Annotated in this window: 51 protein-coding genes, 2 tRNA genes, 1 pseudogene and 1 riboswitch; of the genes and pseudogenes, 27 read left to right on the forward strand and 27 right to left on the reverse strand. The window is 39.7% G+C overall.

Translation table 11 applies throughout. The annotated features are described in order from the left end of the window. Window positions 1-372 precede the first annotated feature (372 nt). The 19 genes from LJE11_RS10410 to LJE11_RS10500 all read right to left on the reverse strand — a co-directional run bounded on the left by LJE11_RS10410 (window position 373) and on the right by LJE11_RS10500 (window position 21315). Window positions 373-460 (reverse strand) — tRNA-Ser (locus LJE11_RS10410). 176 nt (window positions 461-636) lie between these two features. Further along, window positions 637-1350, reverse strand: a complete 714-nt coding sequence (locus tag LJE11_RS10415) for a lysophospholipid acyltransferase family protein (protein ID WP_008707970.1) — start codon at window positions 1348-1350, stop codon at window positions 637-639. 18 nt (window positions 1351-1368) lie between these two features. Continuing rightward, a complete protein-coding gene (locus tag LJE11_RS10420) occupies window positions 1369-1926 on the reverse strand; it encodes a hypothetical protein (protein ID WP_025578488.1) in 558 nt (185 codons plus the stop codon). Between the two features lie 2 nt (window positions 1927-1928). Next, on the reverse strand, window positions 1929-4502 hold the full coding sequence (gyrA, locus tag LJE11_RS10425; protein ID WP_022380443.1) for a DNA gyrase subunit A: 2574 nt from the start codon (window positions 4500-4502) through the stop codon (window positions 1929-1931). A gap of 19 nt (window positions 4503-4521) precedes the next feature. Continuing rightward, window positions 4522-6447: a DNA topoisomerase (ATP-hydrolyzing) subunit B gene (gene gyrB / locus LJE11_RS10430; protein WP_008707973.1), complete on the reverse strand. Its 1926-nt coding sequence runs from the start codon at window positions 6445-6447 to the stop codon at window positions 4522-4524. 197 nt (window positions 6448-6644) lie between these two features. Then, window positions 6645-7496, reverse strand: coding sequence for a 16S rRNA (cytidine(1402)-2'-O)-methyltransferase (gene rsmI / locus LJE11_RS10435; protein WP_008707974.1), 852 nt, complete (start codon window positions 7494-7496; stop codon window positions 6645-6647). 40 nt (window positions 7497-7536) lie between these two features. After that, window positions 7537-8277, reverse strand: a complete 741-nt coding sequence (locus tag LJE11_RS10440) for a tRNA1(Val) (adenine(37)-N6)-methyltransferase (RefSeq protein ID WP_055150956.1) — start codon at window positions 8275-8277, stop codon at window positions 7537-7539. Beyond that, the gene (locus LJE11_RS10445; RefSeq protein WP_025578483.1) at window positions 8270-9169 is read right to left on the reverse strand and encodes a PSP1 domain-containing protein; all 900 of its coding nucleotides are present in this window, start codon (window positions 9167-9169) and stop codon (window positions 8270-8272) included. The genes LJE11_RS10440 and LJE11_RS10445 overlap by 8 nt, the downstream gene beginning before the upstream one ends. Window position 9170: 1 nt before the next feature. Beyond that, on the reverse strand, window positions 9171-10160 hold the full coding sequence (holB, locus tag LJE11_RS10450; protein ID WP_025578482.1) for a DNA polymerase III subunit delta': 990 nt from the start codon (window positions 10158-10160) through the stop codon (window positions 9171-9173). A 52-nt stretch (window positions 10161-10212) separates the two neighbouring features. Continuing rightward, complete coding sequence (locus LJE11_RS10455; RefSeq protein ID WP_055200613.1) at window positions 10213-10800, reverse strand: guanylate kinase; 588 nt, start codon at window positions 10798-10800, stop codon at window positions 10213-10215. Between the two features lie 10 nt (window positions 10801-10810). Then, window positions 10811-12277 (reverse strand): aminotransferase class I/II-fold pyridoxal phosphate-dependent enzyme, encoded by a 1467-nt coding sequence (locus LJE11_RS10460; RefSeq protein ID WP_227295941.1) that lies wholly within the window; start codon window positions 12275-12277, stop codon window positions 10811-10813. 136 nt (window positions 12278-12413) lie between these two features. Next, complete coding sequence (locus LJE11_RS10465; RefSeq protein ID WP_020993338.1) at window positions 12414-13103, reverse strand: response regulator transcription factor; 690 nt, start codon at window positions 13101-13103, stop codon at window positions 12414-12416. After that, entirely contained in the window at window positions 13100-14242 is a 1143-nt protein-coding gene (locus LJE11_RS10470) for a sensor histidine kinase (protein WP_020993339.1), read from the reverse strand. The genes LJE11_RS10465 and LJE11_RS10470 overlap by 4 nt, the downstream gene beginning before the upstream one ends. A 237-nt stretch (window positions 14243-14479) precedes the next feature. Continuing rightward, complete coding sequence (gene metK / locus LJE11_RS10475; protein WP_055053965.1) at window positions 14480-15661, reverse strand: methionine adenosyltransferase; 1182 nt, start codon at window positions 15659-15661, stop codon at window positions 14480-14482. Between the two features lie 163 nt (window positions 15662-15824). Beyond that, window positions 15825-15926: riboswitch (SAM riboswitch) on the reverse strand. A 98-nt stretch (window positions 15927-16024) separates the two neighbouring features. Next, on the reverse strand, window positions 16025-17317 hold the full coding sequence (locus tag LJE11_RS10480; RefSeq protein ID WP_227295943.1) for a UDP-N-acetylglucosamine 1-carboxyvinyltransferase: 1293 nt from the start codon (window positions 17315-17317) through the stop codon (window positions 16025-16027). 216 nt (window positions 17318-17533) lie between these two features. After that, window positions 17534-18046, reverse strand: coding sequence for a shikimate kinase (locus LJE11_RS10485; RefSeq protein ID WP_022380404.1), 513 nt, complete (start codon window positions 18044-18046; stop codon window positions 17534-17536). Between the two features lie 51 nt (window positions 18047-18097). Further along, window positions 18098-18688: a flavin reductase family protein gene (locus tag LJE11_RS10490; protein ID WP_008707992.1), complete on the reverse strand. Its 591-nt coding sequence runs from the start codon at window positions 18686-18688 to the stop codon at window positions 18098-18100. Window positions 18689-18722: 34 nt separating this feature from the next. Next, entirely contained in the window at window positions 18723-20393 is a 1671-nt protein-coding gene (locus LJE11_RS10495; protein WP_008707993.1) for a putative manganese-dependent inorganic diphosphatase, read from the reverse strand. Between the two features lie 13 nt (window positions 20394-20406). Beyond that, complete coding sequence (locus LJE11_RS10500; protein ID WP_195982392.1) at window positions 20407-21315, reverse strand: S1 RNA-binding domain-containing protein; 909 nt, start codon at window positions 21313-21315, stop codon at window positions 20407-20409. Window positions 21316-21600: 285 nt separating this feature from the next. Between LJE11_RS10500 and LJE11_RS10505 the strand changes: the two genes are divergently transcribed. After that, window positions 21601-22257 carry a GTP pyrophosphokinase gene (locus tag LJE11_RS10505; protein ID WP_020993340.1) on the forward strand — a complete coding sequence of 219 codons (657 nt, stop codon included), beginning with the start codon at window positions 21601-21603 and terminating at the stop codon, window positions 22255-22257. A 333-nt stretch (window positions 22258-22590) separates the two neighbouring features. Here LJE11_RS10505 and LJE11_RS10510 read toward each other — a convergent pair whose 3' ends face one another. The 7 genes from LJE11_RS10510 to dnaA form a co-directional block, all read right to left on the reverse strand. Next, the gene (locus LJE11_RS10510) at window positions 22591-23043 is read right to left on the reverse strand and encodes a DUF1002 domain-containing protein (protein WP_227295945.1); all 453 of its coding nucleotides are present in this window, start codon (window positions 23041-23043) and stop codon (window positions 22591-22593) included. A 392-nt stretch (window positions 23044-23435) separates the two neighbouring features. Beyond that, complete coding sequence (gene rsmA / locus LJE11_RS10515; RefSeq protein ID WP_227295947.1) at window positions 23436-24308, reverse strand: 16S rRNA (adenine(1518)-N(6)/adenine(1519)-N(6))-dimethyltransferase RsmA; 873 nt, start codon at window positions 24306-24308, stop codon at window positions 23436-23438. Window positions 24309-24355: 47 nt separating this feature from the next. Then, window positions 24356-26710 carry a hypothetical protein gene (locus tag LJE11_RS10520; RefSeq protein WP_255655887.1) on the reverse strand — a complete coding sequence of 785 codons (2355 nt, stop codon included), beginning with the start codon at window positions 26708-26710 and terminating at the stop codon, window positions 24356-24358. Between the two features lie 73 nt (window positions 26711-26783). Further along, a complete protein-coding gene (recF, locus tag LJE11_RS10525; protein ID WP_008708000.1) occupies window positions 26784-27869 on the reverse strand; it encodes a DNA replication/repair protein RecF in 1086 nt (361 codons plus the stop codon). Between the two features lie 4 nt (window positions 27870-27873). Next, complete coding sequence (locus LJE11_RS10530; RefSeq protein ID WP_227295951.1) at window positions 27874-28083, reverse strand: RNA-binding S4 domain-containing protein; 210 nt, start codon at window positions 28081-28083, stop codon at window positions 27874-27876. Between the two features lie 13 nt (window positions 28084-28096). Then, entirely contained in the window at window positions 28097-29212 is a 1116-nt protein-coding gene (gene dnaN, locus LJE11_RS10535) for a DNA polymerase III subunit beta (RefSeq protein ID WP_008708002.1), read from the reverse strand. A gap of 278 nt (window positions 29213-29490) precedes the next feature. After that, complete coding sequence (dnaA, locus tag LJE11_RS10540) at window positions 29491-30846, reverse strand: chromosomal replication initiator protein DnaA (protein WP_008708003.1); 1356 nt, start codon at window positions 30844-30846, stop codon at window positions 29491-29493. 622 nt (window positions 30847-31468) lie between these two features. Between dnaA and rpmH the strand changes: the two genes are divergently transcribed. The 13 genes and pseudogenes from rpmH to LJE11_RS20375 form a co-directional block, all read left to right on the forward strand. Beyond that, window positions 31469-31603, forward strand: coding sequence for a 50S ribosomal protein L34 (gene rpmH, locus LJE11_RS10545; protein WP_008708004.1), 135 nt, complete (start codon window positions 31469-31471; stop codon window positions 31601-31603). A 63-nt stretch (window positions 31604-31666) separates the two neighbouring features. Beyond that, the gene (gene rnpA / locus LJE11_RS10550; protein WP_008708005.1) at window positions 31667-32038 is read left to right on the forward strand and encodes a ribonuclease P protein component; all 372 of its coding nucleotides are present in this window, start codon (window positions 31667-31669) and stop codon (window positions 32036-32038) included. Further along, entirely contained in the window at window positions 32007-32219 is a 213-nt protein-coding gene (gene yidD / locus LJE11_RS10555; RefSeq protein WP_008708006.1) for a membrane protein insertion efficiency factor YidD, read from the forward strand. The genes rnpA and yidD overlap by 32 nt, the downstream gene beginning before the upstream one ends. A gap of 87 nt (window positions 32220-32306) precedes the next feature. Then, entirely contained in the window at window positions 32307-33596 is a 1290-nt protein-coding gene (locus LJE11_RS10560; RefSeq protein WP_029676933.1) for a YidC/Oxa1 family membrane protein insertase, read from the forward strand. Window positions 33597-33616: 20 nt separating this feature from the next. Beyond that, window positions 33617-34549, forward strand: a complete 933-nt coding sequence (gene jag, locus LJE11_RS10565; RefSeq protein ID WP_008708008.1) for an RNA-binding cell elongation regulator Jag/EloR — start codon at window positions 33617-33619, stop codon at window positions 34547-34549. A 277-nt stretch (window positions 34550-34826) separates the two neighbouring features. Beyond that, window positions 34827-36200 (forward strand): tRNA uridine-5-carboxymethylaminomethyl(34) synthesis GTPase MnmE, encoded by a 1374-nt coding sequence (mnmE, locus tag LJE11_RS10570; protein ID WP_022379945.1) that lies wholly within the window; start codon window positions 34827-34829, stop codon window positions 36198-36200. 70 nt (window positions 36201-36270) lie between these two features. Next, complete coding sequence (gene mnmG / locus LJE11_RS10575) at window positions 36271-38145, forward strand: tRNA uridine-5-carboxymethylaminomethyl(34) synthesis enzyme MnmG (RefSeq protein ID WP_020993345.1); 1875 nt, start codon at window positions 36271-36273, stop codon at window positions 38143-38145. A 179-nt stretch (window positions 38146-38324) separates the two neighbouring features. After that, complete coding sequence (rsmG, locus tag LJE11_RS10580; RefSeq protein WP_020993346.1) at window positions 38325-39047, forward strand: 16S rRNA (guanine(527)-N(7))-methyltransferase RsmG; 723 nt, start codon at window positions 38325-38327, stop codon at window positions 39045-39047. Window positions 39048-39280: 233 nt separating this feature from the next. Continuing rightward, window positions 39281-40354: an ABC transporter ATP-binding protein gene (locus LJE11_RS10585; RefSeq protein ID WP_227295953.1), complete on the forward strand. Its 1074-nt coding sequence runs from the start codon at window positions 39281-39283 to the stop codon at window positions 40352-40354. Window positions 40355-40356: 2 nt separating this feature from the next. Further along, window positions 40357-41220, forward strand: coding sequence for an ABC transporter permease subunit (locus LJE11_RS10590; protein ID WP_025578455.1), 864 nt, complete (start codon window positions 40357-40359; stop codon window positions 41218-41220). Window positions 41221-41237: 17 nt separating this feature from the next. Then, complete coding sequence (locus LJE11_RS10595; RefSeq protein WP_128866560.1) at window positions 41238-42722, forward strand: GldG family protein; 1485 nt, start codon at window positions 41238-41240, stop codon at window positions 42720-42722. Beyond that, a complete protein-coding gene (locus LJE11_RS10600) occupies window positions 42723-44579 on the forward strand; it encodes a DUF4340 domain-containing protein (protein WP_227295955.1) in 1857 nt (618 codons plus the stop codon). Window positions 44580-44700: 121 nt separating this feature from the next. Then, a pseudogene (locus tag LJE11_RS20375) lies at window positions 44701-44772 on the forward strand (hypothetical protein); the annotation flags it as partial. 66 nt (window positions 44773-44838) lie between these two features. Here the strand turns inward: LJE11_RS20375 and LJE11_RS10605 are convergent. Continuing rightward, on the reverse strand, window positions 44839-45792 hold the full coding sequence (locus LJE11_RS10605) for an alpha/beta fold hydrolase (protein ID WP_227295957.1): 954 nt from the start codon (window positions 45790-45792) through the stop codon (window positions 44839-44841). A 633-nt stretch (window positions 45793-46425) separates the two neighbouring features. Here LJE11_RS10605 and LJE11_RS10610 point away from each other — a divergent pair. From LJE11_RS10610 to LJE11_RS10670, 13 genes are all read left to right on the forward strand, one after another. Beyond that, window positions 46426-47193 (forward strand): ParA family protein, encoded by a 768-nt coding sequence (locus tag LJE11_RS10610; RefSeq protein ID WP_025578451.1) that lies wholly within the window; start codon window positions 46426-46428, stop codon window positions 47191-47193. Continuing rightward, window positions 47193-48167 (forward strand): ParB/RepB/Spo0J family partition protein, encoded by a 975-nt coding sequence (locus tag LJE11_RS10615; protein WP_025578450.1) that lies wholly within the window; start codon window positions 47193-47195, stop codon window positions 48165-48167. The genes LJE11_RS10610 and LJE11_RS10615 overlap by 1 nt, the downstream gene beginning before the upstream one ends. A gap of 13 nt (window positions 48168-48180) precedes the next feature. Next, window positions 48181-48699, forward strand: a complete 519-nt coding sequence (locus LJE11_RS10620) for a DUF4446 family protein (protein WP_020993348.1) — start codon at window positions 48181-48183, stop codon at window positions 48697-48699. Between the two features lie 192 nt (window positions 48700-48891). Beyond that, window positions 48892-50184 carry a serine--tRNA ligase gene (gene serS, locus LJE11_RS10625; protein WP_118331685.1) on the forward strand — a complete coding sequence of 431 codons (1293 nt, stop codon included), beginning with the start codon at window positions 48892-48894 and terminating at the stop codon, window positions 50182-50184. A 32-nt stretch (window positions 50185-50216) separates the two neighbouring features. Beyond that, on the forward strand, window positions 50217-51092 hold the full coding sequence (locus LJE11_RS10630) for a DUF3881 family protein (protein WP_227295959.1): 876 nt from the start codon (window positions 50217-50219) through the stop codon (window positions 51090-51092). Window positions 51093-51473: 381 nt separating this feature from the next. Beyond that, window positions 51474-52283 carry a hypothetical protein gene (locus LJE11_RS10635; RefSeq protein ID WP_227295961.1) on the forward strand — a complete coding sequence of 270 codons (810 nt, stop codon included), beginning with the start codon at window positions 51474-51476 and terminating at the stop codon, window positions 52281-52283. 490 nt (window positions 52284-52773) lie between these two features. Further along, window positions 52774-52847: transfer RNA gene (locus tag LJE11_RS10640), tRNA-Arg, on the forward strand. 422 nt (window positions 52848-53269) lie between these two features. Then, window positions 53270-54139 carry a ParB/RepB/Spo0J family partition protein gene (locus LJE11_RS10645; protein WP_227295963.1) on the forward strand — a complete coding sequence of 290 codons (870 nt, stop codon included), beginning with the start codon at window positions 53270-53272 and terminating at the stop codon, window positions 54137-54139. 14 nt (window positions 54140-54153) lie between these two features. Next, the gene (locus tag LJE11_RS10650) at window positions 54154-54939 is read left to right on the forward strand and encodes a ParA family protein (RefSeq protein ID WP_055163322.1); all 786 of its coding nucleotides are present in this window, start codon (window positions 54154-54156) and stop codon (window positions 54937-54939) included. Further along, complete coding sequence (locus LJE11_RS10655; RefSeq protein ID WP_227295965.1) at window positions 54929-55831, forward strand: ParB/RepB/Spo0J family partition protein; 903 nt, start codon at window positions 54929-54931, stop codon at window positions 55829-55831. Before LJE11_RS10650 ends, LJE11_RS10655 begins: the two co-directional genes overlap by 11 nt. Window positions 55832-55909: 78 nt before the next feature. Next, window positions 55910-56908, forward strand: coding sequence for a DUF6017 domain-containing protein (locus tag LJE11_RS10660; RefSeq protein WP_227295967.1), 999 nt, complete (start codon window positions 55910-55912; stop codon window positions 56906-56908). Window positions 56909-56917: 9 nt separating this feature from the next. Further along, on the forward strand, window positions 56918-57214 hold the full coding sequence (locus LJE11_RS10665; RefSeq protein WP_118339751.1) for a hypothetical protein: 297 nt from the start codon (window positions 56918-56920) through the stop codon (window positions 57212-57214). 7 nt (window positions 57215-57221) lie between these two features. Beyond that, complete coding sequence (locus LJE11_RS10670) at window positions 57222-57626, forward strand: hypothetical protein (RefSeq protein ID WP_118339754.1); 405 nt, start codon at window positions 57222-57224, stop codon at window positions 57624-57626. Window positions 57627-57671 lie beyond the last annotated feature (45 nt).

Raw genomic sequence — 57671 nt, forward strand, 5'->3', positions numbered from 1 at the left:
CATGTGTTAAGCACGCCGCCAGCGTTCATCCTGAGCCAGGATCAAACTCTCTGATAAAATGTTTGATTCACTCAAGATAACAACTAGCTATCTCTCGTTTTACTGTTTTTGGTTTTTCAAACCGTTCTTAAAAATGTAAAGAATTTTCGAGAATCGTATGTGTTTCACTGTTTAGTTATCAAGGTTGTCTGTCTTGCGACAGCTTTTTTATTCTATCATGTTGTTTTTGATTTGTCAAGAACTTTTTTAAGTTTTTTTCAAATCTTTTTTCAACCGATTTACTGTTTGTTGACAGCTTGTTTACTTTATCATAGTTTCAAGTGTTTGTCAACATCTTTTTTAATTTATTTTTTGTTTTCCAAAAAATAAAAGCGGAGAAGGAGGGATTTGAACCCTCGCGCCGCGTTAGCGACCTATACCCTTAGCAGGGGCACCTCTTCGGCCTCTTGAGTACTTCTCCAGACTCCGAACTAATAGTTCAATATTAAATTCGAATGCACTTTGGAATCTCCCGAAGCGCATTTGTAATTATATGTAAAAACACCTGTTTTGTCAACAGGTTTTTTTACTTTTTTTCATATTTTTTATTTTTTACCCTAAAATCCGGTTTCAGGACTTGCAAATTTCATACTTCCATCAAGAAGTATACTGTGTTATTGTCGCTTCGATACGTTTTTTTACCTCTGCTGCAATCTCCGTTGTTTTCATATCTTTATACTCATCATAGTATATGGGTTCCAGAAAATGTACCTGCACTGTAAGTTTTTTGACAGATCCCGTATCAAACGCTTTATAAGAATCAATCAGTGCTACGGGTACGATCGGACATTTTGATTTCGTTGCAGCTTTAAAACTTCCACCTTTAAATTCCTGCGGATGATTGCCGTCTTTGCTTCTGGTTCCCTCGGCAAAAATCAGATAGTTTCTTCCTGCCTTTACTTCTTTGATAACATTAATGATTACCTGCATAGATTGTTTGACATCATCACGGTCAATCATAAACGCTTTCATGCATGCAAATACCTGCTTCAGAAATGGTACGTTTGTCAGCTCTTTTTTTGCCACTACCGAGAAAGGTACCGGACACACCTGTATGATTGCAAGTACATCAAATAATCCCTGATGATTGGGAAAGAAAATAAACCCATTTTCTTTTGGAATATTTTCCATACCATGACCGTCAATTACCAGATTACCGCCTTTCACTGCTCTGTTATCTACATATTTAAGAAGCTGATATCTCTGTTCTTCACTGTAACGTTCTGCATGCGATGCATACCAGCATAACTTAAACCATCCATATGGAACAAAAAAGAGATTTCTAAATACCATCAGTAATATTCTTTTCATTTTTTTGCCCTCGATATATTACACTCCTGCTTTTTCCGAAATTTTGTCTTCATATCCCGGATTTTTCTTGATAAATGTTTCATATGCTTTGGTATACGTCTTGTAAGCATCTGTCTTCATAAATTGGACATATGCTGTAGCCGCCTGAGTTTTCATATCATCTGTGATCTGTGATGGTGCCATGATATAATAAGTTTTATCCTGTTTACCAACCATATAAGTTTCAACACATGGATATTCCTGATCATCCTCCAGGATCAGATTGTAGGTTATGTATACATAACTGTACTTGTCATTTTCAGAAAGGATCTCACAATCCTGAACAGATACTTTCTTAGGATTATGTGCCGCAAAATATTTGAGTGTTGCTGTAATCTCTGTCTGAAGATCTGCTTCTGTATTATCTGCCTGGTTATAGCACTCCTTCACTTTCTTTTCTTTCCCGTCAGTATAGGACTGAATCAATTCCTCTGTTACTTTTTCCGGTGATTTATGACTCACTCCCCCGCATCCTGCCACACAGAGTGTCAGTAATACCAACACTCCGGCTGCAAGATATCTGTACCATTTCTTCATGGTTATTCCTCTTCCCCTCTGTTCTCATCCTGTGTCTCCTGATCTGTCGGCTGATCAGATTCTTCTGTTTCTGCACTGTCCGTAATTTCCACTGCTGCCTGCTGTGCATTTGTATCTTTTTCTTCTTTATCTCTCACTTTAGCTACACTGGCTACAGTGACACCCTCTGTAAGATTGATCAGTTTTACACCCGATGTAATTCTTCCAAGAATGGAAATATCAGCGCAGGCGATTCTGATGATAATACCTTCCGTAGTGATCAGCATTACTTCATTATCTTCATTTACAGCTCTTGCTCCGATTACATCACCGGTTTTCTCGGTAATCTTATAACATTTTACACCTTTACCGCCACGATTCTGACAGGTAAATTCGCCCATAGAAGTACGTTTACCCATACCATTTGCAGAAACTATCAGCAGACAATCTCCCTGAGAATTCAGCTGCATTGCTACCACTTCGTCTCCATCATCGATATTCATACCGCGTACGCCCATAGAAGTTCTGCCTGTACTTCTTACATCTGTTTCTTTAAAACGGATACACATACCATCTTTTGTAACAAGTATTATATCCTTCTTATCATCTGTAAGCTTAACCTCGATCAGTTCATCATCATCACGCAATGTGATAGCTGCCAGTCCGTTTTTACGCACATTCGCATATTCTTTAATCGGTGTTTTCTTTACCAGGCCATTCTTCGTAGCCATCATCAGATAATGACCATCTTCAAATTTGCGGAGCGGGATTACTGCAGTGATGCATTCCCCCGGCATAAGCTGTAACAGATTAATAATCGCAGTTCCTCTTGCAGTACGTCCTGCCTCCGGAATCTCATATGCCTTCAGACGATATACCCTTCCTGTATTTGTAAAGAACATCAGATAATGATGGGTAGTTGTCATCAGAAGTTCTTCAATGTAGTCATCCTCAAGAGTCTGCATTCCCTTGATTCCTCTTCCACCTCTGTTCTGGCTTCTGAAATTATCTACTGTCATTCTCTTAATATATCCAAGTTTGGTCATTGTGATCACTGTATTCTCTCTCGGAATCAGATCCTCTGTAGAAATATCGTATACATCATATCCGATAGAAGTCTTTCTGTCGTCTCCGTATTTCTCTGCAATTGCAAGAATTTCTTCCCGAATCACGCGAAGAAGAAGACTTCTGTCCGCAAGGATAGCCTCGTATTTACGGATTTTTTCCATTAAATCAGCATACTCTGCTTCCAGCTTCTCTCTTTCCAGACCTGTCAGAGCACGCAGACGCATATCTACGATTGCCTGTGCCTGAACATCTGTCAGTTCAAAGCGATCCATTAACTCCTGTTTTGCGATCTGCACATTCTGCGAAGCTCTGATAATACGGATCACCTCATCAATATTGTCCAGTGCTTTCAGCAGACCTTCTAAAATGTGAGCTCGCTCTCTTGCTTTATTCAGGTCATATTTCGTTCTTCTGGTCACTACATCTTCCTGATGAGCCAGATAATATTCCAGCATCTGTTTCAGGTTTAATACCTTCGGTTCCAGACTTCCGTTATTCGGAATAAGTGAAAGCATATTTACGCCAAAAGTATCCTGTAACTGCGTATGCTTATACAGTAAATTCAAAACTACATTTGCATTTGCATCCTTGCGCAGATCAATACAGATTCTCATTCCCTCACGACTGGAATGGTCATTCAGGTCTGTGATTCCGTCAATCTTTTTATCTCTTACAAGTTCTGCAATCTTTGAGATCAGACGCGCTTTATTTACCAGATACGGAAGCTCTGTGACAATAATTCTGGACTTTCCGTTTGGAAGAGTCTCAATATTTGTCACTGCACGTACACGAATCTTACCACGACCTGTTCTGTATGCTTCTTCAATCCCTCTTCTTCCAAGAATCGTCGCACCTGTAGGAAAATCAGGACCTTTTACAATATCCAGAATCTCTTCCATAGTCGTTTCGCGTTGTTCTTCAATGATATTGTCTATAATCTTGACAACAGCATCCACAACCTCTCTCAGATTATGAGGAGGGATATTGGTAGCCATACCTACTGCAATACCTGAAGTTCCGTTCACCAGAAGATTCGGATAACGGGACGGCAGTACAACCGGCTCTCTCTCTGTTTCATCAAAGTTTGGCTGGAAGTCAACAGTATCTTTGTTAATATCTGCCAGCATTTCCATGGAAATCTTACTCAGACGTGCCTCAGTGTATCGCATGGCCGCTGCCCCGTCACCATCTACGGAACCAAAGTTTCCATGTCCGTCTACCAGCGGATATCTGGTAGACCATTCCTGTGCCATATTTACAAGTGCTCCATAAATAGAACTGTCACCATGTGGATGATATTTACCCATTGTATCACCGACAATACGCGCACATTTACGATGCGGTTTGTCAGGACCATTATTCAGTTCTATCATGGAATACAATACACGTCGCTGAACCGGTTTCAGACCATCTCTTACATCAGGCAGTGCTCTGGAAGCGATAACGCTCATGGCATAGTCAATATAAGAGTCCTTCATGGTCTTTTCCAGATCCACCTCGTGGACTTTGTCAAAAATATTATCTTCCATTTATCTATTCTCCCTATTATCAGATATCCAGATTCTTTACAAATCTTGCATTCTCTTCAATAAATTCACGTCTCGGCTCTACCTTGTCACCCATCAGTGTAGTAAATGTAAGGTCAATCTCAGAAGTCGCAGCCTCATCCATGGTAACCTTAAGCAGGATTCGTTTCTCAGGATCCATTGTCGTCTCCCAAAGCTGGTCTGCATCCATCTCTCCAAGACCTTTATAACGCTGGATCTTGTTATTTCCGTCACGTCCGATTTCTGTCAGAATCTGATTCAGTTCATCATCGTCGTATGCATACCATACTTTCTTGTTCTTCTCCACCTTGTATAATGGCGGCTGTGCAAGATACACATATCCCTGTTTGATAAGCTCAGGCATAAAACGATACAGGAAAGTCAGCAGAAGGGTTGCGATGTGCGCACCATCGACATCGGCATCAGTCATAATAATAATCTTATGATAACGAAGTTTACTGATATCAAAATCTTCATGAATTCCTGTTCCGAAAGCTGTGATCATAGCTTTGATCTCTGCATTTGCATAAATCTTATCCAGACGTGCTTTCTCTACATTCAGGATCTTACCTCTCAGTGGAAGGATAGCCTGTGTTACACGATTTCTGGCTGTTTTTGCAGAGCCACCGGCGGAATCTCCCTCTACAATGTAGATTTCACAGTTCTCAGGATTCTTATCTGAACAGTCTGCAAGCTTTCCAGGAAGTGACATATTATCAAGTGCTGATTTTCTTCTGGTCAGATCACGAGCCTTACGTGCAGCCTCACGTGCTCTCTGTGCAAGAACTGATTTCTCTACTGTAGTTTTCGCTACTGTTGGATTCTGCTCAAGGAAAATCTCAAGCTGCTTGCTCACCACGCTGTCAACAGCCCCTCTTGCTTCACTGTTTCCAAGCTTCTGTTTTGTCTGACCTTCAAACTGGGGATTCTCAATCTTAACACTGACGATTGCAGTCAGACCTTCGCGGATATCATCGCCACTCAAATTGGGTTCACTGTCTTTAAGCAGCTTGTTCTTTCTGGCATAATCATTGAACGTCTTTGTCAGGGCATTTCTGAAACCTACAATATGAGTACCACCCTCAGGTGTATTAATATTATTTACAAATCCATAGCAGTTCTCTGTATAAGAGTCATTGTGCTGCATGGCAACCTCTACAGACACACCGTTCTGCTGTCCTTCGCAGTAAATGATTTCCGGGTAAAGCGCTTCCTTGCTTCTGTTCAGATAGCTTACAAATTCACGGATACCACCTTCATAATGGAAAACTTTCTCTCTTTCCATTCCTTCTCTGGTATCTTTAAGAGAAATCTTCAATCCCTTTGTCAGGAATGCCATCTCTCTCAAACGCTGTTTCAGAATGTCATAATCATATACTGTTTCCTCAAATATTTCTTTATCCGGAAGGAAGACAACTGTTGTTCCGGTCTTATCCGGTTGGCAGTCTCCCACAACCTTCAGAGGATACATAGTTTTACCGCGTTCATATCTCTGCTGATAAATCTTACCTTCATGATAGATCCTTACTTCAAGCCATGTGGAAAGTGCATTTACTACAGACGCACCTACTCCGTGAAGACCACCGGATACCTTGTACCCTCCGCCTCCAAATTTACCGCCGGCATGAAGAATGGTAAATACTACTTCTACAGCAGGAATCCCTGCTTTATGATTGATTCCTACCGGAATACCACGTCCGTTATCTACAACTGTGATAGAGTTGTCCGGATTAATAACTACCTGAATCTCTGTACAAAATCCTGCCAGTGCTTCATCAACCGCATTATCTACAATCTCATAAACCAGATGATGAAGACCTCTGCCGGATGTACTTCCGATATACATACCTGGTCTCTTTCGTACGGCTTCCAAACCTTCCAGAATCTGGATTTGATCCGCTCCGTATTCTGTATTTTCTCCGCCCATTTCTTTCCTCCTGTTATATATACTTATCACCAGAATATATCTGAAAACCCCTGCGTGAAAATTATAGACAGGTTTTCAAATATATTCTGGTATCTGGACATAATAATACAAATTTATTATAGCACAAAAGCCCGTTCCTTTCCACAGCCTGAATAAAAAAGAATCCCCGAAAACGGGAATTCTTCTGTATGTTAATCTTATTCTTCGGTTTTATTGATGAGGTACTGATAGACATCTCTCTTCGTCATTCCTCTGTCATTTGCTACCATTTTCATAGCTTCTTTTCTTGAATGTCCCTGATTTTCATAGATTTCCATGTGTTCTTCTATGGTAATTTTTTCCCAGGATGCCTTCTGTTCCTCTTCCATCTCCTGTCTGCTTCTGCCTTCGATCACAAGCACACACTCTCCAAGCGGCTTCTCTGTCTGATAATAGAGGATCAGCTCCTCGATAGTCGTATGGAATGCAGTCTCATGTCTTTTCGTCAGTTCCCTGCAAAGAGTCATTCTGCGATTTCCGAGAGTTTCCTTCAATTCCTCCAGAGTTCTTACCAGTCTGTGAGGAGCCTCATAGAGAATGATAGTTCTTGTTTCATTCTTCAGTTCTTCCAGAATCAGTTTTCTTTCTTTTTTATCTGCCGGAAGAAATGCTTCAAAAGCGAATCTTCTGGTTGGAAGTCCGGACAGAGTCAGGGCAGTGATACAGGCAGCAGGTCCCGGAAGAGAAGTTACTTCAATCCCCGCTTCATAACACATTGCCGCAAGCTCCTCTCCCGGATCTGAGATCCCCGGAGTTCCCGCATCTGTGATCAGTGCAATATTCTGCCCTTCCTGCATTTTACTGATCAGAACATATGCCTTATCAATTTTGTTGTACTCATGATAACTGGTCATAGGTGTTTTTATATCAAAATGGTTCAGCAGTTTAATACTGTTTCTGGTATCCTCTGCTGCAATAAGATCCACTTCTTTCAATGTTCGAAGTACCCGGAGTGTAATATCCTCCAGATTTCCTATGGGTGTTGCACACAAATACAATTTACCACTCATAATTTATTTCCTCTCATATTACTTTGCAAATAAAGTTCGGTTAAATCATATCATAAATCTTCAGTATATTTTCTGTATAGACTCCCGGCTCTTTATATACGATCAGAGGAGGTTCCACTGTAACTCTGGAATTTCCTCCCTTTAATGCCTCGATCAGAACCATGTTTGGTTCTCTGTCTATGTATGGATATACAAGCTGCATCCTTTTCGGTTCCAGACGATACTTTGTGAGAACATTCATAATCTCAGCCAGTCTGAACGGTCTGTGAACCATATAAAATCTTCCACGTTCTTTCAGAACCTTTGATGCCTGGCTCACCACATCCTCCAGATTACAGAGTACTTCATGTCTGGCAATTGCTTTTGGCATATCCGGATTGCGAAGTCCATGCTGTCCGATCATATAAGGCGGATTACTTGTCACTACATCAAAAGAAGCTGCCCCAAAAATATCAGCAGCCTCCTTAATATCACCCCGTACGATCTCAACATCGTCCTCCAGATGATTATATCTGACACTGCGTCCGGCCATATCTGCACACTCTTTCTGAATCTCAAGACCTGTAAAGTGTTTCCCATTTGTTTTGGTTTTAAGCAGGATCGGGATAATTCCCGTTCCTGTTCCCAGATCCAGAGCAGTCTCACCCTTTTTTACTTTTGCAAAGCCGGAAAGAAGAACTGCATCCATCCCAAAACAGAATTTATCCGGATCCTGTATCACATAATATCCGTTCTGAAGATCATCTATACGTTCATTATCTTTTACCAGCTGATCAGTCATTTAATTTGGAATCTCCTTTTTTATCTTCCAGATTTCCAAGTTCTTTTAATTCTTTTTCAGAGACTTTGACTTTCTTCTTTCTCGGTCTGAATTTCAGGTCATCTACCGGAAATTCCTGAATTTCTTTCTCGTCATTGATCTCTACAATTACCTTTACACGTTGACGAAGCACGTTTACACTGTGTACAGTTCCGGTAAGCCCATCCGGAGTTGTAACTGTATCTCCCAGTCCCGGAAGCTTTTTATTCAGCTCTTCATATGTTTCCTGCTCGTTCTTCAGGCAGCACATCAACCTTCCGCACACACCGGAAATCTTTGTCTGGTTAAGGGACAGGTTCTGCTCTTTTGCCATCTTTATGGATACAGGTGCAAACTCAGACAGATATGTGTGGCAGCACAGACATCTTCCGCAGATACCGATTCCTCCCAGAATCTTTGTCTCATCGCGAACACCAATCTGACGAAGTTCGATACGCGTTTTAAAAATTGCTGCCAGATCTTTTACCAACTGGCGGAAATCAATTCTGCCGTCAGCAGTGAAATAAAACAGCACTTTATTATTATCAAATGTATACTCTGCATCTATCAGTTTCATTTCCAGACCATGTTCACGAATCTTCTTCTGACAGATTTTAAATGCCTCTCTCTCTCTGACTCTGTTCTGTGCCTCTCTCTCGTCGTCCTCCTTTGTTGCCACACGAAGAACTTCTTTGAGAGGGTGAACAACATCTTCCTCACCTACTTCTCTTGGTGCAAGTACGACTTTCCCGTATTCAATTCCCCGGGCTGTCTCCACGATCACGTGATCGCCTGTTTTAATTTCATAATCTTTCGGACTGAAATAATAAATCTTGCCTACATTACGAAATCTCACGCCTACTACTTTTGTCATTCTATTTCTCCCTGATCGTCAGGAACAGCAATTCAAATGCCAGATCAAAATTAACATTTGCTTTCAGACGTACCTTTGTCTTCTGAATAGAATCCAGAATGTTCTCCAGATTCTCGTAGGAACGCTGCTTTGCCTGTTCTCTGATAAAATTAATTTCCTGTTTAAATACCAGATTGTCAATCTCCTGTGTTGCCTTAAACATCAGGACATCTCTGAACCAGAACTGGAAAATATCCAGATAATCGTTGATATTCTGTTTGTCCTCAGAAAGACTCTTAATCGCATCTGACAGTTCATAAACTTCCATGGTGTTTGCATATTTAAGAATCCTCAGTGCATTCTGAGTCATCTCTGCAAACTCCTGAGAAGTAGCTGCTTCTTTTGCCCTTCCAATACTGCCCTGTGCAAAGGATGCGTCAATCTCCGCCTGGTAATCCGGAACATGAAGATGCTCCATCAGATATTTCTTTACAAGACCGTCATCCACTACCTTCAGATCAAGACGAACACATCTTGACTGAATAGTCGGCAGCAGTCCCCCGATATTATTAGTCAGCAAAAGAATCACTGCATATTCCGGCGGCTCTTCAATTGTTTTAAGAAGAGCATTCTGTGCCTGTGGTGTCATAAGATCTGCATCTGCAATAATATAAATCTTGTAAGGACTGTAATATGGTCTGATATCTATATCATTGATCACCTGATCTCTGATCTCGTCAATTGTGATCGTTCCAGGTTTCTCATGACTGACCATAATAATGTCCGGATGATTCTTACCCATCGCCTTTTTGCAGGAGTCGCATTTCTGGCAGGGTTCTGTACCTCCGGCCTCACACTGAAGTGTTGCCGCAAAAGTCCCTGCAAGGAGCTTCTTACCAGAACCTGGTTCGCCGGTAAAAATATAAGAATGCGATATTTTTCCTGATTCTATTGCATTTTTTAAATGTCCGATAATCTCTTCATGTCCGATAATATTGTTAAATCCCATCATAAGAATCACCTCACCAGTCCGTTTTGTAAGATATTATACCATAAAAGAAGAACTATTGCACAGACTTTATATAATTTGCGATTTCTTTCACACAGTCATCAAGATTTATATTCTGAAAACGTTTCTCTATCCCTGCATTCAGAATATTTTCCTCTGAAAAATCCGACTGATCTGCAATAAATCTTCTACACATTTCCTCATATCTTGGATTTTCCTGTTCTCTCTCTCTATTAAGAGCACGACTCAGTCTTTCTCCATCTTCTACCTGGACATAAACAGGACAGACTGCATCTTCCCCATAGTATTTACGCATCTTTTTAAATGACTCCAGAGTACCGATTCCCAGATAATCGGAATCTGCAAGGTTCACCTGACCATCATCTGCAGTGAAATAAGTCCATATCCCATAAACCGTATGATATGCTCTCTCCTCGATAAGATTTCCGTTTTTTCTGAATTCTTCCAGTTTTCCGTCATCTACAAAATAATAATTTTTTCCATCCTGCTCTCCTACCCTGATCGGGCGGGTTGTATACAGAATAAGTGTTTTCAGATTCAATTCTTTATGTGCGGCCAGAAGTGAATAGATTCTGTCTTTTCCGGATGCACTCTTTCCCATGATGTAAAAAATCTTTCCCATATCTGTTATGTTATTCCTTTGCCGGACTGTATTCTTCCTGTCCAATTTCATTTCGGGCAGCTACGCAGATTGTTTCAGCAGATGTATCACTGAGTCCCTGTACTTCCAGCCCCTGTTCCATGTATCTTCTCACATTTCTTACAAATTGTCCAGTTATCTGCTCTCCCGGCACAATAATCGGAATTCCGGGCGGATACAGATAAGCAAACTCTGCACTGACTTTGCCAACACTTTCTTTCAGAGAATATCGCCTTTGCTGCGCATCCACTGCCTGAGAAATTGTCATAAGCTGTGTCATTCTCGCATGAGAAGTATGATACTGCGATTCCTCCGACTCATCTGTTTGCTGTATCTCTGCATCAATCTCTTCAATTGCAGTACACAGTCTCTCAAATCCCTCTTCTGTATCTCCCACTGCTGCAATTCCAAGAACATATTTCTCAGCCGCCATTTCCATTTCAATATGATATCTGTCACGAAGTATCTGATGGAGAAGGCGTCCGTTAACAGAAATTCCGACTGTGGAGAACAACAGCTTGGATCTGTCAAAATCATAGATTCCACTGCCTTCGATCATAGAACCTTCGATCAGTTTTATTTTTTCACACTTTGAAAGACGCTGTCTGGCCTTCTCCAGATTGAAGGTAAATTCACGAAACATTTGCTGCCCGTCTTTTCTCAGTTTATCCATACATGCATCCATACTCGCCATCAGAATATACGACGGACTGCTGGTCTGGTAAATCCCCATAAATCTCTTTATCTTTTCCACATCTGCCATATCACTGCATATATGAAGCACCGCCGTCTGAGTCATAGATGGCAGCGTTTTATGGAAACTCTGTATTACAATGTCAGCCCCCAGATCAGCAGCAGACACCGGAAAATATTTAGAATAATGAAGATGTGCACCATGTGCTTCATCCACAATAAGAGGAATCTTATGTCTGTGTACAACTTCTGCAATTGTCTTTATATCAGACACAACGCCGTCATATGTAGGCGAAGTAAGCAGAAAAGCCTGCACATCCGTATTTTCTTCCAGATATCTTTCCACACGTTCAGGAGAAATTCCTCCGTTTATCCCCAGTCTCTGATCTTCATGTGGATAAATATAGACCGGCTGAAGCTCACGTAAATACAATGCATGATAAACAGCCTTGTGACAGTTCCTCGCGACAAGTATCTTCCCACCTTTATTTACACTTGCACTGACTGCTGCCAGAAGAGCCGCCGTACTTCCATTTACACTGAAGAAACATTTCTTTGTCCCATAAATCTGAGCTGCATATTCCTGTGCTTCTTTCAAAATTCCTTCCGCATGATGAAGATTGTCAAATCCTGAAATCTCTGTAATATCTCTCTCAAAAAGAAAATCATCTGCTGAAGATGCCCGGTTTCTCTTATGCCCCGGCATGTGAAACGGATAATAGTCAGACTGTCCATAGCTTTTTAATTTTTTATATAATCTTTCCATTTTTTTCCTTTTTATACTATTGTGCCAACAAGTTGATTTCTCGAACAATCTTGCGTCTAAATTTCCAATACTCATTCCAAATTTCCCACTGATTATTGCCTTTTCGTGCCTGAAATATGGAACTTCCCTGATTCAGTTAAACTTTAAATCTGTATCCTACGCCCCAGATTGTTTCAATATACTGAGGTTTTGCAGTATTAAATTCAATTTTCTCCCGGATCTTCTTGATATGGACAGTGACTGTTGCAATATCTCCCACAGATTCCATATCCCAGATTTCCCGGAACAACTCTTCCTTGGTAAACACTCTGTTCGGATTCTCTGCAAGGAAGGTAAGCAGATCATATTCCTTGGAAGTAAATGTTTTCTCCTCTCCGTTTACCCATACGCGGCGTGCAGTCTTATCAATCTTGATCCCGCGGATCTCCACAATATCATTTTTGCGTACATTGGAACCGATCAGACGATTATATCTGTCCATATGTGCCTTGACTCTGGCTACCAGTTCACTTGGACTGAATGGTTTTGTCATGTAATCATCTGCCCCCAGTCCCAGACCTCTGATTTTATCTATGTCATCTTTCTTTGCAGATACCATGATGATAGGAGTATTTTTTTCCTGTCTTACCTGCCTGCAGATATCAAAGCCATCCACTTCCGGAAGCATCAGATCCAGAATAATCAGGTCAAACTCCTCATTCAGCGCACGCGTCAGTCCGGTGTCTCCTCTGTTGCAGATTTCAACTTCAAATCCGGAAAGCTCCAGATAATCCTTCTCCAGATCTGCAATTGCCTCTTCATCTTCTATAATTAAAATTCTGCTCATTTCATTGGTACCTCCTGATACTTTCTAAGTACAAAATACATGATTGTGCCGATTCCAAGCCTGCTGGTTGCCCAGACCTTTCCTCCATGATCCTCCAAGATCTTTTTTACAATGGAAAGACCGATTCCGCTTCCTCCCTTGGATGAATTTCTCGACACGTCTGTTCTGTAAAAACGATCAAAAATAGACGGCAGATCCTTTGCTGCAATTCCCTTTCCATTATCTTCAATTTCAACCTGAATAAAATCTCCCACATCCTTTATGCGAATCTGGATGATACCTTTGGGTTTATCCATATATTTGATAGCATTGCTGATAATGTTATGAATAACACGCCGAATCTGTTCTCCATCTGCGATCACCTGCACATTATCCTCAACATAATTGGCATATACCAGTTCAATTCCTCTCGTTTCCAGTTCCAGTCCTACTTCTTCTGCGCAATCACTGAAATAATCTTCTACATTCAGTTTACTGAAAGTATATGGAATTCTGTTGGTATCAATCTTTGAATAAAAAGTCAGCTCATTGATCAGATGATCCATCTCATTCGTCTTATTATAAATAGTCTTCACATAACGGTCTATTTTCTCCGGCGTATCCGCTACGCCGTCCATAATCCCCTCTACATATCCCTTTACCGCTGTGATCGGCGTCTTAAGATCATGAGAAATATTGCTGATAAGTTCTTTATTTTCTTTATCCATAAGAACTTTCTCTTCTGCTGATTCCTTCAGCCGCTTTCTCATCTCCTCAAAATCCCGGCAAAGTTCCGAAAACTCATCGTCACCATCTACTTCCAGAACAAAATCAAGATTTCCCTCTTTGATATTCTGAGTGGCTTTCTTTAATTTAACCAGCGGTGTGGCAATACTTCTGTAAATCCATAATCCAATAGATAAAGCTGTGAATACTAATATTACCGTCGCAGTAAACAGCAGATCTTTTGCAATAATCCTTACCTGTGTCTGGCTGTGGGTGGATTCCCCTACTGAAATATCATACACCACTTCCGAAGAATCCTTTGTCTGCTGTGCAAACTTTGTATGACCTAATCCGTACAAAGTTGCCGAAAATAAAAGCAGAGGAACCAGAATACTCATACCGAATCCAACTATAATCCTTGTTTTTAACTTCATCCCGATCATCCTTTATCTGTTGATTTATAAGGTTTCTATAATTTTGCCCTCTGCAAGCATTATATCATAAAGTCTGTTTTACATATCTAAATTTTCTATAAAAAGAACAGGAATCATCTGTCCTGTTCTTTCAGATAATTCCTGTTTTATCCCATTGCACTGCAATTTTTGTGATATTCTGTAATTATTCAGCATTCCACTGTCTGTGCAAGTACTGAACAGTTACGATTTTCTTATTTAAGCAAGGTATTTTTTAAGGTCATCAACTTTATCCAGATGCTCCCATGGAAGGTCTACATCCGTACGTCCGAAATGTCCATAAGCAGCTGTCTGTCTGTAAATCGGTCTTCTCAGATCAAGCATCTTGATAATTCCCGCCGGGCGAAGATCAAAATTCTCACGAATGATCTCAACCAGCTTTGTATCAGAAAGTTTACCGGTTCCGAATGTTTCTACGTGGATAGATGTCGGATGAGCAACACCGATTGCGTAGGAAAGCTGAATCTCACATTTATCTGCAAGACCTGCTGCAACAATATTTTTTGCAACATAACGTGCAGCATACGCTGCGGAACGGTCTACCTTTGTACAGTCTTTACCGGAGAAAGCACCGCCGCCATGACGTCCGGTTCCACCGTAAGTATCAACGATGATCTTACGTCCGGTAAGTCCGCTGTCACCATGAGGTCCGCCGATCACGAAACGTCCTGTTGGGTTGATGAAATATTTTGTATTCTCATCTACCATATCTGCCGGAATGATCTCATCGAAAACGTATTTCTTAATGTCCTCATGGATCTGCTCCTGAGTTACATCCGGATCATGCTGTGTAGAGCATACTACTGCATCGATACGGATTGGTTTTCCGGCTTCATCATATTCTACAGTAACCTGTGTTTTTCCGTCCGGTCTTAAATATTTTAATGTACCGTCTTTACGGATCTTCGTTAACTGACGTGCAAGTTTGTGTGCCATGTTGATGGCATATGGCATATACTCTTCTGTCTCATTGGAAGCATAACCAAACTGGATACCCTGGTCACCTGCTCCGATAGCATCAATTTCATCTTCACCCATTTTTGCTTCAAGAGCTTTATCTACGCCAAGAGCGATATCAGCAGACTGTTCATCGATTGCTGTGATAACTGCACATGTATCAGCATCAAATCCATATTTTCCACGTGTATATCCGATTTCGCGGATAGTATCTCTTACGATTTTCTGAATATCAACATATGCATTTGTTGTAATCTCACCCATAACAAGTACAAGACCTGTAGTTGTAGCAGTTTCACATGCAACACGACTCATAGGATCTTTTTCCATAAGAGCGTCAAGAATAGCATCGGAAATAGCATCACACATTTTATCCGGATGGCCTTCAGTTACAGATTCAGAAGTAAATAAAATTTTCTCCATTGTGTTCTCCTTTTTTTATTCATTTACAATTGTTTCCCGACCGCAGAATAACCCGCAGCCATTTATGTACTGTATCAACAGATTATTTCTCTCCGCTGATACTTTTCCGTTAACAAAAAGAAACAGCCCGAAGTAATCGGACTGTCTGATTATCTCAACAATCCTCTTATTGTTCGATCACTCGCTCAGGTTGGCACCTTCCTACACAAACAGGGGTTGCCGTGGCTTCGCAGATCCTTTGTATCTCCACCACTCTGAATAAAAGGCTATTACTAATTATTAACTTGCATTAATTAAGATTGCTGCATACCATACAATATACTTAACCCTTACAAATGTCAAGTAATTTTTTGGTATTTTTTATCATCCCACCCTGAGACGGAATTTCTGGATTTCTTTCTCATTGGATACTCTCTCAATCTCAGCACCGAGAGATCTCAGCTTATCTTCAAAATTCTCGTATCCTCTCTGGATATATACGATATCATCAACAACTGTGATTCCATCTGCTGCAAGACCTGCGATCACCAGGGCTGCACCTGCACGCAGATCCGGTGCACTTACTCTCGCACCTGTAAGCTTCTTCACACCATCAATAATTGCTGAATTTCCCTCAACTTTGATGTTTGCTCCCATACGTGAAAGTTCGTCCGCATACTTGAATCTGTTCTCAAAAATACTCTCTGTTACAATACTGGTTCCCTCTGCAAGTGCCAGAGTTACAGCAATCTGTGGCTGCATATCTGTAGGATATCCGGGATATGGAAGAGTTTTTACATGAGTACGGCGAAGTCTCTTTGGTGCACGTACACGAACTGCATCATCAAATTCCTCAACCTCACATCCAATTTCTTCAAGTTTAGCCGTAGTTGCTTCCAGATGCTTCGGAATTACATTCCTAACTGTTACATCTCCGCCTGTTGCTGCCGCAGCAAACATAAATGTACCTGCCTCGATCTGATCCGGAATAATAGAATACTCTGTACGGTGGAGCTTCTCCACACCTTTAATACGGATCACATCTGTACCTGCACCTTTAATATTTGCCCCCATACTGTTCAGGAAGTTGGCAACGTCAACTACATGCGGTTCTCTTGCGGCATTTTCCAAAATAGTACGTCCCGGAGCCAATGAGGCTGCCATCATAATATTGATCGTTGCACCTACAGAGACAACGTCAAGGAAAATATGGCTTCCATGAAGTTCATCTGCTTTCGCAACAATTGCTCCATGCATGATATCTACATCTGCACCAAGCGCTCTGAATCCCTTCAGATGCTGGTCGATCGGACGGCTTCCGATGTTGCATCCACCTGGAAGCGGTACCTCTGCATGTTTATACTTACCAAGAAGTGCTCCCAGCAGATAGTAGGAAGCTCTGATCTTCTTGATATATTCATAATCAACACTTACATCTCCAATTGTAGATCCGTTAATCTTCACAGTAGATTTATCAATACGGTCTACCTGTGCTCCAATACCAGCGATCGCTTCAAGCAATACATTGATATCCCTTACATCCGGCAAATTCTCTATCAGAATCGTCTCATCAGTCATTATGGCTGCTGCAAGAATAGCAAGTGCCGCATTCTTGGCACCGGCAATCTCAACTTCACCGACTAAAGGGTTGCCTCCTTTTATAACATACTGTTCCATATCACACCTCTTATTTATTTTCACTCCATGAGCAGAATTAATGGTCACTGTTCACTCTGTTTTTCGTTTTCTGCGAACATGTAACTTCTGTTTCAAATGCATATATGTTTATACTAAACGATCATCCTATTTTAAAGTCAGTTGTATATTATATCATATATTTATCATTTGTAAACAAAAATTATTTACCACTGTCCTTTTCCCGAGCTGTAATAATCACTTTCCCTGCTCTTTGATATGTATTATCTCCAGAATTGCCCGAAGACTTTCATCCAAATCTTTCCCCTCTTCATCAATGGTAATATCTGCATATTTCTCGTACAGAGGTACACGTTCCTCATACAGATCTTTCAGGCTCTGACCGTCCTTTAACAGAACTCCGCGGCCTTTCAGATTTCCCAGTCTTTTGGATAAAGATTCCAGTGATAATTTAAGATATATAACCTTACCTATGGACTTCAGATGTTCCATTGCCTCATCACAGTAAATAACACTTCCGCCGGGTGCAATGACCGTATCTGTCACATGAATGTCTGCATTAACCTGATTTTCAATTTCCTTAAATTTTTCCGGTCCGTCCTGCTCTATGATCTCTGAAAGCTTTCTTTTCTCCTGTTTCTGTATCAGAAGATCAGAATCCAGAAATTCATATCTCAATGCTTTTGCAAGAATAACTCCTATTGTACTTTTCCCTGAACCGGGCATTCCTATTAATGTCACATTATTCATGTTTATGTCCTTTCATTTTATCATACATTGTCTGCGTCTGCAAATTGCGGGTTACTGTTTCTTTTTTCCGGATTTTTTCTTCTTTTTTTTAACGCTGTATCCAAATGTTCCCAGTTTTTTACCAATTCCCAGATATTCACCATGAGAATACACCAGAGGTTTCGCATCATTCAGATGAAATTTCTTCTTCTCGTCCATATACTGCGGATCAGCATGAACTGCAAGCACATCCGCCAGAAACATATGGTGGGAACCCAATTCCAGAACCTGCCTTACTTTGCATTCAATACTCACCGGAGATTCTGCGATCATGGGAACTTTCACAAAATCCGCCTTCTCTTTGGTAAGCTTCATTTCTTTAAATTTATCAACATCCCTGCCGGAACGGACTCCACAGTAATCCGTTGCATATGCCAGTTTCTCTGTTGTCAGATTTATTACAAATTCTCCCGTCTTTCTGAGCATATCATAGGAAAAACGGGATGGTCGCACAGAAATAGACACCATCGGCGGATTCGTGCAGACAGTTCCTGCCCATGCAACTGTAATAATATTGTCATTCCCCTCTCCGTCAGAAACACTTACCATAACTGCCGGAAGTGGATAAAGCATATTTCCTGCTTTCCAGGTTTCTTTTTCCATTTCTTATTATCCTCAGCTATTCTGTCTGCTGCCATCAGTTGTAATCGTTCTGTCCGGCCTGTGCAGCTTCCATAAGTGCCGGAATCAGCTGTTTCTTACGTGAAACAACGCCTTTCAGATCAAATACACCATCCTTTGGCTCCATATGGAAAGCAATACGTGCCATTTCCTCACTTCCCTCACCATAATAGAGAAGCTCTGTAGATTCCTCAATAATATTGGTAAGCATAAAGAATACGCGGGTAACACCATGACGGCCACACTCGCTGACCATAAACGGAACCAGACGCTCTTTGATTTCTGCCAGCTCATCGCTGTCCATAGAACTGATCTGTCCAACACCAAAGTTGATCTCATCCTCAGCAATAAATTTCTTATAATCCTGATAAAAAATTTCTTCCGGTGATTTATCTTTCAGGTTACTTCCTGCTTTAAACATCTCTTTTGCAAACTGCTCAATATTGATTCCTGCAATAAGTGCCAGCGCACCTGCCGCCATCTTGTCAGATAATGTGCAGGTAGGTGAACGGAACATCAGTGTATCTGAAATAATCGCAGCACAGAGAAGCCCCGCAATACTCGGTGAAATCTCAAGTTTCTGCTCCCCATACATTTCATACAGAATCGTTGCTGTACATCCGACCGGCTGATTTCTGAAAGAAATCGGTACCATAGTTTCCAGAGAACCCAGTTTATGATGGTCAATAATCTCCACGATTTCAGCTTTATCGATATTGTCAACTGCCTGATCTTTCTCATTATGGTCCACAAGTGCTACTTTTTTCCTGTGCATATCCAGAAAATTTCTTCGGGAAATTGTTCCGATACATTTTCCCTTTTTGTTAATTACAGGGAACGCACGATGACGGTGTTTGATCATCTCATTCTGAATATCATCCGTAAAATCCTCTGTATTAAAAGTAACCAGATTATCTGTTTTCATAATATACCGTACAGGAATACTCTGGTTGATCAGTCTTGCGATCGTAAATGTATCATACGGAGACATAATAATTACAATTTCTCTCTCATGAGCAAGCTTTATCACCTTTTCGCTGACTTCAATTCCCATACCAACGATAATACAGCTAACATTCTGCGCAATCGCCTGAAGATGATCCTCTTCTCTGTCTCCCATGATTATCAGGTCATCCGGTTCAATATAGGCTTTGAGCATTTCCGGATTTGCAGTTCCCACCAGAACTTTTCCTTTTGTAAAATATCCATGCTCATTTCCCTCTACTACGGTACCTGCAATTGTCTCGGCAATTCTTCTGTACTGTGTCTTCGCTCTTGACAGCAGATAACTGTCCGTTGTATCCATATAAGTCTTAGCAATATCACCGATTGTGATCAGACCTTCCAGCTGTCCTTCTCTGTCTCTGATCGGAAGAGATACGATACTTTTCTCCATCATCAGATCCCATGCATTTTTCAGGGACATACTCTTATCAGCTTCCGGACTCATACGGATATCCATATCTTTTATCTGTGTTCCAATGTTAGACAGATATCCCGGCGGCTGCATGCCGAAACGATTTAACACATATTCTGTCTCTTCATTGATCTGTCCTGCACGCTTTGGAATGTATTTCACCTTCTGAGAAGTCCTGTTTTTGATGTCCGCATAGGCAATTGCTGAACAGATGGAATCCGTATCCGGATTCTTATGACCTATTACAAATATTTTTTCCTGATTTCTCATACAGATTCTAACCTCAATTATCTAATTTAATGTTTGCAAAAAGTGCGCCAAGAGATGTGGAAGCCTCTTCCTTTGAATCCGGAAGCTCGATCACTTCCTCCTCAATTTCCTTAGCCATCATATCTGTTGCCTCTTTGATGCTCAGACTTAATTTTCCATCTTTGACAGCAGTTACTTTTACCTTTACTTTATCTCCAACTGTCAGAACTTCTGATGGTTTCTTAATTCTCTTCTCACAGATCTGTGAAATATGAACCAGACCTGACAGACCATTTCCCAGATCTACGAATGCACCATATGGCTGTAAGCTCTCAACAACACCTTCTGTTACAAGTCCGACCTGCACATTGGAGATTTTTGTTTTTCTCTCCTCTTCTGCTTTTTCTCTTAATATTTCCTTTGCAGAGAGAATTAATCTTCCTTTTTCTTTATCAATATCGAAAACCCGAACCTGGATTGGTTTGTTCAGATATTCGTTTGTATCCTCCACATAATTCAGGGCAAGCTTTGAGGCGGGAATAAATCCACGTACACCTTCTACATAGGCGATCACGCCGCCATTTACAATGCCTTTTACCACCACATCAATTACTTCTTTTGAATCCTTTAATTCTTTCAGCTTATCCCATGCAAGCACATCTGCTGCTTCTGTTCTGGACAACAGAATATTTCCATTTCCATCGTCTTTACTCACAACAGTCGCAGAAACTTCATCTCCCACATTCACCTGTTCCTTTAAAGAAAATCCCGGTTCTCTGCTGTAATCCTCTGCCGGAATAATGCCTTCCGCATAATACTTCAAATCTACCACAACTTCTTTTTCATCTACACTGATGACAGTTCCTGTAAGAATATCCCCTTCTTCAATTTTCTTAAAAGAGGCTTCCAGTTCTGTTTCGTAATCTTTCATTGATTCAGCCATTATCTGTTTTCTCCTTTACCTGGAATAAATGTAACTCTTCTCCATCTGTTACAGGATACTGAACAGTTACAAATAGAGTATATTATGTCAGCTATTTTCAAACATTATAACACAATCACTTTAATAATGGAAATCTGAATTTTCATACAGATAGTTCACACAAACAGATATTTATATGTTACAATAATATCATCAACCAACTATAGCAAATCTATAAACAAGTCCCCTGTGAGATTACAAAAATCAACGGGGAACTGCCTGTATCAGGAAAGGATATTATTATACATGAATTATGATTCTGTCCCCTTGAGGGATTTTAAAGAACTGAATGACTGGGAGACAGTTATTTTTGTCTATCAGTCTGCCCTTAAACAGGTAGAAACAAAGATTGATATTCTAAACGGTGAATTTCAGCACAGACACAAATACAATCCGATCGAACATGTAAAATCCAGAATCAAAACTCCGGAAAGCATTGTAAAAAAACTGAAACGACATGGATATGAATCCAGTATCGAGAACATGGTACGCTATGTAAATGACATCGCAGGAATCCGTATCAGCTGTTCCTTTACATCTGATATCTATCTGATCGCAGACATGATTTCCAAACAAAATGACCTAACGATCCTTGCAAGACGTGATTATATGAAAAATCCTAAAAAGAGCGGTTACCGCAGTTATCATATGCTGGTTACCACACCGGTCTTTCTCTCCGACAGTATCATTGATACCAAAGTAGAGATTCAGATCCGCACAGTTGCACAGGATTTCTGGGCGACTCTGGAGCATAAGATGCATTACAAATTTGAGGGAGACGGACCTGACTATATCACAAAAGAATTAAGAGAATGTGCGCGATATGTAGCAGAACTGGATACCCGCATGGAAGAACTCAATAATGAAATCCAGAAATATGGAAAATTATCAGATAAAAAATAAAAAATCCCCGTAAAACGAGGAGTGCCCCGGCAGTGGTTTACCGGGGCTATTATTATGAAAAAAATTTATGTGTAATGATAACACATTACAACGTCTTTCGTAGGTTCTTTCGAACTATCTATATAGTAGCAATCATTTATGAACAAATTATGAACTCGCAGTTAACTTTTCGTTTATTTGCACAATTATTTTATATTTTTTAATATTTTTTTATAGAATTACCACATATTTATAGTTCTTGTTTTATTTTATGCTTGTCTATCTTGTATATCTCCCATAATCTTCCATAACTATTTCGTCTTTTCACAGTTACGATTTGAGAATGAGCAGATTTTACTCAAAAAGACTCTTTGCAAAATCAGCCAGTTTATGCAGGATTCCTTTTACCTCTTCTTTACCAATCCCCATTTCTTCCAGTTTATCATATGCCTTCGTCACAGCACTCCTGAGCTGTTCCTCATCAATATCAGAATCCTTGATCTGTTTAACGATCTTTATGATTCTGTTCTCTTCTTCCTCCGAAAGGCTAACTCCTGCAGTACTCTCCGCAGTCTGGATCAGCGATCTGATCTGATCATCTGAAATATCCTGTTTTGCTGCCTCATTTTTCACATACATAATGATATCAACTACTTTGTCCGGATCTGATACAAGAGAATCAATCTCATTATCAGAAATAATCTCCTGTACAGATTCCGAAGTATCTGCTGCCATCATCGGTACTGCCGGTGTCGTACATGTAATTGCTGCCGCAATAATAAGTATTCCTGCTTTTTTTATTCTCATGATTTAATTACCTCCATACTTTTGCCAGTCAATAATAAGTCTCTGTCTTTTCACTGTCAGCAGATTACAGACAATGAACAGGCATTTTCATTTACCGGCTCATTATATCAGAAATCTTATGCCTTCTGTAAAATAAATATCCCAATTTCTGTCTTCATAATTCCTTCGACATTTGTTCAAATTTTTTTCACATCTTAAACACGATTTTCTCATAATTGCAGGATATACTAAAGCTATAAAAATAATAAAGCCAACGTTATTTTTATAAAATTTCTTTTTCATATGTTGATTGCCGGAAGAGGCAATTAACTCTCCTTCCTTTTAAAAAATAAATTTGAACGTAATATAAAAAGCATCCGCTTAGCCACCGGATGCTTTTTATATTTATCTTTTTATGAAATTTCTGTAAATGCATTTGCCAGCTGTGCAAACTGTGCCAGTGTCAGTGCTTCTCCTCTGACACTCAGGGAAAGTCCACACATCCCCAACGCCTGCTCAATCTGTTCTTTAGAAAATGGTATCTCCTGTGAATTCTTCAGACCATTCACCAGTGTCTTCCTTCTCTGGTTAAAAGATGCTCTGATAATACGAAACATCAGCTTCTCATTCTTTACCTCAACCGGCGGTTTTTCATATCGTTCCAGTCTGATCACCGCACTTCCCACTTTAGGTCTTGGCATAAAACAGTTGGGCGGTACATTTGCCACGATCTTTGGTTTCGCATAATATTGCACAGCCAGTGAAAGCGCCCCGTAATCTTTTGTTCCGGGTCCTACCTGCATTCTGTCCGCAACTTCTTTCTGTACCATAATAGTAATAGAATCAACAGGAACCTGATTCTCAAACAATCCCATGATGATCGGGGTAGTAATGTAATATGGCAGATTGGCAACAACCTTGATCGGAAGCCCCTGATTTTTTTCCAGTGCAAGCTGGCGGATGTCTACTTTGAGGATGTCGTTGTTGATGACTGTCACATTATCCCAATCTTTCAGAGTGTCGTCCAGAATAGGAAGCAGTGTTTTATCAATCTCAACTGCTGCCACTTCCCTTGCTGCTTCAGCCAGATACTGTGTCATGGTTCCGATTCCCGGTCCAATCTCCAATACAAAATCATCCTTTGTGATCTGTGCAGAATCTATAATCTTATCCAGAACATGAGTATCGATCAGAAAGTTCTGACCAAACCTTTTCTGGAATGCAAAATTATACTTCTGAAGCACTTCTATGGTATACTTTGGATCTCCTAGATACGGTCTGGGCATAATCTTTACTCCTTTTTCTTTATTACCTGTAACTGTACAAATACGCATTATTTAGTAAAATCTTTCTCGTACAGAACAATATATCCATCTCTGTCTATACGTTTCTTAGATACATTTCGTTTAAATTTACGGATTCCTCCCTGTGATTTTGCAATCGCAGCATCTATCAGTTCTTTTACTGCGCCAACATTCATAGGAGAATCCTCTTTCTGGTTAATTCCAATCAGATTATACAGCGCAAGCATTCCCATCTGATCAATAGCATAACCATTCTCTTTTGTATAAACCCTTGCAAAATTGACAAGTTCATCATTGGTAAACACAGGAATATTGATCATTGAAGTAAACTTCTTTGCGAATTTCGGATATCTGGCAATCAGTTTTCGCATACCAATCTTCTCATCTTCCACGATTACTGTAAGTCCGTCTGTATTAACTTCCATGGCTTTGTCAAGCATCTCTACTGTTTCCGGTGTCAGCTGATTTGCATTTTCGATCACAAGAAAGCCACCTGCCAGCTTTGAAAAAATCTTATAAATATTTTTTCCGTTGATCTGATCTGCAAAAACATATGCTACTTTTGACGCTTCCAGATTCAGTTCTTTACAGATTGCCGGAATCAGGCCTGAGATCAGTCTGGTCTTTCCGCATTCCTTACCGCCCATCACAATAATATTTCCAGTTTTAGAAGTCTTGTCTGCTGCAGCCATCTGTACATCATATAAAGTATCCACAAGCTGTTCTTTCATACCCGGAACCTTTACAAAATATGTAAATAACTGCTTCTCATCATCTGTAAGTTCTTTTTCTCTTGGTACGATATCCCTTGGATCTGCTCCATTTTCCGGCTGGATAGATTCTATAAAACGTTCCAGCTCCTCTTCTTCTGTCAGGGGTTGGGCTTCTTCCGTTCCCTCTGTATCATCTTCCGGATTCAGATCTGTATTCCCCATCGGTCCATGGAGAAATTCCTCTTCAGCTCTTCTGAGATCTTCTTCTGTAACCTCATCTTCTTCTTCAGCTTCTTCTATTTCCGGCTGCACCGGTATTTCCTTTTTCGGTTCTTCATCCGGCTTTGGATCAGCAACCTTTATATCTTGTATATCTCCGCTGAGGAAATCCGGTTCTTCCAGTTCCTCTGAAATATCATGGGCTTTTATTTCTTTATCATCAACATCAGTTTCTGAACTTTCTTCCTGTACTTCTTCTGTTTTTGACTCTTCTTCCTTCGGAATCTCAATTCCCTGCGCACTGGCAGCAGCAAGGATCGTATCCTCCAGATTCAACTCTTTCCCTTCCAGATCAAAAGAATCCATATTCAGTTTCGTCTCAGCAACTTCCTCAACTTTCGGCGGTTTGCTCAGTTCCATATTTTTCATGGATGCCGGAATATTTAATTCAGGCATCTTAATTGCAGCCATGGGTTCTGCCCCCGGTTTTTCAGGTTCTGCCTCCAATTCCGGAACATTTTCAGGTTCTTTCTGCGACGCATCACTCTTTATGATTTCTTCCGGAATCTCATCTTCCCTGGTGATACCGGCCTCGTTAACCATATCCATGGATTCTTCCGGAAACTCTTCTTTCTCTTCCTGAGTCTTACCTCCAAAGACATCCCTAATCCCCTTTGAAATCTTTTCCTGAATGCCTTCCATGCTGACCTGAACTTCCGGCTCATTGTTTTCTGTCGTTTCTTCCACTTCTTCAGCTTCAGGCTCTTCCTGCGCTTTTACTTCTGTTTCCGTTTTTTTCTTCTCCAGTTCTTTCGCCTGCTCTGGTGTAAGAAGTTTCGGAACAAACTGTTTCTCAAATTTTGCTTTCTCAGCACCTGTCAGCTCACCCATTCTCATTTTTAGATCATAGGCTTTCATAACATATTTGCCTTCACTGAACCAGAGAATGATTTCATTGCATAAATCCAGACATTTCTGTTTTTCTCCTGCTTTGTAATACAGGGCTGCCAGTTCATATGACCATTTCTCTGTAAATTCCTGTTCTTTATACTCTTCCAGGATTCTGATCTGCTCATTTAATGAAGAATTTTTTGCCCTTGCAATCTTGTACTGCAGAATATATTGTGTACTGTCATTCGAAGCCACCTGCTTATACTCTTCAAAAAATTCTTCTGCTTCATTGATATCATTCATTCGCAGAGAGATCTCAATCAGACGGTAAAGAATATTTTTTCCAATAGATGCCTTATGATATGCAAGAAGGAAAATCTCCTTACTGTCCTCATATCTTCCGTTTGCTGCATATATTTCACCGACAACACATAAGGTGCGGACATTTTTGACGCGTCTCCAGTCTATGCTGTCTACAATGTTCATGGCACCTTTATAATCTTTGTCCTGAACCAGCTTATTAATCTCTTCAAGTTTTATCCGAAATTCTTCTTTATCCAATGCATTCACCAACTTTCCATAATTACGCTCAGTGTATCATAAGCCCGTACCCTTGTCAAAAGATTGTTTCTTCTTACACAGGCTGTGATACTGTTCCCTGAACTACCTGAAATACCTTATTTATCTGAAACTGATGACTGATAAAATCATCCAGCCCTGTACATGTTATCAATGTCTGGATATCACTGATACTGTCCAGAAGATAATTCTGCCTGCTGCTGTCCAGCTCGGACAGAACATCATCCAAAAGCAGAACCGGTGTGTCTTTTATTTTTCTCTTTACTATATATATTTCTGATAATTTAAGTGAAAGTGCCGCTGTCCTCTGCTGTCCCTGAGAACCGTATTTCCTGATATCAATCCCATTTGCCATTACACACAGGTCATCTCTGTGTGGGCCTGCGGATGTCAGTCTCATCCTCATATCTCTTTCTCTGTTGGCACAAATGGTACTTTCCAGTTTCTCTGCTGTACAGTCCGGTTCATAAATAACGTTCAGTTCTTCCAATCCCCCTGTAAGATTACCATGTATTTTTCGAACCGTTTCATTTAGTTCTTTAATAAATTCACTGCGCTTGTCAATAATCTTCCGTCCATATTCAGCCATCTGTATATCCCAGATATCCAGTGTATCTTTAAGTGAAGGCTGAACACTGAGATCCTTCAGCAATTTATTTCTCTGATTTACAATATGGTTATATGAAGCCAGATCTGTAAGATATATTTTATCTAACTGGCACAGTTCCAGATCAAGAAATCTCCTTCTCTCACCCGGACCATTTTTTATAATATTCAGATCCTCAGGAGAAAAAAACACCAGATTAACTACTCCGAAAAGCTCACTGGCCTTCCGGATAGGAAGACCATTGATCGCAACGCCTTTTGCTTTATTCTTTTTAAGATGCATATCAATCCTGTAGGAAAGCTCATCTCTTTTTACCATCATCCTGATATGAGATTCATCCTTTCCAAACTGAATCATATCCTTATCTCTGCTTCCTTTATGCGATTTTGTAGTTCCGCAAAGATAAAGTGCCTCCAGGATATTGGTCTTTCCCTGAGCGTTATTGCCGTAAAATATATTCGTCCCCTGTGCCAGATCGAGTTCCAGAGAATCATAATTTCTGAAATTTTTTAACTGAACAGATTCAATATACATTTATTCACCTGATCACTTTAATTTCTTTTCCATCATAAGAAACGATGTCACCTTCATAAACCTTTCGGCCACGACAGTCATCTACCTCTCCGTTTACTTTTACCAGTCCGTCAGTGATCACATATTTCGCTTCAACCCCGTCCTGAACCATATCTGCAAGTTTCAGTAACTGCCCCAGTTTTATAAATTCATCTCTGATTTTAATTTCTTCCATTTTCATTTACTCCCTATCTTGCCTGATTCTGGTTGATATTTACAGGCAGAATCAAATATGTGTAATTTTCCTCGTCATCCCTGATAAAACATGGTGCTTTTGGATTTACGAGGTAGATACTGATTGTTTCATCATCGATTACTTTGAGTGCATCGATCAGAAATCTTGGATTAAAGCCAATAAGGATATCTTTGCCCTCTTTATCAATATCAATATTTTCATTCATGGAACCCATTGCAGAATCAATACGTAATTCCATAGAATTATCTGTAATTTCAATAATGATCGGTTTCTTTTCTCCCTCTCTTACCAACAGAGTGGCTCTGTCGATACAGTCCAGAAATTCTTTTTTATTAATTTTAATTTTGGTTTCGTAATCGCTGGAAAGCATCTGATCAATACGGAAATATTCTCCGTCGATTAATCTGGAAACAACAATAGTCTGGTCAAACTCAAATAAAATATGATTTTTTGAGAAATAAATATTTACAATATCATCAATTTCACCGGATAAAATCTTACTGATCTCATTAAGTGTTTTGCCAGGTACCACCACTTTGCGGTCAGCATAATCTTTTTTCAGTTCCATACGTCTGATCGCAATACGATGTCCATCGAGAGATACTATTTTCAGGTAGTTATTTTTGATTTCAAAAAGTTCACCTGTCATCAGCTTATTGGTTTCATTGGAGGCAATTGAGAAAATAGTCTGTCTAATCATCTCTTTTAATGTGAATTGAGAGATAGTAAGACTTTCTTCTTTCTCAATCAGTGGGAGATATGCAAAATCTTCTCCGGATTTACCAGGTATCGTGAATTTTGCTTTCTCACAGGTAATGGTGGCAGTAAGTTTCTCATCTGTTTTAATAGTTACCGTATTGTCTGGCAGTCGACGAATGATTTCATAGAAAATTTTTGCATCCAGCGCAATGATTCCTTTTTCTTCAATGATTCCATCAACAATTGTTTCTATACCGAGTTCCATATCATTAGTAGTAAATTTGATTTGGTTTGTAGTAGCATCAATCAGAATACATTCCAGAATTGGCATTGTTGTTTTAGAGGGAACTGCTTTCAGTGAGATGTTTACACTTTTGAGCAAGTTGATTTTCTGGCAAATGATTTTCATAATGTGTATAACTTCCTTTCTTGGGTGATGTGGTTTTTTATAGATAAATATATAAAAGGAATTCGTCGTCTCCGCCGTAGGGGATGTGAATATGTGAAAAACTCCATTGAAGGTTGATTTTTCAAGGAGTTCGGATATGGATAACTTCGTGTAAAGGTGTGCTTAAAGTATGTGTATAACTTGTGTATAACCGAAGCGCCCAAAAAGTGGCGAAAAGTTATACACACTTATACACATTCAATCAACATCTTATACACATGTTATACAGTCAGTTATCCTCATCCCTGTGGATTAATTTTTTTCTTTAAAGTTTCAATGGTGTTTTTAAGGTTTTCATCGTTGTTGATTTCTTTTTCAATTTTGTCGATACCGTGCATAATGGTAGTATGATCACGATTTCCAAGACATTTTCCGATAGATTTCAGCGGAGTTGAGATGATTTCTCTGCATAAATACATGGCAATCTGGCGGGGGGTTACAATTTTGGAGTTACGCTTATTTCCACAAAGGTCATCCACTGTAACATCAAAATGTTCAGCAACCATGGAAATAATATAATCCGGCGTGATGACTTTCTTTTCATCAGGGGAAATAATGTCTTTTAACGCCTGTTCGGCAAGTTCAAGTGTAACTTCCTTTTTTTCAAGTTTGGCAAAAGCCATCACCTTGTTGATCGCGCCTTCCAGTTCGCGGATATTGGATTTAATATTGTTTGCAATGTATTTGATTACTTCCTCGTTAATATCATATCCATCCATTTCTTCCTTCTTATGAAGAATTGCCATTCGGGTTTCGTAATCCGGCAGTGTGATATCTGCGATCAGGCCCCATTCAAATCGTGAACGGAAACGTTCTTCCAGGATTTCCATATCTTTTGGAGGTTTATCTGACGAAATAATAATCTGTTTTTTGGCACTGTGCAGGCTGTTAAAGGTATGGAAAAATTCTTCCTGTGTAGATTCCTTTCCTATAATAAACTGAATATCATCGACAAGAAGAACATCAATGTTTCTGTATTTTTCACGAAACTTGGTCATTGCCGAGTTATTTCCATTACGGATTGTTTCGATCAGTTCGTTGGTAAACTCTTCACTGGTAACGTAAAGTACTTTGCTGTTTTCATCATGATCAATAATGAAATGAGCAATAGAATGCATCAGATGAGTTTTTCCCAGACCTGCACCGCCATAGATAAAGAGCGGATTGTAGGTATCACCCGGGGATTCGGCAACTGCAAGAGCTGCTGCCTGGGCAAATTTATTATTGCTTCCGACTACAAAGGTATCAAAAGTGTATTTTGGATTCAAATGAGCTTCCTCGCAGCGTGCGTCCTGAGACTGCGCTTTTGGAGAAACTTCCTCTTTTTTTGGAACATCTTCCGGCAATATGAAATTGATGTCACAGTTTTCCATTCCGGTAACTTCACTGATCGTTACCTGAAGTGGAAGTTTATATTTTTTACTTATATAATTGAGACCTACCTGCTCTGAAGGCACGATAATAGTGACAACATTGTCAACTACTTCGTAAACAGTAAGTGGTTTTAGCCAGGTATTAAAAGAAACGTCGGACAGATCATGTTCTGTCTTGACGATTTGCAGGATTTCGTCCCATTTTTCCACAACTTTGTTCATTTTCTGGTTCTCCCGGTTCGTATTACTTCTATATTAAGTGTGTATTGATAATATTGAGTTTTCCACAAACTCTGACCGTATTCTTAAAAAAGACATAAATATCCTTATATATATTATAATAAAATGCCTGTTTTCGCAATGTATATTTGAGGGAAATGTGGAAAAAAGTTATCCCCACTTTTTATGTGGATTAGTGTGGATAACAGTGGAAAAGCCAATTCAGGTTACCATAATGTGACGTTATTCTTTTAAAAACGATAAAAAATGGGGATAATTTTATGCACAGTAAGAAAAGTAGAAATAAAAGCATTTTTTTGAAGATATGTGTAAAATAGACAGGAGAAAGTGGAAAGATATATAGGTATTCCACAAGTTATCCACAAGTTATCCACAAAATGTGGATAATATTACGTAAACCAATTATGTAATCCACAATGGCATAAAAAACCATTTAAATCTTTGTGTAAATAATACTTGACGAATCCACCCTTTATGAATATAATTGAAATGATGTTCTAATAAGTAAAGTTGGCGGGCAGGAGAGCTGTAGAATCCGGTGTCTGTCATACTTAAAAAGTTACAAAATTTAACATGGATAATAGATAAAGGAGGTGCTTTACCTATGAAAATGACATTTCAGCCAAAAAAGAGATCTAGAGCAAAAGTTCATGGTTTCAGAGCTCGTATGAGCACAAAGGGTGGTCGTAAAGTATTAGCTGCCAGAAGATTAAAAGGAAGAAAGCATTTATCAGCCTAAGAATAAGACCGCAATTATGTGGTCTTTTCTTCTCTTAAAAAAGAGATCAGGAAAGGGGATTCTATGCAAAGATCAGAGTCCTTAAAAAAAAATCAAGATTTTCAAAAAGTATACAGAAATGGAACATCAAAAGGTAATCGGTATCTGGTGATGTACGTACTGAAAAATCAGTACATGAAGAATCGTCTGGGAATATCAGTAAGTAAAAAAGTAGGGAATAGTGTGGTTCGCCACAGACTCACCAGATTGATAAGAGAGAGTTATCGGTTGAATGAAGCGGAATTTGAAAACAGTTTGGACATTGTAGTAGTTGCACGCCCACAGGCAAAGGACAGAACCTATCAAGAGATAGAGAGTGCGCTGATGCATCTGGCGGGAAAGCACTGCATAGCAGGTAAGAACAATGATAAAGAAGTTTCTGATCAGAATAATTAAACTCTATCAAAAGTATATATCACCGATGAAGAGAACAAAATGTCCTTATATTCCCACATGTTCTCAATATGGTTTAGAAGCAATCGAAAAATATGGTGCATTAAAGGGTGGTCTTCTTGCGGTATGGAGGATACTTCGCTGTAATCCTTTTTCCCACGGAGGCTATGACCCTGTACCGTAAAGACAGGAATGTACTTGAAAATTGAATATTGATCGATCGAAGGAACCTCCTGTCATTTATGGATTCTAGGAGGAAATGAACTTGGAAATGATTTTAGCGACAAAGAGCAGCACTCCTATCATTGGTCAGCTTGCGACCGTTATGGGATGGATCATGGATGGTATTTACAGATTGCTGAATATCTTTGGAATTCAGAATATCGGTCTTTGTATTGTCATCTTCAGTATCCTTATTTATGCTCTTATGACCCCACTGCAGATCAAACAGCAGAAATTCTCTAAGCTGAGTGCAATCATGCAGCCGGAACTTCAGAAAATTCAAAAGAAGTACAAGGGAAAAAACAACGATACTGCTGCAATGCAGAAAATGCAGGAGGAAACACAGGCTGTATATCAGAAATACGGCGTATCTCCTACAGGAAGCTGTGTACAGCTTGCAATCCAGTTCCCTATTTTGATGGCCTTATATCAGGTAATTTATAAAATTCCGGCATATGTAGGAAGTGTAAGGGATATCCTTGCATCTGCAGTTACCAGTATTACAGGTGTAAACGGATATACAGATATCCTTCAGCAGTTTATCACAGATAATAAGATGACAAGAGTTCAGCTTATTATGGATGGAAGTAAAGCTACAAGTAATTCAGTCACAGACTTTTTGTATGCATTATCACCTTCCCAGTGGAAAACACTTGCTGAGACAAGCCAGTTTGCAGGATTTACTGATACGCTGAACAGCACTGCAAAAGAGATTTCACATGTGCAGAATTTCTTTGGTCTGAATATCGCTGATCAGCCACTGACTTATATTAAAGCAGCTTTTGTAGGTGGATCTGCTCTTCTTGCTATCGTTGCGATTCTTATCCCGATTCTTGCGTGGGCTACACAGATGATCAACTTAAAACTGATGCCTCAGGCAGCACAGCAGAGCGGCGATTCACAGCAGGATGCAATGATGAACTCCATGAAGACAATGAATATGGTAATGCCGTTGATGTCAGCAGTATTCTGTTTCACATTCCCTGTAGGTCTTGGTATTTACTGGGTAGCAAGTGCTGCAGTAAGAAGTGTGCAGCAGGTTGTTATCAATAAAAAGATGGATAAGATCCAGATTGAAGACCTGATCAGTGAGAATATGAAGAAGATGGAAAAGAAGCGTGAGAAAGCGGGACTTCCACCTCAGAAGATTACAAATCAGGCCCATCAGAGCGCCAAGAATATCAATAAGATTGAAAAAGGCAGCAGCAATACAAATGTTGAGACAAGAGCCAAGAAGGTTGAAGAAGCTTACAAAGACGCTGCGAATGCAAAACCTGGCAGCATTACTGCAAAGGCCAATCTGGTAAAAGCATTTGATGAGCGTAATAAGAAGAAGTAGTCAGGAACGGAGGGGTTGGCATGGAGGATTATATCCAGTTTTCAGCGAAAACAAAGAGTGAAGCAATTACAAAAGCATGTATCGAGCTTGGCGTATCCAGTGACCAGCTTGAGATTCAGGTAATAAGTGAAGGCAGCAACGGATTTTTCGGAATCGGAAGCAAGCCTGCAGTAATTAAGGTTCGTAAGATTGAGTCGGTTTCTGAGGAAGAAGAAATGAAGGAGATCGTAGAGACAGTGAAACTCGATTCCTTCAAAGAGGAAGCCCCGGTTCAGGAAGAAAAGAAAACGGAAGCTATAAAACCGGTAAAGAAAGAAATCAAAGAGCCGAAAGCTGTTTCTGAGAAACCAAGACAGCCAAAACCTGTAAAGGAAAGGGCTGCAAAAGAAAAACAGCCGAGAGAATTCAGAGAGCCAAAAGAGAAACAAGTCAGAGAAAAGACGACTAAACCGGTAAAGCCTGTTGAGATCCTTACAGATCCGGAAGAGATTAAAGAAGTAGAAAACAGAGCAAAGGTATTCCTTCGTGATGTATTTGCGTCCATGAATCTTGGAGAAGTAGAGATTACATCTGAATATAACACAACGGACGGAAGTCTGGAAGTTGACTTTGAAGGCGAAGATATGGGAATCCTTATCGGCAAGAGAGGCCAGACTCTGGATTCTCTTCAGTATCTGACGAGTCTTGTGGTAAATAAAGGTAAATCAAATTACATTCGTGTAAAACTTGATACAGAAGATTACCGCAAGCGCCGTAAAGAAACTCTTGAGAACCTTGCAAGAGGTATTGCTTATAAAGTAAGAAAAACCCGCAAGCCGGTTATTCTTGAGCCAATGAATCCTTATGAGAGAAGAATTATCCATTCTGCTCTTCAGGGAAATAAATTCGTTGAGACAGTCAGTGAGGGTGAAGAGCCTTACCGTCATGTAGTGGTAAAATTAAAAAGAAATTAATAATATGACTGCTTCATTGCAGATATGAAAAAAGAATGTTATTCTAGGTGAAAGCGTGAATAGCACGTAACTTTGCGTGTGTACTTTTGCCTGGAGTAACATTTTTATTTTACGGAAAGTCTTGTATATATACCAGAGAGATTACACACTTGCAGAAAAAAATAACAGTAGTCAGTGTGATTTTCCTGTTATGTATATAAGATGACAGAATTATTGTAACAGTCTACTGTTCCGCAGGGGCGGAACTATTATAGAACAGGCAAGTGAGGAGAAAAAAATGGAAACAACAATCGCAGCAATTTCCACAGCCATGAGTGCGTCCGGAATCGGAATCATCCGTATCAGCGGCGAGAATGCCATGGATGTGATTTCCCGTATCTACAGATCAAAAGGCGGGAAGAAAAAAATAAAAGAAGTTCCGACTCATACCATTCATTATGGATATATTTATGATGGAGAGGAACTGATTGATGAGGTTCTGGTAATGATCATGCATGCACCGAGGACTTTTACAGGAGAAGATACAGTAGAAATAGACTGTCATGGTGGTGTATATGCTATGCAGAGGGTTTTGGATACAGTGCTGAAAAATGGTGCCGAAATTGCAGAACCAGGAGAATTTACCAAACGTGCCTTCCTGAACGGACGGATGGATCTATCCCAGGCAGAGGCTGTTATGGATGTTATACAGGCGAAAAATGAATATGCGCTTCGCAGTTCCATGGATCAGTTAAGAGGTTCTGTGCAGAAAGCAATCCGAGATATCAGAGAAAAGCTGATTTATCACATTGCATATATAGAATCGGCACTGGATGATCCGGAACATATCAGTCTGGATGGATATCCCCAAGAACTTCTGGAAGTTGTGGATAATGAACAGAAAGAAGTGAAGCGCCTGTTGAAAACTTCTTCTGACGGAAAGATGATCCAGGAGGGAATCCAGACAGTTATCCTTGGAAAACCAAATGCCGGAAAATCCTCACTGTTAAATCTTCTGATCGGAGAAAACCGGGCTATTGTGACAGATATTGCAGGAACGACCAGAGACATTCTGGAGGAATATATCACACTTCATGGAATATCTCTGAAGATTATTGATACAGCCGGAATCCGGGAAACAAAGGATATTGTGGAAAAAATAGGGGTAGACAGAGCCAGAGAAATGGCACAGAAAGCAGATCTGATTCTTTATGTAGTGGATTCTTCTGTTCCGCTTGACGAAAATGATGAAGAAATCATGGAAATGCTTACTGGAAAAAAGGCGATTATCCTGTATAATAAAACTGATCTTCAGCCGGAAATCCAGCCGGAAATCCTGAAAGAAAAAACAGGACATCCTGTAATTCCGATTTCTGCAAAAGAAGAAAAAGGCATTACAGAACTGGAAGAACAGATTAAAGATATGTTTTTTGGAGGAGAGATTTCCTTTAATGATGAGGTATATATTACAAATGCCCGTCATAAAGCAGCATTGGAAGAGGCTGACAGAAGCCTTGATCTGGTCAGAAACAGTATCGAAAGGGGAATGCCGGAAGATTTCTTTTCTATAGATCTTATGAATGCATATGAAAATCTGGGTAAAATCCTCGGAGAGTCTGTTGGTGAAGATCTGGTAAATGAGATATTCAGCAAGTTTTGCATGGGTAAATAAAAATCAAAAAATCGCCTTCGGCGATTTTTGAAAGAATAGAATGAGCAGTTGTAAAATAAAAGGAGACAAAATGAGAACGTTAGTAGAAGATTATGATATTGTTGTAGTCGGTGCCGGTCATGCCGGATGTGAAGCAGCACTTGCGGGTGCGCGCCTGGGCCTGAATACAGTGATGTTTACTGTAAGTGTAGACAGTATCGCATTAATGCCATGTAACCCGAACGTAGGTGGCAGTTCCAAAGGCCATCTGGTAAGAGAGCTTGATGCCCTGGGCGGTGAAATGGGAAAAAATATTGACAAGACCTTTATCCAGTCCAAAATGCTTAACTGTTCCAAAGGACCTGCAGTGCACTCCTTACGTGCGCAGGCTGACAAACAGGCATACAGCAATGAAATGAGAAAAACGCTTGAAAATACACCTAATCTGACTATTAAACAGGGAGAAGTAACAAAACTTCTGGTCGAGGACGGAAAGATTACAGGGGTAAAAACATATTCCGGTGCAACTTATAACTGTAAAGCTGTGGTCCTCTGTACAGGGACTTATTTAAAAGCAAGATGTATTTACGGTGATGTAAGTAATTATACAGGACCAAACGGACTGCAGGCAGCCAACTATCTGACTGATTCTCTGAAAGAGCTGGGAATTGAAATGTTCCGTTTTAAAACAGGAACACCTGCCCGTATTGCCGGAAATACAATTGACTACAGCAAAATGGAGGAACAGTTTGGAGATGAGAGAGTTGTACCATTTTCATTCTCAACTAATCCGGAAGATGTTCAGATAGAGCAGAAATCCTGCTGGCTGACATATACAAATGAGAAAACTCATGAGATCATTCGTGCAAACCTTGACCGTTCTCCGTTGTATTCCGGTATGATCGAAGGAACCGGTCCGCGTTATTGCCCGTCAATTGAAGATAAAGTAGTCCGTTTTGCAGATAAGAACCGTCATCAGGTATTTATTGAGCCGGAAGGTCTCTATACAAATGAGATGTATATTGGTGGAATGTCCAGTTCTCTGCCGGAAGATGTGCAGGAAGAAATGTATCATTCCGTACCGGGACTGGAACATGCAAAAATCGTAAAAAATGCATATGCCATCGAATATGACTGTATTAATCCACGTCAGTTATATCCTACACTGGAATTTAAGAAAATCAAAGGACTGTTCAGCGGCGGTCAGTTTAACGGAAGCTCAGGGTATGAAGAAGCAGCGGCGCAGGGACTGATCGCAGGAATTAATGCTGCTCTGGAAGTTAAAGGTCAGGAACAGCTGATTCTTGACCGTTCTGAGGCTTATATTGGTGTTCTTATTGATGATCTGGTAACAAAAGAAAACCATGAGCCATACAGAATGATGACCAGCAGAGCGGAGTACAGATTACTTCTCCGACAGGATAATGCGGATCTGAGACTTCGTAAAAAGGGATATCAAGCAGGGCTCATCAGTGAAGAGGATTATCAGAAAATCCTTACGAAAGAAGAACAGATAAAAACAGAGATCAGCAGAGTAGAACATACAAATATCGGAGCAAACAAAGAGGTTCAGACCCTTCTGGAAAGCTATAACAGCACACCGCTGAAATCCGGAACCACTCTGGCAGAACTGATCCGCCGTCCGGAACTTTCTTATGAAGCAATCAAACCACTTGATAAAGAACGTCCGGAGCTGCCATGGGATGTACAGGAACAGGTTGACATTAACATCAAGTATGATGGATATATCCGCAGACAGTTAAAACAGGTAGAACAGTTTAAGAAACTGGAAGCAAAGAAAATCCCGACAGATCTTGATTATGAGAAAGTTGGAAGCCTGAGAATCGAAGCACGTCAGAAACTGGAAGCATACAGACCGATTTCAATCGGACAGGCTTCCCGAATTTCAGGAGTTTCTCCTGCTGATATATCAGTTTTACTGGTGTATCTTTCCAGTACGAAATAATTAATATAATACGCTTTAATGTGCTTATAAAAACAAGAAATTGGCAAAAAATATTAAAATAGTACATAAAAGAGTAAAATAACGGACTATAAATAACAGATAAAATCATAAAAGCACATAAAACAACCCTGTAAAATATACAAAAATAATAAATAAAGGTAGAAAAAGGAGAATAATACATGCCGTATAATCTGACGACATTGGAAAATGGATGCAGAGAACTGGGTATAGAGCTGAGCCAGAAGCAGAAAAATCAGTTTATCCAGTTTTATGAATTTCTGGTAGAAAAAAATAAGGTTATGAATCTGACAGGTATTACTGAGTTTGAGGAAGTACTTACAAAGCACTTTCTTGACAGTCTTGCCTGTGTAAAAGCCATTGATATGACAAAAGTAAAAACAATTATGGACATCGGTACAGGTGCCGGATTTCCAGGTGTGCCTTTGAAAATTGCTTTTCCACATCTGGAGGCATGTCTGCTGGATTCTCTGAAAAAGAGGGTAAACTTCCTTGAGGAAAGTTTTGAGCTTCTTGGATTAGAAGGGATTAAGGCGATTCATGGAAGAGCAGAAGAGTATGCAAAAAATAAAGAGTATCGTGAGAAATATGATCTCTGTGTATCCAGGGCAGTATCAAACCTTGCAACTCTGTCAGAATATTGTCTTCCTTATGTAAAGACAGGAGGAACTTTCATTTCCTATAAATCAGGAACTGTACAGGAAGAGGCAGAAGAAGCAGAGAAAGCAATCAATATCCTCGGTGGTCAGGTGAAAGACATCACATACTTTAAATTGCCGGACTCCGAGATTGACCGATCCCTTGTCATTATAAATAAGAAAAAATCTACACCTGGAAAGTATCCGCGTAAAGCAGGAACACCATTAAAAGAACCATTGTCATAATAAATCTATGTATAGTTGTCTCATGAAATCTTCTGGCAAAAAATGCCGAGATTTCGGGACAGCTATTTTTTTCAAACAAACATCACAGAATAATCACACTTTTATCCTAATTTCATCACAACTTCATCATAAACTATTTTTATAGAGATGTCCTCGGGTTCCCCCATTCTCTGTTTCACCTGGGGACATTTTCTATATTTTATTTTGGCAAAAATTAAGAGGAGGAGAACACATTGATTGAAGTAAACAATCTGGTTAAACGATATGGTAACCATACGGCAGTTGACCACCTTTCCTTTAAAATAGAGAAAGGCAAAATCTATGGATTTCTGGGACCAAACGGTGCAGGAAAATCCACTACAATGAATATGATAACCGGATACATCGCATCCACCGAAGGAACCGTCAAAATTGACGGACACGATATCCTCGAAGAACCGGAAGCGGCAAAGAAATGTATCGGTTATCTGCCTGAACAGCCGCCGGTCTATTTTGATATGACTGTCCTGGAATACATGAAATTTGTGGCAGATCTCAAGAAAATCCCAAAAGATAAAAAAGCAAACATGATCGAAGAAGTCATGGATATGGTAAAGATTTCAGACATGAGAAACCGTCTGATAAAGAACCTGTCAAAAGGTTACAGACAGAGAGTTGGTCTTGCTGAGGCGATTATAGGGTATCCGGAGGTGATCATCCTGGATGAGCCGACAGTAGGTCTTGACCCTAAACAGATTATTGAAATCCGAACCTTAATTAAAGAATTAAAAAAGAAACATACCGTTATTCTCAGCTCGCATATACTTTCTGAAGTAAGCGCGGTATGCGATTACGTGCTGATCATTTCTCATGGAAAACTGGTAGCAAGCGATACTCCTGAGAATCTTGGAAAACTTGCAGAGGGATCTAATACTCTGGAGATGCTTATTAAAGGTGAAAAAATACAGATCAGGCAGGCTCTCGAGGGAATCGAGGGAGTCAACAGCGTAACAATGGAAAAAGATGAGAAACAGAATCTCTGGAGTGTGAAAGTTTCAACAGAGGAGCAGAATGACATTCGGGAAAAAGTATTCTACAAAATGTCGGAGATTAACAGCCCAATCTATGAGATGAAGTCCAGGAAAGTATCACTGGAGGAAATCTTCCTTGAACTTACTGCATCCGATAAACCAATATCTGCAGACGAAGTCCCAAATACACCTGAAGATAAAGATACTGATGCCGGTAGATCAAACGAGACAAACGTAAAACAGACATCAGCAGAAATACCGGAAGAACAGAATAATGATAAAGGGGGAGAGAAATAACCATGACAGCTATATATAAAAGAGAGCTGAAAAGTTACCTGACATCCATGGTAGGATATTTATTTATCTTTTTCATTCTTGTACTGACAGGTATTTATTTTTCAGCATATCAGCTTTCAGCAGCATATCCGAAATTTGAATACACCTTAAGTGCAATTACCTTTGCATTCCTGATCGGAGTACCGATTTTGACTATGCGTGTACTTGCAGAGGAAAGAAAACAGAAAACAGATCAGCTGCTTCTGACAGCACCGGTTTCTGTGAGCGGTATTGTAATAGGTAAATATCTTGCACTGGTAACTGTATTTGCTGTTCCGATGGCAGTTATGTGTACTTATCCGCTGATTATGTCCAGGTTTGGCACAGTAGAGTTTGCATCTGCATATACAGCAGTCCTGGGATTCTTTCTTCTGGGATGTGCAAATATTGCAATCGGTGTATTTATGTCAGCATTAACTGAGAGCCAGGTAATTGCAGCGGTACTCACATTTGTTTTCTTATTTGCATTTTACATGATGAATGGTATTTCTTCATTCTTCTCTCAGACATCTATGTCGACATGCGTGACATTTGGGTTATTGATCCTGGCAGCAGCCATCATTATCTATACCATGATCAAGAATATTCTGATCTCAGCAGTGATCGGTGTGATTGGAGAAGTGGCACTGATTATTATTTATGTAGTAAAATCCAGTATTTTTGAGGGCGGTATTCAGAAAGTCCTGGATGTGTTTAATCTGAGCGGACACTTTGATAATTTTACAAGTAACATCTTTGATATAAAAGGAATTGTATATTTTCTTTCTGTGATTGCAGTATGCCTGTTCCTTACAACACAGTCTATTTTGAAGAGACGCTGGAATTAGTGGGGAGGTGAAAGAAAATGAAACTGAAAGAAAAGATGAAAAATAATAAGCATAAAAAATTTGACAAAAAGAAACTGATTGGCACCATCAGTAAGAAGCATATCAAAAACGGCTCTTACACAATGGTTATGTCAGTGATATTTATTGCAGTAGTTGTAGTGCTCAACATGATCGTAAATGCGATTCCGTCCAAATATTCAGAAATTGATATCAGCAGTCAGAAACTCTACAGTATTGGTGATGATACAAAAGCAATGCTGAAAGATCTGGACAAGGACGTAACAATTTACCAGATTGCACAGAGCGGTTCTGAAGATGAGAATATTACCAATCTGCTTAAGAAATATGAAGATGAATCCAAGCATATTAAAGTAGAGCAGAAGGATCCTGTAGTAAATCCTAAATTTGTAACGGAATATACAAGTGATGATCTTTCTGCAAACAGTCTGATCGTTGTATGTGGCGACAGAAATAAAGTCATTGATTACAACAATATCTATGAGAGCACAATTGATTATCAGACCTACAGCTCTCAGACTACCGGTTTCGACGGTGAAGGTCAGATCACAAGTGCGATCGGATATGTAACATCCGAAGATCTCCCGATCCTTTATACACTCGAGGGACATGGTGAGAAGGAGATGGATTCTACTATCAAAGAAGACATCGAGAAGGCAAACATGGATATTCAGTCTCTGAATCTTCTTACAGAGGGAAGTGTTCCGGATGATGCAGACTGCCTGTTCATTGATTCTCCATCCACAGATATTTCAGAAGATGAAAAGACTGCTATTATTGATTATCTTGAAAATGGCGGAAAGGCGATGATTTTCTCTGATTATACAACAGAAGACCTGCCAAACTTTGATGCAGTTCTGGAAAACTATGGTGTTCAGAGAGAAGCTGGAATCGTATTTGAAGGTGATAATCAGCATTATGCAATGCAGATGCCATATTATCTGGTTCCGACTATAAACAGCACAGATGCAAGCTCTGAGACTGTTTCCGGAGGATATCATGTACTTGTACCATATGCACAGGGAATCAAAAAAATGGATGATGTAAGAGATACCGTAACGATCAACAGTATCCTCACCACATCAGACCAGGCATATTCCAAGACAGATCTGAACAGTGATACTCTGGAGAAAGAAGACGGAGACGAAGCTGGCCCATTTGATCTGGGAGTAAGCATCACAGAGACTCTGGATGATGACAAAGAAACGCAGATCGTATACTATTCAACTTCCAATCTGATGGAATCACAGGTAAATCAGATGGTATCCGGCGGAAATGAGAAGCTGATCATCGAATCCCTGAAGTGGATGACAGACACAGAAGACAGTGCAACCGTATCTATTCCATCCAAGAGCCTGTCTGTATCTTATCTGACACTCACAGACTATGATGCTGCATTCTGGAAGATCTGCACCATCGGTCTGATTCCTGGATTCTTCCTTGTTGTAGGGTTTGCAGTCTGGATGAAGAGGAGAAAAGCTTAAATGAAGAATAAAACTGTAAAAATGGTTCTTGCAGTTGTAGTTCTTGGTGTCTGCTGCGGGGCTTACGCAGGTGTAAAAACCTACGTAGCCCATCAGGAGCAGAAAGAATCCGAAGAAGATTCTGAAGAAAGCACAACTGTATTTACTGCATTAACAGATAACATTAAATCTCTGGATTTTATGGTTGATGATACAGAGACAACATTTGAAAAAGATGATGACAGCTGGGTAAAGAAAGACGAGACAGATTTTCCGGTAAATCAGACTACTCTGGACAGTGCAGCATCTGCTATTGCATCTGTCGATTCAGACAGAGTTCTGGAGGACGTAGATGATCTTTCAGAATATGGTCTGGACTCTCCGTCAAACACGATTAAGATTGTAACAAAATCTGATGAGGAAGATGGCGATGACATAACAACTACACTATATGTGGGAGATGAAAATTCCTCCACCAGTCAGTATTATGTAAGAAAAGATGATGATGAGAAGACAGTATACCTGATAGATTCTTCCTGCGTAGAGCCGTTTACCAAATCATTGAATGATTATGCGCAGATGGATGATTTTCCTGCAATTTCCAATACAGATACCATTACAAAAATTTCTGTAGACGGCGATAATTCCTATAAATTATCAAAAGACGAAGATACAAGTACCTGGTCAGTAAAAGGCAGCGAGGATGAAGAAAAAGCAGACTCAGCTACCGTAAGTTCTTTGGTATCCTCATTCGGAAGCATGGCATATAGTTCACTTGCAGATTATAAATGTGACGACAAGAGCAAATATGGTCTGGATAAACCATATGCAACAATCACAGTAGATTATCAGGAAGAAGTTGCTGATGATGACACTGATGAAGACACACAAGATGATACGACAGCTTCCGGTGAGACGGCAGATGAAGATGCTTCATCTGTGGAAGAAAACAGTGACGATGCTGAACAGGATACAGAATCAGACGAAAGTGTAAGTGAAACTACGGATGAAACATCCGAGGCTGAAGATACTGACGGTGAAGAAGCAGAAGATGAAACATCAGAAAACTCAGACAGTGCATCAGACAATGAGGATTCTTCGGAAGAAGAAACTAAGATGGCAGATAAGCAGCTTACAATTCTTGTTGGAAATGAAACAGATGACAGCAGCAGATATGTCATGGTAAATGACAGCAATGAAGTCTATACGATGTCAACGGATACTCTGTCCGCGCTCACTGATAAATCAGAAGAAGACTTCTGGGATATGACAGTAAGTTATGTATCTTTAAACAGCCTCGGAAGCCTCAAAGTAAATTATCAGGGCAGTGATTATAAAGTAAATGTTTCACGTGAAACATCCACAGATGATGATGGAAACGATACAGAAACAGTTACCTATAAACTGAATGGTTCTGATCTGGATGAAACAACATTTACAACATTCTACAATAAACTGATCAACATGACGGTTCAGAAACGTCTGACAGATAAATATGAACCTGACGGTGATGCAGAACTGACAGCTACATTTACAGAAGAAAACGGTGATACACAGGAAGTTGCATACTATAGCTACGATACAAACTATTATGCAGCAGTGGTGGATAATAAAGTATATCTCGTAAATAAGATGAATGTAAAAGAACTGTTCACAGCATTTGAATCAGTTGTTGGAACAGAAGAAGATAGTTCAGATAAGACAGATTCAGACGAAGCAACAACAGATGATACTAAATCAGATTCAACAGATATGCCAGGTGAGAGCATAGAAGAGTCCGATGACAGTACATCTGAAACAGCCGGCACAACAAACGATTCTGATACATCCGAAGAGGAGAATACAGATTCTCAGGAAACGGACAGTACAGAAGAGTAAAAGAATAAACGAATCTATAAAAAAGTGAAGCAGGCATATAGAATTTCTTCCATATGCCTGCCTCACTTTTTGTTGTATTAGAGCGTGTTTGAAAAATCATTCCCACAATCTGCACGCCCCATTTTGCGGTATATTTTGTCCGAATTCGGTTGCTGTAGTCACCGCAACGTCGCCTTCTTCCGACTTGAAATAAAAAAATTTATCCTTCAAAACTGTCTCAAAATCAACTCGTCGACTCATTCTGGCTTAAATATAAGGCTTAAAAGAAGATTTTAACCTGTTCAAGAAACGCTTCAGGTGCTTCAACATGTGGAAGATGTTTTGTTTCTTTGAGAACAGAAACTTCAATAGCCGGGTTGGAGGCACAATAATCATTAGTGACAGCCTTTCCGTTTGGTTCTGTTTCACCTTCAACAATATAAATACTGTTATCCAGTGCCTTAAGTGCATGACAAATATTTATATTTATATACTTAGCTGCAAGACTGGAGTACAAAAATCTGGTATAATATCCACCTTTATGAGCTGCTTCATAATAAGCATCTGCCATTTGATTATCCACATGGAATGGATTATAATACATCTTCTCGATAAAAAGATTATTTATATTATCACGTGATACGATCATATGATAAACCAGAGTTCCGAAAATCGGAATTTCCAGAGCTGCTTTTAACAGGCGGTCCTTTCTGTTTGGCATCTGTTTTAATTGAGTCAGGCTGGGCGGATTTATCAGCATGATTTTGTTAAAAAGTTCTTTCTCATTGTGACAGGCCATAGTAACAAAAGAGCCTGAAAAACCACTTGCAATCACATCTGTTTTCTGACCAATTATTTTTTTGATAAAATCACTGATCATCTGAACATAAACAAAATTTGTATAGGTAATGCTGGATTTGTCCGAACGTCCGCATCCTAACAAATCAACAGTATATACGGTATGGTCAATTGCCAGTTCGTCTTCAATTTTGCTCCATTCATACCCGGAAGCTCCAGGTAAAGTGTCATGAATCAAAAGAATCGGTGACCCAGTTCCCTTTTTGGTATAATAAATGTTCCCAAAGCGCCATTCAAAGTAATTGTCATTAGAAATGTGGAGCATCTGTTTTAATTGTGCAGCAGTAGCAATCGTGTGGTTAATGAAATGAACAGCAACAGTTGCGCCGGTCATCAGAGCAGCAAATGTAAGAAATTTGTGCTTGTTTTTACTCATTTTCGGCCTCCTTTATCAAGCATAACAAGTGATTAGCCTGCTAAAATTATATACCCATATTATACCGCGATACTGTCTGTTTTACAAGAAAATATGATGCGAAAAAAAGAACCATATGGATTGATGATGTTACTGTTCACTCCGTTCACAGCAACACGCTTCGCGATGCACAGAATTTATGCTAATCGCATAAATTCGCGCGGTATGTCTCGGGTTTTCTGTGACCTTCACTCACAAAAAACACCTCGCGGGATATTACCAGTGAACAGTAACTTGATGATTACTGTTCACACACCACAATCCTGCGAGGTGTTTTGGCATGAATGTGCCAAAATCCCGAGACATACAAGCCAAAATTCTATTGCCGCAGGCAATCTGGAATTTTGGCTACGTTACTGAGAATGGAGTGAATAGTAACGATTGATGGAAAAAGAAAATGTCAATCACCACAAAATATACAATATTTATGCTAAAAATAATGTGTTTTTTTATGTTTCACGTGAAACATTATGTGGCATGATTAAAATAAAAGTGTTATAATAAACCTGCGTATGCCTGTTGGCATTATAAAAAATAATGTAACAGGCAAAATAGGAATAACTACAATTAAAACCTCATAAAGGAGGAATGAAGTTGGGAAGAATTATAGCAGTTGCTAATCAGAAAGGCGGAGTTGGAAAGTCAACAACTGCAATTAATCTTTCAGCATGTCTTGCAGAAAAAGGGAAAAAGGTTCTCGCAATTGATATGGATCCACAGGGAAATACTACCAGTGGTTTCGGCGTTGATAAGAACGGCATAGAAAATACATTGTATGAACTTTTGCTTGGAGAGGCAGAAACGAAAGACACGATTGTAAAAGATGTTGTTGAGAATCTTGATCTGATTCCATCTAATATTAATCTTTCCGGTGCAGAAATCGAGCTGGTAGGAATCGATGATAAAGAATTTATCTTAAAGGGAATCACAGATAAGCTTCGACGTAAATATGATTACATAATACTGGATTGTCCGCCGTCATTAAATATGCTGACGATCAATGCATTAACCGCAGCTACATCTGTATTAGTGCCGATCCAGTGTGAATATTATGCGCTGGAGGGACTTTCACAGCTGATTCATACCATTGATCTGGTAAAAGAAAGACTGAATAAACGTCTGAAAATGGAAGGCGTAGTATTCACAATGTATGACGCAAGAACAAACCTGTCTCTGCAGGTAGTGGAAAACGTAAAAGAGAATTTAAATCAGAATATTTATAAAACAATTATTCCACGTAATGTAAGACTGGCGGAGGCTCCAAGCTATGGACAGCCGATTAATATCTATGATCCGAGATCAGCAGGAGCAGAAAGCTACAGGCTTCTGGCAGAGGAAGTGCTCAACAGGGAGGATAATTAATGGCAGGAAGAAAAAACGGTCTTGGCAGAGGCTTAGATGCATTTTTTCCAGACAGAACATCTGTTGTCAAAGAACCTGCCAGAAAGACAATAACCAAAACAGTTAAAACAGAGAAGAAATCTGACGTAGCTGAAAAACAGACAAACCCTACTGTTGCAAAGAAGCAAACAGCAGATTCGAAAACAGGGGCAATGATCGTAAAGATCTCAAGTGTAGAGCCGAATATGGATCAGCCACGTAAACAGTTCGATGAAGATGCACTCATGGAACTGTCTGAGTCTATTAAACAGTACGGCGTACTCCATCCACTTCTTGTGTCTGATAAAAAGGACTACTATGAAATAATTGCAGGTGAAAGACGCTGGAGAGCGGCAAAGCTTGCCGGACTGACAGAGATTCCTGTAATTGTTAAAGAGTTTTCTGAGCAGGAATTAGTAGAAATTTCCCTGATTGAGAATATTCAGCGGGAAGATTTAAACCCTGTGGAAGAAGCGATGGCATATAAACGACTGATTGATGAATTTCATCTGAAACAGGATGAAATCGCAGAGCGTGTAGGGAAGAGCAGAACAGCAGTAACAAATGCAATGAGACTTCTCAAACTCAGTGAAAAAGTGCAGCAGATGCTGATTGATGAGATGATCACTGCCGGTCATGCCAGGGCAATCCTTTCGATAGCAGATAAGGAAAAGCAGGAATCAATTGCAATGAAGGTTTTTGACGAGAAATTAAGTGTTCGTGAAACAGAAGCGCTTGTAAAACGTATGCTGGAGCCGCCAAAAACAGCAAAGAAGAGCAAATTCAGTTCTGCTGAGGATGCAATATATGAGAGTCTGGAAGAAAAAATGAAAAGTATCATGGGTACCAGAGTTCAGATTCACAGAAAGAAAAATGACAAAGGTAAAATTGAAATTGAATATTATTCCAAGGATGAACTGGAAAGAATCATAGATCTTTTCGAATCCATTGGTTAGGAGTGACAGTAATATGAGTGGCATTTTTGAAAATCTTGGAATTGATTCCGGGATCATCATTATTATACTGCTGATTCTTACTATCTTCCTGCTGGTAAGGAATATCAGTATGAATATGCGCCTGAGCCGTCTGGAACGTAAATATAAGACGTTCATGAAAGGTTCAGATGCACAGTCTCTGGAAAAAGTATTCGTTAGAAAATTCGCTCAGATAGATAAGCTCTATGATGCGAAGGAAGAACATGATCATGATCTTCTTTTTATCAAAAAGAATCTTGATAAAATGTTTAATAAATATGGTGTAGAAAAGTATGACGCATTTGATGATGTAGGTGGAAAGTTAAGTTTTGCGCTGGCTTTACTGGACAAAGAGAATACAGGCCTTATCTTAAATGCAGTACACAGCCGGGACAATTGTTTTTTGTATATGAAAGAAATTGTAAAAGGCGAATCCTACGTTATGCTCAGCCAGGAAGAAGTAGAGGCACTTCGTAAGGCAGTGAATTTTGGACTGGATAATATTGAAGAATAAAGTTTTTTAAAAGTTACTGTGAACGGAGTGAACAGTAATGTTTAAAAGCTGAAAACAAGAGCATACTAAAAGAGAATCTGTTTTGTGCAGGAATGCACATGATATGATAAATTGATATCAGGGGGAAAGTTGTTGCCAGATTTTACCCTGACATCATTACATAATGTAATAGAATATTTCAGGAGGAACAAGATGTTAGATATTAAATTTGTGAGAGAAAATCCGGAAGTTGTAAAACAGAATATCCGCAACAAATTTCAGGATAATAAACTGGAATTAGTGGATAAAGTTCTGGAACTGGACAAAGAGAATCGCGAAATCAAACAGGAAGTAGAAGCTCTTCGTGCAGAGAGAAATAAAATTTCCAAACAGATCGGTGCACTGATGGCACAGGGAAAGAAAGAAGAAGCTGAAGAAGTAAAGAAACAGGTAGCTGCTTCCGGAACCCGTATTGAAGAACTTTCCACAAGAGAGAAAGAGGTAGAGGAAGAACTTCTCAAAGATATGATGGTAATTCCGAATATCATTGATCCATCTGTACCGATCGGTAAAGATGACAGCGAGAACGTAGAAATCGAGAAGTTTGGTGAACCGGTTGTTCCGGATTTTGAAGTGCCATATCATACAGAAATTATGGAAAATTTTGATGGAATTGATCTTGACAGTGCAAGACGTGTTGCGGGAAATGGTTTCTACTATTTAATGGGAGATATCGCAAGACTTCACTCAGCAGTAATTTCCTATGCACGTGACTTCATGATAAACAGAGGTTTTACTTACTGTGTACCTCCTTTTATGATCAGAAGCAATGTTGTAACAGGTGTAATGAGTTTTGCTGAAATGGATGCCATGATGTATAAGATTGAGGGTGAAGATTTATACCTGATCGGAACAAGTGAACATTCCATGATCGGTAAATTTATCGATCAGATCATTCCTGAGGAAGAGCTTCCGAAAACTCTTACAAGCTATTCTCCATGTTTCCGTAAGGAAAAAGGTGCTCATGGACTTGAGGAGAGAGGCGTTTACCGTATTCATCAGTTTGAAAAACAGGAAATGATCGTTGTCTGCAGACCGGAAGAGAGTCCGATGTGGTTTGATAAATTATGGCAGAATACAGTAGATCTGTTCCGTTCTCTGGACATTCCGGTTCGTACACTTGAGTGCTGCTCCGGTGACCTGGCAGACCTGAAAGTAAAATCTCTTGACGTAGAAGCATGGTCTCCACGTCAGAAAAAATATTTCGAGGTAGGAAGCTGTTCAAACCTTGGTGATGCACAGGCACGTCGTCTTAAGATCCGTGTAAACGGAAAAGATGGTAAGAAATATCTTGCACATACATTAAATAATACTGTTGTAGCACCGCCTAGAATGTTGATCGCATTCCTGGAGAATAACCTGAATGCAGACGGTTCTGTAAGTATTCCTAAAGCTCTGCAGCCATACATGGGTGGTATGACAAAGATTGAGAAAAAGCACGCTTAATGGAGGGTGAGCTTTTTCAGGGAGGTGTTCTTATGCACAGTTATCTGAGGGCAGTTGGTTTTTCCAGGATCACCAAAAGAAGCAGTATCAGACAGATCATTACGGATGTGGTTGAAACTTATGATGAGAAAACAGTCATAGAGAACTACCCTGATGGTATGTTTGCAGAGTTTTCCAAGAATTATGGATGCGATTGTGGAATTACTGTCTGCGGGCAGTATGATGAAAACAACGCATTTTATCCGGATTATTATTTTCCTTTTTTTCGCGGAACAGGCATTACAACACAGGAGAGTGTTGTGATAGAAAGACATGCAGACAAAGAATCTTTTGCAGGTGCCTGTGACGATTTGAGAATTGGGGTTACTTTAATTTTCTATCTTCAGAATGCGGCTGAGTATCTGCAACAGCGTGAAAAAGGCAACATACTTCCGGGTGGCCAGCCTTTAACCCTTTCCGGGCTGGCCAGGGAAGGAAAAATCCTTTTTCCTGTAGAGAAAGATAAAGAAGCAGTAAAAGCAGAACGTGAACTGACAAAGAACAGAAATCATCTCATTGCAGCCGCCAGAAACGGTGATGAAGAGGCTATGGAGAGCCTCACGATGGAGGATATGGATACATATTCCATGATTTCTCAGCGTATAGTTACAGACGATATTTTTTCTATAGTGGATTCCTATTTCATGCCATATGGAATTGAATGTGATCAATATAGTATCATGGGTGAGATTCTGGATTTTATGACATTCAAGAACATTATAACAGGAGAAGAAATCTGCCAGCTTACATTAGACTGTAATGATATGCAGTTTGATGTTTGTATCAATAAGAATGATTTGCTGGGGGAGCCAAAGATCGGACGTAGATTCAAAGGAATCATATGGCTCCAGGGACAGTTGCACTATTAATTAAAATGATTTATGATGGCATGGACGAATATTTCGCCTATGCCATCTTGTGATTTACAAGAATATGTTTCACGTGAAACATGCTTATAACAATCCGCTTGACGAGGGAGTGTTATAGATATACATTTGTTACTGTTCGTACACCACTATCCTGCGAGGTGTTTTGGCATGAATATGCCAAAATCCCGAGACATACAAGCCAAAATTCCATTGCCGCAGGCAATCTGGAATTTTGGCTACGTTACTGAGAACGGAGTGAACAGTAATATACATTTCACGCCGGATATTTGCAATTTATTCCAAGGGTAAGAAAAGAAAGAATTACTATGATATACTTGGGGCAGGTAAGTCGGAAAACTAAAAAAAGGAAGATGACATTATATGAAAAATAAATTATGGAAACAATGGATGTTAAGTGGAGTTCTGGTTTCTGCAATGGTTGTATCATGCGGGGTATCTGTAAGTGTACAGGCAGAAGAAACAACAGAGACAGAAGAAGCAGCAGAAACCGATTCCTCTGCTGAAAGTGAAGATGATCTGCGGATTCTTTTTGATCAGGCAGTTGAAGATGCGATGATTGCTGAGGATGGTGAGATTCTTCCGGTAGTAAGCCTGGATGAGGGAGAGCCTTATGCAGTTTATAATGAAGAGGGAAGAGTTCTTCTATATACATTCCATAAATATCCGGACAGTTATCCGGATGGCACTGATGTGAAACTGGAATGGGGAAATGTATGGACATTTACAGGTGGTGAACTGGAAGACTGGTATCAGGAAAATAAAGAGGGTGTAACAGACTGGCAGACAAGAATGAAAGAATTGCTTGGTCTGACTCCTGATAATGAATCTAACTATGTTACAGCTATGTGGGTAAAACCGGAAGATGTTTTTCGTCCGGCATATATTTCGGATATTGGAACAGTAGAAATGACAGATTCATTCTCCGAAGATGTTGATGCGGATTATAAAGCATGGTTTGATGCGAACATTATTTCCAGCTATTATGATGGCGAATATCCATGGACAAGATTGGGATATACTTATGACTGGGCGGATAATGGACAGGCTTACGGGTTGTCTGAGTTTATCGTTAAACAGGATAGTGATGTAAAAGTAGCATATACTGTTGAACTGGGTGAGATGATTCAAATGCTGGAAGATAATACATGGAATCCGGAAGCAGAAAATTAGATAAGAAAAGCCAGATTGCACTTGTAATTTTCTTTGAAATATAGTATATTAGTTACTGTTCATACACCATTATTCCTCGAGGTATTTTTGCAAAAATATGCCAAAGTCCCGAGACATACAAGCCAAAATCCCATTGTCGCAGGTAATCTGGAATGAATTTTGGTTAAGTTACTGAGAACGGAGTGAACAGTAACTTATATTATGGGTGTTGATTAAATGTCCATATAGCTCAGCTGGATAGAGCACTCGCCTCCTAAGAGAAAGCCGAGGCATTCCCCAAAGGGAAAAAATGAAAAACAACTTTCAGTTCGAATCTATTCTGAAAAATACTAATGGTGACAACAAAGCATTCCCCAAATTGGGGAACGTTCTAATGTTACCAAATCAAAAAAATCTGTAGATTGACAACTCGAAATAGAGTTGATAATCTTATATATGGCCGAAGGGAAAAATCCCAGAAACCCAGTAAAATCAAGGGTTTGCGGCATGTGTCGTCATAGCTCAGCTGGATAGAGCACTCGCCTCCTAAGCGAGGGGTCGGAGGTTCAAATCCTCTTGGCGACGGGCTTCAAAGCGTTCGAAAATGTTAGCTGGATTAGCTGACAACGAACGCTTTTTTATTTTCAAATCACGTTCGTGACACAAAATTCCATTCAAAATGATCAATTTCCAGCTAACGCAATCCGATTTTTGTTAGCTGACAGCTAATCAAAATTACCGGTTTGCAAACATGGGTTTTAAGAAGTCCAGCTAACATTTGGGTTCCGCTCCGTTGTCACCCCTTATTCGGGGATGTAAATCAGAGAAAAGGCGGGAAAAGAAACAATCTCTCCCAAACCTGCAAACATAAATTAGCTGAAACAGTATTCGATTCTATTAGCTACAGCTAATGGTCAAACAGCAATGTCTGTTTGGAACTTTACTATTTATAAAAGTTCCAGGCAGGCATTTTTTAGTATCCTGAATCCTGGAGGAAAGGAGTCAAGATGACTGAGCCAAACAGACAATCAGAAGAAAACGAAGAAAGAATCATAGAAATTGAGATTGAGCGTCTTCGACCGTTCAAAGAGCATCCGTTTCAGGTGAAAGATGATAAGGAAATGTTTCTTCTGCAGGAAAGCATTGAGAAGTATGGAATATTAAATCCGCTGATCGTCAGACCGGTACCGGATGGATACTATGAGATCATATCCGGCCACAGAAGAAAACATGCTGCGGAGAAACTGGGATACCGAAAAGTACCGGTGATCATCCGGGTATTAAGTGAAGATGATTCCATTTTAAGCATGGTAGATTCTAATCTTCACAGAGAACGGATCAGCTACAGTGAAAAAGCTTTTGCTTACAAATTGAAGAATGACGTATTAAAAAGAAAAAATGGTCGAAAAAAGAGCCAAGTTGACCACAAAACACCAAGAAAGCGGGCGATAGAGATTATCAGCGAGGATTGTGGTGATAGCCTAAAACAAGTGCAGCGTTATATCTCACTGACAAAACTGATACCGGAAATGCTGCAGAAACTGGATGATGAGATTATTTCTTTTTGTCCGGCTGTAGAGATAGCTGCATTAAGTGAAAAAGAGCAAAAGGAACTGCTTGTAGCAATGGAGTATGCACAGGCAATCCCGTCACTCTCACAGGCCCAGAGAATCCGGCAACTGAGTAAAGAAAAGCAGTTGTCACTGGAAAAGATGGAAGAAATCATGTGTGAAGTGAAAAAGGGTGAAATCACAAGAGTAGCTTTCACAAACGAACAGCTACATAAGTATTTTCCGAATTCCTATACACCGGCAATGATGAAACGGGAAATATTGGCACTACTAAAATTATGGAAAAAAGAATCATGGGAAAGTTAAAGGAGGAAGCAATCATGTGTAAAGTTATATCCGTAGTAAACCAGAAAGGTGGCGTCGGAAAGACCACCACAACCGTAAATGTAGGCATTGGACTGGCAAGAGAAGGTAAGAAAGTGTTGCTGATCGACGCGGATCCACAGGGAAGTTTAACCGCAAGTCTTGGATATGAGGAACCGGATGATCTTCGCATCACACTGGCAACGATCATGATGGATGTCATCAACGAAGAAGAAATCTCTTTGGAAGATGGGATCTTACATCACCAGGAAAATGTAGATCTTCTCCCGGCAAATATTGAGCTTTCCGCACTGGAAGTAACGATGGGAAATGTTATGAGCAGAGAAATGATCATGAAAGAATATATCGATGCGATAAGATGCCGATACGATTATATCCTGATCGACTGTATGCCAAGCCTTGGTATGATGACAATCAATGCACTGGTCTCTTCCGATTCCGTGCTGATACCTGTACAGGCCGCATATCTGCCGGTGAAAGGACTTCAGCAGCTGATCAAGACCATTCTTACAGTAAAGAAAAGGCTGAACCGGAAACTGGCGATTGAGGGCATTCTCCTGACTATGGTAGATTTTAGAACCAATTACGCAAGGGACATTGCATCGAGAGTACATACAACCTACGGAAGCCAGATAGAAGTATTTGAAAATGTGATTCCGATGTCCGTAAAAGCAGCTGAGACCAGTGCAGAGGGAAAAAGTATCTACATGCACTGTCCGAAAGGAAAAGTTGCTGAGGCATATATGAAATTGACACAGGAGGTTTTGAATAATGAAAAATAGAAGTGGCGAAAAGATTAAACTGGCTAGTATTGATGAATTGCTTGGTGTGGTAAATGAAGAGTCAGCAATGGAGATAGAGATCAGTAAGATCCATTCGTTTAAGAATCATCCGTTCAAGGTGCTGGATGATGAAAAGATGCAGGACCTGGTAGAAAGCGTAAAGATCAATGGAGTGCTGACACCGGTACTGCTTCGCATGGATGAAAATGAAGAATATGAAATGGTATCCGGCCACAGAAGAATGCATGCAGCACAGCTTGCAGGACTTACAATGATTCCGGCAATTGTAAGGGAATTATCAGATGATGATGCCATTGTGGCTATGGTGGACGCTAACATTCAGCGAGAGGAATTGTTGCCGAGTGAGAAAGCCTTTGCTTATAAGATGAAACTTGAGGCAATGAAAAGACAGGGAGTTAGAACAGATTTAACTTTGTCTCAAAATGAGACGAAGTTGAGATCTGATGAAGTCTTGAGCAAGCAAGTTGGGGAAAGTAGAGCTCAGGTTCAAAGATTTGTACGATTAACAGAACTTATTCCGGAACTTCTTGATCTGGTAGATAACAAGAAGCTTCAGTTTACGGTTGCTGTCGATATCTCCTATATCGATAAGGAAGTACAGGAATGGATCTACGAATATATCAGAGACACTGGATTTATCAAGCCAAAACAGATTGCGGCACTCAGAAATCAGCTGAATAATGGACCAATCAATCAGATCCAGATGTTATCAATTTTCAACAACTGTGTGATGGCAAAGAAAGTATCCCGGTCTCTTACTTTCTCAGAAAAGAAACTGACAAAGTATTTTCCGGATGATTATACAGCCAAAGATATGGAGCAAGTGATTGAATCATTATTAGAAAAATGGATACAGGAACAGTCCTGTTAAAGATAGAAAAAGCTAAGAAAACAAAGTCAAAGAAGTTTAAAAAGAGGACTTCTTAGCAGAAAATGAAAGGAGGAAACTATGGAGAAAAAAATGACATTTAATTATTTTTACGGTACCGAAGCTGATCAGTTCAGCTTCTACCGCATACCAAAAGCATTATTTACAGACAGTTATTTTAAAGATTTATCGAGCAATGCTAAAATTTTATATGGACTGATGTTGAATCGAATGTCTCTTTCCATCAAGAATCAGTGGTTTGACGACAAAAACAGAGCATATATCTACTTTTCCATCGAAGATATCATGGAATTACTGAACTGTGGCAGAAATAAAGCCATTAAATCCATGAGAGAACTGGATGACGAAACAGGAATTGGTCTGATTGAGAAACGCAGACAGGGATTTGGAAAGGTGAAAGTTATCTACGTGAAAACCTTTATGCCTGAGAAAACAGATGAGAAAAAATTTGGAGAGGAATTAAAGAAGTTTAAAAAACAAACTTCTGTGGAAAATGAGGAATCTACAGAAGTTTACAATTCAAACTTCATGAAGTCCCAAAATCAAACTTCTAGAAGTCTCGAAAACAAACTTCAAGAAGTTTACATTTCAAACCCTAATAATACTAATCTTAGTGATACTGAAATGAATGATAATAAATCTAATCATATCATATCTGTGGATGAGAAAAGATTTGATAGCGATAACCGCTCTGAGGATTATCAGGCTTATGAAAACCTTGTCAAAGAGACCATTGATTATGAATCACTGGAAGTAACCCATCATGACGATATGCGACAGGTAGATGAAATCGTGAACCTGATCGTAGAAACTGTGATGTGTAAAAATGACAAGATCTTGATTGCCAGCAACTGGTATCCGGCATCACTGGTGAAGAAAAAATTTCTGATGCTGACCTATTCACATATCGAGTATGTCTTACACTGTATGCGTGGTAACACCACAAAGGTGAAGAACATCAAGAAATATTTATTAGCAGCCCTGTTTAATGCACCGTCAACGATGAACGGGTATTATCAGGCAGAGGTGAACCATGATATGCCAGGACTGGTAAGATAGGAGGTGTACATGTTTATTTTAAAACTTGCTGGGAAGATATTATTACTGCCGGTATGGCTGATTCTTTTTGTGATCGGCCTGGCAGTGAAGATGACAGTACAGACTTATGCGGTTGTCAGAGGGATCCTTGGGTTTATATTCACTTTGTTGATTATAGCGACTGCATACTGTTATCATGACTGGGTACAGGTTGCATTTCTATTTTCGCTGAGTGTAATTCTGTATCTGATCCTGTTTGCAGGAGTATTCGTGGACACTGTACTGGACATGACAAGAGAACGTCTTATTGATTTTATTATATCGTGAGGAGGATATGAAAATGAGCGAAAACAATGATTATATTCAGTTACCACCACTAAAAAAAGACACACCAGCCGATGTGGTAGCATTTATGTGGGAGTACATGAAAGTACCGGAGGATTCAAGAGAAAAAGTTAAGAATCTGCTTAAAGATGCAAATGAAAATGGAGTAAAAATAAGTCATCAGGCACCAACACTGTATGATGTTGTTCCGAAAGAAGAAATTGCTGAATTTGAAGAGCTTATGCGCAAAACCATAGCTGACATTGTATCAGAAGCCAGTAGCGTTGCCTGTTGGGTGTATGTGCAGAAATATGTGAAGCACAAAACCCTAAACGAAATGCTGCAAGAATTGCCAGACGTAGGTCAATTCATCCTAGCTATGAATACCTGGTTTGAAAAACTGATGGAGAAATAATCTAGGAAAATAGTTTAAAGTTTACATGTTATGATCATGTATGAA

Source organism: Blautia sp. DFI.1.216, assembly GCF_020594215.1.
GTDB classification, from domain to species: domain Bacteria; phylum Bacillota; class Clostridia; order Lachnospirales; family Lachnospiraceae; genus Blautia_A; species Blautia_A wexlerae.

What these genes read in the sequence shown, in the direction of transcription:
- LJE11_RS10505 (WP_020993340.1), top strand. Translation starts at nt 21,601, where the DNA reads ATGAATTATGATTCTGTCCCCTTGAGGGATTTTAAAGAACTGAATGAC.
- LJE11_RS10670 (WP_118339754.1), top strand. Translation starts at nt 57,222, where the DNA reads ATGAAAATGAGCGAAAACAATGATTATATTCAGTTACCACCACTAAAA.
- LJE11_RS10420 (WP_025578488.1), bottom strand. Translation starts at nt 1,926, where the DNA reads ATGAAGAAATGGTACAGATATCTTGCAGCCGGAGTGTTGGTATTACTG.
- rpmH (WP_008708004.1), top strand. Translation starts at nt 31,469, where the DNA reads ATGAAAATGACATTTCAGCCAAAAAAGAGATCTAGAGCAAAAGTTCAT.
- gyrA (WP_022380443.1), bottom strand. Translation starts at nt 4,502, where the DNA reads ATGGAAGATAATATTTTTGACAAAGTCCACGAGGTGGATCTGGAAAAG.
- gyrB (WP_008707973.1), bottom strand. Translation starts at nt 6,447, where the DNA reads ATGGGCGGAGAAAATACAGAATACGGAGCGGATCAAATCCAGATTCTG.
- recF (WP_008708000.1), bottom strand. Translation starts at nt 27,869, where the DNA reads ATGTATATTGAATCTGTTCAGTTAAAAAATTTCAGAAATTATGATTCT.
- LJE11_RS10470 (WP_020993339.1), bottom strand. Translation starts at nt 14,242, where the DNA reads ATGAAGTTAAAAACAAGGATTATAGTTGGATTCGGTATGAGTATTCTG.
- LJE11_RS10635 (WP_227295961.1), top strand. Translation starts at nt 51,474, where the DNA reads ATGAAAAATAAATTATGGAAACAATGGATGTTAAGTGGAGTTCTGGTT.
- LJE11_RS10615 (WP_025578450.1), top strand. Translation starts at nt 47,193, where the DNA reads ATGGCAGGAAGAAAAAACGGTCTTGGCAGAGGCTTAGATGCATTTTTT.
- LJE11_RS10495 (WP_008707993.1), bottom strand. Translation starts at nt 20,393, where the DNA reads ATGAGAAATCAGGAAAAAATATTTGTAATAGGTCATAAGAATCCGGAT.
- LJE11_RS10605 (WP_227295957.1), bottom strand. Translation starts at nt 45,792, where the DNA reads ATGAGTAAAAACAAGCACAAATTTCTTACATTTGCTGCTCTGATGACC.
- LJE11_RS10660 (WP_227295967.1), top strand. Translation starts at nt 55,910, where the DNA reads ATGGAGAAAAAAATGACATTTAATTATTTTTACGGTACCGAAGCTGAT.
- LJE11_RS10500 (WP_195982392.1), bottom strand. Translation starts at nt 21,315, where the DNA reads ATGGCTGAATCAATGAAAGATTACGAAACAGAACTGGAAGCCTCTTTT.
- LJE11_RS10595 (WP_128866560.1), top strand. Translation starts at nt 41,238, where the DNA reads ATGAAACTGAAAGAAAAGATGAAAAATAATAAGCATAAAAAATTTGAC.
- LJE11_RS10560 (WP_029676933.1), top strand. Translation starts at nt 32,307, where the DNA reads ATGATTTTAGCGACAAAGAGCAGCACTCCTATCATTGGTCAGCTTGCG.
- LJE11_RS10655 (WP_227295965.1), top strand. Translation starts at nt 54,929, where the DNA reads ATGAAAAATAGAAGTGGCGAAAAGATTAAACTGGCTAGTATTGATGAA.
- dnaN (WP_008708002.1), bottom strand. Translation starts at nt 29,212, where the DNA reads ATGAAAATCATTTGCCAGAAAATCAACTTGCTCAAAAGTGTAAACATC.
- mnmE (WP_022379945.1), top strand. Translation starts at nt 34,827, where the DNA reads ATGGAAACAACAATCGCAGCAATTTCCACAGCCATGAGTGCGTCCGGA.
- yidD (WP_008708006.1), top strand. Translation starts at nt 32,007, where the DNA reads ATGATAAAGAAGTTTCTGATCAGAATAATTAAACTCTATCAAAAGTAT.
- LJE11_RS10600 (WP_227295955.1), top strand. Translation starts at nt 42,723, where the DNA reads ATGAAGAATAAAACTGTAAAAATGGTTCTTGCAGTTGTAGTTCTTGGT.
- rsmI (WP_008707974.1), bottom strand. Translation starts at nt 7,496, where the DNA reads ATGAGTGGTAAATTGTATTTGTGTGCAACACCCATAGGAAATCTGGAG.
- LJE11_RS10510 (WP_227295945.1), bottom strand. Translation starts at nt 23,043, where the DNA reads ATGAGAATAAAAAAAGCAGGAATACTTATTATTGCGGCAGCAATTACA.
- serS (WP_118331685.1), top strand. Translation starts at nt 48,892, where the DNA reads ATGTTAGATATTAAATTTGTGAGAGAAAATCCGGAAGTTGTAAAACAG.
- rsmG (WP_020993346.1), top strand. Translation starts at nt 38,325, where the DNA reads ATGCCGTATAATCTGACGACATTGGAAAATGGATGCAGAGAACTGGGT.
- LJE11_RS10630 (WP_227295959.1), top strand. Translation starts at nt 50,217, where the DNA reads ATGCACAGTTATCTGAGGGCAGTTGGTTTTTCCAGGATCACCAAAAGA.
- LJE11_RS10530 (WP_227295951.1), bottom strand. Translation starts at nt 28,083, where the DNA reads ATGGAAGAAATTAAAATCAGAGATGAATTTATAAAACTGGGGCAGTTA.
- LJE11_RS10465 (WP_020993338.1), bottom strand. Translation starts at nt 13,103, where the DNA reads ATGAGCAGAATTTTAATTATAGAAGATGAAGAGGCAATTGCAGATCTG.
- LJE11_RS10490 (WP_008707992.1), bottom strand. Translation starts at nt 18,688, where the DNA reads ATGGAAAAAGAAACCTGGAAAGCAGGAAATATGCTTTATCCACTTCCG.
- rnpA (WP_008708005.1), top strand. Translation starts at nt 31,667, where the DNA reads ATGCAAAGATCAGAGTCCTTAAAAAAAAATCAAGATTTTCAAAAAGTA.
- mnmG (WP_020993345.1), top strand. Translation starts at nt 36,271, where the DNA reads ATGAGAACGTTAGTAGAAGATTATGATATTGTTGTAGTCGGTGCCGGT.
- LJE11_RS10460 (WP_227295941.1), bottom strand. Translation starts at nt 12,277, where the DNA reads ATGGAAAGATTATATAAAAAATTAAAAAGCTATGGACAGTCTGACTAT.
- LJE11_RS10445 (WP_025578483.1), bottom strand. Translation starts at nt 9,169, where the DNA reads ATGACAAAAGTAGTAGGCGTGAGATTTCGTAATGTAGGCAAGATTTAT.
- metK (WP_055053965.1), bottom strand. Translation starts at nt 15,661, where the DNA reads ATGGAGAAAATTTTATTTACTTCTGAATCTGTAACTGAAGGCCATCCG.
- LJE11_RS10645 (WP_227295963.1), top strand. Translation starts at nt 53,270, where the DNA reads ATGACTGAGCCAAACAGACAATCAGAAGAAAACGAAGAAAGAATCATA.
- LJE11_RS10620 (WP_020993348.1), top strand. Translation starts at nt 48,181, where the DNA reads ATGAGTGGCATTTTTGAAAATCTTGGAATTGATTCCGGGATCATCATT.
- LJE11_RS10665 (WP_118339751.1), top strand. Translation starts at nt 56,918, where the DNA reads ATGTTTATTTTAAAACTTGCTGGGAAGATATTATTACTGCCGGTATGG.
- LJE11_RS10455 (WP_055200613.1), bottom strand. Translation starts at nt 10,800, where the DNA reads ATGGGAAAGATTTTTTACATCATGGGAAAGAGTGCATCCGGAAAAGAC.
- dnaA (WP_008708003.1), bottom strand. Translation starts at nt 30,846, where the DNA reads ATGAACAAAGTTGTGGAAAAATGGGACGAAATCCTGCAAATCGTCAAG.
- LJE11_RS10480 (WP_227295943.1), bottom strand. Translation starts at nt 17,317, where the DNA reads ATGGAACAGTATGTTATAAAAGGAGGCAACCCTTTAGTCGGTGAAGTT.
- holB (WP_025578482.1), bottom strand. Translation starts at nt 10,160, where the DNA reads ATGATGGGATTTAACAATATTATCGGACATGAAGAGATTATCGGACAT.
- rsmA (WP_227295947.1), bottom strand. Translation starts at nt 24,308, where the DNA reads ATGCCCAGACCGTATCTAGGAGATCCAAAGTATACCATAGAAGTGCTT.
- LJE11_RS10440 (WP_055150956.1), bottom strand. Translation starts at nt 8,277, where the DNA reads ATGACTGATCAGCTGGTAAAAGATAATGAACGTATAGATGATCTTCAG.
- LJE11_RS10590 (WP_025578455.1), top strand. Translation starts at nt 40,357, where the DNA reads ATGACAGCTATATATAAAAGAGAGCTGAAAAGTTACCTGACATCCATG.
- jag (WP_008708008.1), top strand. Translation starts at nt 33,617, where the DNA reads ATGGAGGATTATATCCAGTTTTCAGCGAAAACAAAGAGTGAAGCAATT.
- LJE11_RS10650 (WP_055163322.1), top strand. Translation starts at nt 54,154, where the DNA reads ATGTGTAAAGTTATATCCGTAGTAAACCAGAAAGGTGGCGTCGGAAAG.
- LJE11_RS10485 (WP_022380404.1), bottom strand. Translation starts at nt 18,046, where the DNA reads ATGAATAATGTGACATTAATAGGAATGCCCGGTTCAGGGAAAAGTACA.
- LJE11_RS10415 (WP_008707970.1), bottom strand. Translation starts at nt 1,350, where the DNA reads ATGAAAAGAATATTACTGATGGTATTTAGAAATCTCTTTTTTGTTCCA.